Raw genomic sequence first — 56,976 nt, 5'->3', positions numbered from 1 at the left:
ACGGATAATGACAAAGAGATAGAAGGCAGAATCGATAAAATGGGCGTTATCGTGCTAAAGACGGAGTTTTTAAAGAAGGCTTAGTTTAAATTTGCGCGGTGATTATGCGCTGGCGGCGTGCAAGTCGTTTATTAAAGACGGATATGTATATATTAAAAATATTAAGCAGAGTTGTTAAGATTGCGGCGTTTTTTATAGTTGTTGTACTGTTTTTCTTATTGATAGCGTATTTAGCTATTCAAATTTCGCCGTTTTTTAAATTTCCGTACGTAAAAGATCGAGATTTGATTAAATTTAAAGCATTGACTGGTTTAGAAGGCAAAACTCTACTGATATATCGCAAGAAAGTTCCTGATGGTGTTTGTTTTAATAAATGGCAGACTTGTATCTGTTATACGCATTTTATAAAAGCGGATGGGCCTTTTACTACAACGCAACAAACGATGACGCTAGATGGCTATGATCTTGTTCCCAAGTCCGACTGTGTAGCACAAACTAAAAATTTACATGAATTGAAATTATCGTGGGTAGCACCGTTTTATCACTATGCCGGCAGTCGGGAGTATTTGATTTACGGTTCGACTGAAAATTTAAACCTAACCGTGTTAATGAACGACAAAAGACAGATATGGCACAAAGAGGATCATATACCGTGGGGGCAGCCGATAAAATATGATCATGAGGTGATTTTATATCCCGAGTTTAATATGATTCAAATAAATACTTTAGGGCATTATAGCGTGCGTTAAAAAGCTATCCTTAAACCCGAAAAAGCTATAATCGCGCCCAAGGTATGGCAAGTGATTGCTTTTGCGTAGGCAAAAGAGGAAAGTCCGAGCTGCAATAAGACGGAGTTCCATCTAACGGATGGCTGGGGCGACCCAAGGGACAGTGTAACAGAAAGCAAACTGCCGCTTCGGCGGTAAAGGTGAAACGGCGGGGTAAGAGCCCACCAGCGCGGCGTGCAAGCGCGGCGGCTATATAAACCCAACTCGCAGCAAGAAGGGATGGTTTTGAGTCTTATGTCAAACCCTTCGCTAGAGCCAAATTGTAAAATTTGGAGTAGATAAATAATCACTCACGACAGAACTCGGCTTATCGCCATGCCTTTTTACTACTTTTATTTCATCAAATTTAGCTAGCTTGGATTTTTTAAATTCGTGGGTTTGGTTGCGATAAACCGCTATCTGGACGGCGCGTTTTGCGAAGCTTGGCAAATTTAAGCTGAGGTTTGCGGCGAGCAGCAGAGTAAAATTTGATCAAATTTGGCGAGGCGGAATCGGGTTTAAATTTGACGGCTACGGACAGGGTTTAAGTTTGAAACGGCGCAAGGCGCGTTTTTGGAGCCTAAATACTCCAAATTTCTAAAATTTGCGGGCACATAGTATTAACGGCTAGCTTAAATTTAGATTTTTGTTCGTCGTTTGGCTCGTTTATGGTTTCAAATTTTCCAAACATCTCGGCGATCTCAAGCCAGCCTGCCATATCCAGATTAAATTTAACCAAATTTGACGCGCAAAGATATCCCGCGTCGTGGTCGTAAAAAGCAACCTTGCCGTCATCTAAACAGACAAGCCAAAGATCGCCCGTGCCAGTATCTGCAAAGATATAAAACTCTCGCAATATCTCGCTCTCGCCTTCAAAGACAAATTTCGCTTCATCGTTAAATTTAACTAGCTCGTGCTCCTTTAGCACTCTAAAATCGCCCGCTATATCCGCGCCGAGTCTATTTTTTAAAGCGTCCTTTATAGCATTTTTCGTCATATCTTTGCCTTTGCGGGATAAAATTTAGAAGAGAATTTGAGATAAAAAGCGCCGTAAATTTGAGAAATTATTTACGACGCTATATATTTTTTTACGTTTTTTAGTTTTTCTAGCTCTTTGCCGAGCTCGGTTCTGTTTTTTTGTATCAAATTTATCGCTGCGCCGAGGAGTTCCTGAGCTTGCAGGGCTTCCTCTAGGCTGTCAAATTTACTAGGAGTCTCGCCCGCTAGTGCCGCGATAGCCTCCGCGTCATTGCTAGCGACGGCTATTTTTAGCTCATCCAGCCACATCGGCTTGTCCTGCGTTTGTCGTCTCTTTCCATGCTTCAAGCAGCTGTTTGGTTACACTCACGACCTCGTTTAGGCTCTGCTCGTCGTTGTTTATATTTGCCATTGACAGCAGTTGGATCTGCCTCGTATAAAGCCCGCTTAGATAGTGCGCGATGCTACCTTGGTTGTAGTCTAGCGAGTTTAAAAGCTCGATAAAAATGGCGTTCGTGCGGTTTATGAAATATACTTTTTTCTCCACGTCGTTATCTTGCATTGCTTTTCTAGCTCTAAAAATAAATCTCAAAACACCCTCGTAAAGCATCTCGATGAGCTTGGTAGGCGACTCGATGCCGCCTACCGTATTTTGCGAATACGCCGCGTGTGCAGTGTTGTATTGCATAAATTTACCTTTTTATTTCTTGTTATATTCGGCTTCGATCATCGATTTTAGCGACGAAAAGTCGTTGTTTAGCTTGCTGATGATCTTGTCGTATGCCAAAAATCGCTCTTCCATCGTGGCGTATTTTGCATCGAGCGACTTTTGCGTTTTTTCTTTTTCCGAGTCCAGCGACTTTTTCTCGTCGATCAGGCTTTGGTTGTACTTGGTTAAAGAACCGTCTTTTGAGTTAATTAGTCTATCTACGGCTTTTTTAGTAGACGCAAATATCCCGTTTACTGTCGTGTTTTTCGGCGTTACGGTCGATTCGCTAAAACCCACTGCATTTAGCGCTGCGGCAGAGCCTTTTATGCTTATCGCCGTACCGTTTGCAGTTTTTAGCGATATGCCGTCTTCGTTTGCGGTTAGAGTCGCTTGTATGCCCGATATCCCGGCGTCGTTTATAGCTTTTAGCAGCGCTAGCGCGTTTTCTTTTGCCGAATTTGACGCAGGCGTAGCGGCTAAATTTATCTTTTTGCCGTTTATCACTAGATCGTCGCCGCCTAGAGTGAGCGCGCCGCTATCTACCGGTTTTGAGCTAAGAACCTGAGCCGTGCCGTAGGTAGTGCCGCCGGCAAATATCTTTTGCACGCTTTCTAGGTCTTGATCTAGTTTTGAGGTTAGCTTTGAGCTATTTAGCTCTAGCAGGCCTTCTTTATTTAGGCTTAGACCGTAGTCGGCTAAATTTGCCGTCTTTGTTACGTTATCTTTCGTATAGGTCTGATTGCCGAATAAAATTTTATTTAGCGTCGATTTTATCGTATTTATCTCGCTTACGCCCTGGAATGTACCAGATTTTTTAGTGTCCGAATCATAATCTGTAGCGACTTTTAGGTTGTTTACGAGATTGTTATACGCCGTCACCATGCTTTGCATGCTTTCTTTTATCGCGCTGGTGTCCTCTTTGACGCTAAAAGTCGTCTTGCCCGTATCTTTTAGTTTTATCGTCATTCCTAAATTTAGATCTTTTACCTCGTTGCCGCTTCGTTTTATCGTAATGCCGTTGTAGACGAACTCGGCGTCTTGTGCCGTTGAGATTTTATTGTTAGCGATATTTGCGCTATCCCAGCCGAGCTTTTGCAAGACGTCCGATGCGCCGCTTAGGGCCGATCCATCGCTATCTACGTCTGTGATTTCGATCTTGTTTTCCGCGCCAGTTTCTTTGGACTGCAATATAAGCTGATACGGATCTTCGCCGCCAACCTTCATCGCTTTTGCCGAGACGGCGCCGTTTGTGACCTCGTTGATCTTATCGGCTAGCTCTTCTAGCGTAGTGGAGTTTTTAACCTCGATTTTATAGGTTTGGTCTCCGACTTTTATACCAAAGGTTCCGTTTTTGCCAATAAACGAGCTTGAGGTGCCAAATTTAGTACTTTGATAAACGTCTTTTTTGGCTAATTGCTTAACATCTATGTCGATATCTTGTACTGCGACGCCCGCACTCACGCTTATATCTGCGCTTTTACCGTCCGAGCTAGTGGTTCTTTTTTGATACGAGCTGTCGTCTGCTAGGGTTGAAACCGAGGAGCGAAAAGTGCCTATTAGTGTTTTTAGAGCCGTCAGATCTTTTTGCTTTGTCGCATTTGCCGTGATTTTAGCGGTTACGGGTTTTATCTGACCCGCTTCGTCAGCAGCTTTTAGCTTATCTATAACGTCTTGCGTTAAAACTTGGCTTCCAAAGCCAAGCGAAGAAACCTTACCTAGTGCCATTTTTAGCTCTCCTTGTCAAATAATACGCCGACGGCTTCTTTAAAATACTCGCTTAGCTTCATTGCCTGCTCGGTCGGGATTTTGCGAATAACTTCGCCCGTTTTCATCTCCATGACGTTTACGTACATCGCGCCTATCTTATCATTATAACCAAAGCGTATGCTAGTGCCTAGATCTTCCATTTGTTTATTTAGTTTTTCGGTGGCTTCTTTTACTTCTTTGCTTAGCGTTTCGTTGTTTTGCTCGGTTAGATTGCGTGTCGTATCTTGTTGGATCTGCGTCCTTTCGACCTCTCTAGTTTGCGTAGAGCTTTGCGCGTGTGAGCTTGTAGCTACGTTTGCCATCGGTTGGCTTGCTACTTTGAAAATTTCCATATTTTCTCCTTTAAATATTTGCTAGCTTCTATATCGTCAAATTTGTAAATTTTTTTAGCCCCGTTCGGGAAAATTTTTGCTTAATTTAAATTTTCGCATAAATTTGTTAAAATCCAGCCTAAATTAAGGCGAGAAAAAAGGAGAAATCGTGAAAATTTCGTTTGAATGCGACTGTATTTTGCTAGGAGAGTCGCTAAGGCTATTTTTGAGGGATTTTATCTCGCCTAGAAAAGATTGCGACTTTATCGTGGCGGATAAAAAGATAGAGGCCAAAAAGCCCGTTTTCGTGATCACCGAGCATTCGCCGCATCTAAAAATCCCTTTTAGCAAAGAGGCCCTTATCTCCGCGCTTGAGGAGTTTTATTCGGCGATTCAGTTTTCAGAGCCCATTGCGCCTTCTCGCACGAACGTGCCAGCATTTGTTATAAAAGAAGAAGCCGCACCGCAAAATGGCTCAAATTTGGAGCTTGAAGTTTCAAATTTGATAGATAAATTTAAAGAAGAGCTGCTCGCACTTTTAAGGAAAACTCGTTGAAAAATCTCTACGCCACGATTTCAAGTGGTAAATTTAAAGGTAAAAAGCTGCTTTTGCCCTCGCTTCAAACTACAAGAAGCACCAAAAGCATCGTCAAAGGTTCGTTTTTCGACTCGTTTCGTTACGAGCTAGCAGGTAAAATTTTTGTTGAGGCTTTCGGCGGTAGCGCGCTGATGGCTGCAGAAGCGCTAAGTAATGGCGCTGCAAAGGCCTACGCGGTAGAAATCGACAAAAACGCTTATAAAATCGCGTTGCAAAACGCCAAGCTTATCGGCGACGAGCTGGAAATCGTAAACGGCGATACTTTTGAGATGACGCCAGCTATCGTCGCGAGGCAAAATTTGCCCGTTATCTTGTATCTTGACCCGCCTTTTGATATCAGAGACGGCTTTGCGGACGTTTATGAAAAGTGCGCAAATTTGGCGCGAAATTTGCCTAAAGATAAAATTTATATAATCGCTTTCGAGCATGCTAGCCATCTAAATTTACCCGAAAATATCGGCGCATTTACGCTTTTAAAATCTAAAAAATTCGGAAACACCTCGCTTAGCTACTATTCTTAGATTTTTGCGTCAAATTTGGAATGCTAATTGCTTTTACTCCTTGAAAATACAAATTTAAGGACGAAAATGAAACTAGCGGCATGCTTGCTAACCCTTGCTATATCGGCTTTTGCTGCGCAGATAAAAGACATCGCAAACGTCGTGGGCGTGAGGGAAAATCAGCTGATCGGATACGGCCTGGTCGTCGGTCTAAACGGCTCTGGCGACGGCAGTAGCTCGGAGTTTACGATCCAGTCTCTTTCAAATATGCTTCAAAGCGTAAACGTAAAAATCAAGCCAGACGACATCAAATCAAAAAATACCGCCGCGGTAATGGTTATCGCAAAGCTACCGCCGTTTGCTAGGCAAGGCGATAAGCTTGATGTCGTGATCTCATCTATCGGCGATGCAAAGAGCCTTCAGGGCGGAACGCTTTTGATGACTCCGCTTAAAGGCGTGGACGGCGACATTTACGCTCTAGCACAGGGGTCGCTAACCATAGGCGGTAAAACCGCATCTCGCGGAGGCGGAAGTAAAGGCGGCAACCACGTAACCGCGGGCACGATCCCAAGCGGCGCTATCGTGGAGCGCGAGATAGCGTACGATATCTACAATCAAGAAGCGATATTTTTAAGCTTAAAAGAGTCAAATTTCGATACTGCTTCAAATATCCAAAGAGCCGTAAATTTAAATGTAGGCGGCGATAGCGCCGTAGCCGTCGACTCTCGAACGATCAGGATCGCTAAGCCAAACGGCGCAAATATGGTTGATTTCGTAGCCAGGGTGTTAAATTTGGACGTGGATTATAAAGCGCTAGATAAGATCGTAATCGACGAGCGCACCGGCACGATAGTAAGCGGTATAAATATCACTGTTGATCCCGTCGTCATCACCCACGGCGATATCACGATAAAGATAGAGCCTAGCTCATACGACGATATGGCGGCAAATCAGCAAACAATCGATCTGCAAGACGGCGCAGCGGTTGATCCGCTAACTAATATGCTAAAAATCAGCGGCGAAAAAACCACCGTAGCTAGCGTCGCAAGGGCGCTAAGTAAGATGGGCGCGACACCTAGCGATATCATCGCGATAATGGAAAATCTAAAACGCGTGGGCGCCATACACGTAAATTTGGAGATAATATAATGCTAAACGTAGATACTTCGGCGGCTTTAAGCTCGTATAATAAATTTGCCACTAGTTCAATCGAAAATAGACGTGCAGATAAGCCTCAAAGCGAGCAAGATGCGCTTTTAAAAGAGCAAACCGACGCTTTTGAGGCGTTTTTAGTTAAAAGCGTGCTGGATATCGCGCTAAAAGACGAAAATCCATTATTTGGCAAAGATGCCGGAGATGAGATCTATCACTCGATGTATAACGATACTATGAGCAAGGCTCTGAGCGGAAATTTAGGCTTTAGCGAACTTTTATTCAATTATTTGAAAGAAAGGGCTTAAGAAATTTCAAAATTTGCCGATTTAGTTTCTAACAAATCTAAAAAGGCTTGAAAATGATAGGAACTTTGGGAGCTAAACTGGGCATGAGCCCGCAGCAAATCACTCGCTCAAACGACGTAAAAAAGAGCGAAAACATGGAAAAAACACAAGGCAAAGAAGAAAGCAAGGTCGCAAAGATAGCCGAGCAGATCGCAAACGGAACATATAAACTAGATATGTCTAAGACTGCAAAAGCCATTGCTGATACGCTTTTATAAGATTTTTTGTCCTTGCGTAAAAAGAAAGGACAAAAATGCTTAAAAGATATTTGGATGAGGCGATGGGCGTACTAGACGAGCTCATCGCTCAAACTACGGAAGATATAGAAAAGATAAAACTAGCCGATCACACTAAGGTCGATGATAGTGTCAGGCGCAAAAATGAGCTAGTTAAAAAATTTGAATCCGTAAAATCGCTGCTAGATAAAGAGCTTTTAAGAGTCTCAAGGGAAAACGGCGGGGTAAATTTAAGCTCTATCCTTGATGATGAGGTGAAAACATCTCTAACTCTTATGCGCTCAAAACTTGAAGAGCTCTACTCAAAAAACAAAGAATACGCAAAATACGTCGTCGGAGTGAAAGAATTTTTCGATAGCTTGCTAAAAAATATGTTTAAAAGCGAGTCCGGCAGCTACGATAAAGAAGGCTTGACGCCTGAAAGTTTATTTAAAACAAGGGTTTAAAAAATGGCTAATATATTTTCGTCTTTACATATTGGAGTTAGCGGTTTAGATGCCGCGCAGACGCAGATCACTACAACAGGACACAACATCACAAACGCCGACAGTGAGCACTACACTAGACAGCGCGTTGTGCAGTCTGCTAGAGAGCCTTTTCACGATATGCCGGGTGACATCGGTACTGGCACCAAGGTCGATACGGTCGTACGCGTGCATGATGAGTTTACTTTTGCTAGGCTCCGTACTTCAAATATAAATTTAGAATCAAGTGAATACAAAAAGCAAATTTTAGAGGAGATTTCGCAGCGCTTCCCTGATCTACAAAGCGTAGGCATAGGCAGGGATTTGCAAAATTATTTTAATGCATGGAACAACCTCGCTTCTAACCCAACCGAGGGTTCTCAGAAGGTAAATCTACTAAATTCGGCCGCGACGCTATCAAATAGCATAAGTAAAGCTCACGATATGCTAACCAAGATCCAAAAGGACGTGGACTCGCAGATAGAAGTTGCCGTAAATGAAATAAACAAATACGCCAAGCAAATCGCGCAGATAAATAAAGAGATCGTGCGTGTCGAGTCAGTCGGCACTACTAGAGCAAACGACCTACGCGACAAACGCGATCAGCTCGAACTAGCGATGTCGAAATTTGCCGGCATAAGCGTATTTAAGGGGCAACTACAAAGCAACAATATCGATCCGACCGTAACCGATATGGGTACCAAGCATCAGATAAATATTTCAGGATTTAATATCGTAGACGGTACGACGTATCATCCGCTAACAGTTGATAGGATAAGCGACAAGAGCGATTTTAAAGGTGTATTTTTCGAAAGAGACGATAGCAAGAAAGTCGATCTAAACGGACGAATCTCGGGCGGTAAACTAGGCGCCGCACTAGATCTGCGCGGACGAAGAGTGGATGATAACGGCGAATTTCAAGACGGAACCATACAAAAATACATTGACAACCTAAATACCTTCGCCAAAGGTATCATAAATGAGACAAACAATATCTACGCGAGATCGGCCGTAGAAAACGCCGTAACCGACGAGTTAGACGGTCTAAGCGACTCTAGGACGCTGATGAATTTTAACGACGATATCAAGCACGGTAGCTTTGACGTCGTAGTTTATAACAACCAAGGTCAAGAGGTCGCTCGAAAAACGATAAACATAAACGCCTCTACTACTATAAATGACAATACTCGCGGCAACTCTATCGTGCGGGACTTTAACTCCGACACTGACGACAACGGCGACAATAACTCGCTAAACGACGTGGACGATTATTTTCAGGCAAACTACCAATACGACGCAGCAACGGGCAAAGGCACGTTTGGCGTAACAGCTAAAAGAAATGCCGGCGAATACAGCGTCGCTTTCGTCGATAAAGGTACCAATTTCCCGGGTATCATTGGACTAAATAGGGTTTTTGAGGGCGATAAAGCTAAAAATATGAGCGTAAAAAGCGAGCTGATGGAAAATCCGCACAAGCTAAAAGCCTACTCAAATCCGACTCCTGGCAACAATGAAGTCGCAAACGATATGGTGCAAATGCAGTATAAAAAAATCATATTTTACTCCGACAAGCATGCAGACAAGGAGGAGAGTGTCGAGGGATACTACCGCTATATCACCACCGATCTAGCTAGCCAAACTCAGGCAAATAATGATCTAAACGACGCAAATACAGCTATCCATAAAGTTGCTATGTCTGAGTACCAGTCGGTTAGCGGCGTAAATTTAAACGAGGAGCTGACAAACCTCATACGCTTTCAAAGCAGTTACGGTGCGGCGGCTAAAATCATCACGACCGTAGAAAAGATGCTCGATACCTTGCTCACGCTAAAGCAATAAATTTAAATTTCTTTTAGCCTTTTTGGTTTAAAATCTCGTCCAAAAAGGCTAAAAATGGACTTAAAAACCCTCCTAGATCAAAACGTAATCTCTAAAAATACTCATGCAGATCTGTTTGCCGCAGCCGATCCGCTCCAAGTCGCTAGCAAATTTAAAACGCCCGAGATCTCGCTCATATGCGCGCTTTTTGCATACGGCAACGCAAAGCTAATCGTAAATTTTCTAAATTCTCTCGACTTCTCGCTGCTGGATAAAAGCGAGGAGCAAATCATTTCAAATTTGACGCGACACAAATACCGCTTTCAAAGCTGCGAGGACGTGCGGCAGATTTTTATCACCGTTTCACGCCTAAAAAAACACGGCGATATCGAGAGTGCGGTGAGAACGGGCTTTGAAAAAAGCGGCTCGATGATAGATGGCGTAAACGAGCTTATTAAATTTATCTATTCGCTAAACCCTTACCGCTCGGAGGGGTATGAGTTTTTTTTTGGCAAGCCATACGAAAAAGCGCCGCAAAGCCCGTATAAACGCTACAATATGTTCCTGCGCTGGATGGTGCGCGATAGCGACATCGACCTTGGGCTCTTTAAAAGCCTACCAAAAAGCAAGCTACTCATGCCTCTTGACGTGCATACGCACCGAGTTTCGCTAAATTTGGGCTTAATCTCTCGCAAAAGCTATGATTTTAGGGCCGTGCGCGAGCTAACGGACAAGCTTTGCGAATTTGACCCAGCCGACCCGATCAAATACGACTTCTCGCTCTACCGAATTGGGCAAAGCGGCGAACTAGCGCAAATTTTAAGCGAGATAAAGTAAATTTGATGGGTTTTTCTCGCGCTAAATGGAGGAAAGTTAAGCCCTTACGGCGCATTAAATTTAAGAAAATTTAAAGCCTAAATTAATCAAATTTAGGCTATAGTTACCTTGCAATTACATTTTAAGGAGAAAAAATGAAAAAAATCGTTTTAGCTAGCGCGGCTCTAGGCTGCCTACTCGCCACTAGCGCCCTTGCGCACGAGGAAAAAGTCTTTGATCCAAAGGCTGGCAAGCACCTAGTCGTAACTATGGAGCAACTAAGCGAAAAAGGCAACACAGTCGTTGGCGAGGTCGTAGCGATCGAGACTAACTACGGCGTGGCGTTATTCCCGAACCTTAAAGGCCTTGAGGGCGGCGCGCACGGATTTCACGTGCATCAAAATGCTGACTGCGGCGCAAATGAGAAGGGTCTAGGCATGAAAGCGGGCGGTCACTGGGATCCAAGCGACACCAAAAAACACTCTTTTGCATGGGATGACAACGGCCACAAGGGCGATTTGCCTGCGCTTTTCGTTGATGCCGAGGGTAACGCGGTTTATCCTGTGCTAGCTCCGAAAATCAAAACTATCGATGAGCTAAAAGGTCACTCTCTAATGATCCACGTTGGCGGCGATAACCACAGCGACCATCCAAAGCCTCTTGGCGGCGGCGGCGCTAGAATGGTTTGCGGCGTTATAAAATAATCCCGTATTCGCCGATTTGCCGCTCTTGGCGGTCGGCGAACTTCTTTTTCTTACTCAAATTTGACGCGATTTAAATTTGCCTTAAAAGCATTTTGGACGTTAAATTTGATAGCCTTCTTTTTAACCTCGCATCTTTTAAATGTAAATTTATGCGCTATTTTACAAATGAAATTTTAAAAACTATGTCAAATTTACCCTTATTAAATTTGACTCAAATTTTGGTATATAAATTTACGAAATTTATTCCAAAATTTTAAAATAAAATCGCCGACTGCGCCGGCAAATTTTACAGAATACGCCGCAACCCAAATTGCTAAATTTAATCCCGCTTGGCAAAATTTACTCGCCGCTTTATTAAATTTTAACCGCAATAAAACAAAAAGCCAAATTTTATAAATTTTTAAATTTTTCGTAGTATGATTTTGTTTTTTGAAGGGGCGAAAAATGGACTTTGACTTCGGCGTTACGGCGTATTTGATATTTTTTGCGGTGGCGTTTGCGGCGGGCTTCGTCGATGCGATCGCGGGCGGAGGCGGACTGATCGCGCTACCCACGATCATGGCTATGGGCGTACCGCCTCACGTGGCGCTAGCTACAAACAAGCTTCAAGGCACTTTCGGTAGCTTCACCGCGGCGCTAAATTTTGCTCAAAAAGGCATGATAAATTTCCGCGAAGTTTTTATTGGCATCGTTTTTACCTTTATTGGCGCGTGCATCGGCACGGTGCTTATTTTGTTTTTGAGCGCCGAGTTTTTGCGCGTTATTATCCCGTTTTGTTTGATAGCGATTTTCATCTATACGCTTTTGATGCCAAAAGTCGGCGACGAGGATAGGGCTGCCCGAATGAACGCGCGAGCCTTTTACGTGATATTTGGCCTAATTTTAGGCTTTTACGACGGATTTTTCGGGCCTGGAGCGGGCAGTTTTTGGACGTTTGCGATGGTTGCGCTCATCGGGCTAAATATGAAAAAAGCCGTCGCGCATACGAAAATCCTAAATTTTACCAGCAACATCGTCTCTCTAGTCGTTTTCATCGCGGGCGGACAGATACTTTGGACGGTCGGGCTTTTGATGGGCGTAGGGCAGGTTTTAGGCGCGTACTTTGGCTCAAATATGGTCATGAAAAAGGACGTTAAATTTGTTAGAGTCGTGTTTTTAGCCGTCGTAGGTGCGACGATACTAAAGCTTGTTTACGATAGATTTTTCGCGTGAGTGCTGATTTTAAAAAACGACATCGAAATTTGAGCTAAATTTGACAAAAAAGCTAAAATTTGGGCGAAATTTGAGGTAAGCTTAAAAAACTTTTAACGTTTATTTGGATAAAATTGCCGATAAATTTCATAAATCTAAGGTTAATCCATGCAAGAAAATTTGTTTTTGTTTACAGGTTGGATCGCTTCTTTGTTTACCGACAACGAGCATGTTATCCACGCGGTAAATTACGCGGGACATCTCGTTTTAGTCGCGATTATCGTGCTCATCGTGGCAAAATTTGCAACTAAAAATTTGCAACTCGTGCCTCGCGGAACGCAAAACATCCTCGAAGCGTATTTAGAAGGCGTCGTATCCATGGGCAAGGACGTGCTAGGTAGCGAAGCGCTATCTAGAAAATACCTGCCGCTAGTCGCGACCATCGGTTTGATCGTATTCGTAAGTAACATAATAGGCATAATACCTGGATTTGAGGCCCCGACTTCGAGCTTAAATTTGACCCTCACTCTAGCACTCGTGGTTTTCGTGTTTTACCACTACGAAGGTATCCGCGTAAACGGCGTGGTTAAGTATTTTGCTCACTTCATGGGGCCAAACAAATGGCTAGCTCCGATAATGTTTATCGTCGAGATCGTTTCGCATCTGTCTCGCGTAGTATCGCTTTCTTTCCGACTTTTCGGTAACATCAAGGGCGATGATTTGTTTCTTTTGGTTGTGCTTGCTCTCGCGTCTTACGCTGCGCTCCCGGCGTTTGTCTTGCTTACGTTTATGGCATGCTTGCAAACATTTATCTTTATGATTCTTACTTACGTGTATCTTGCCGGCGCGATTTTAATCAGCCACGACGAGCACTAAAATTTAAATTTACGCGTCCGCCAGCTAAAATACGCTAAAATCGGCGGGCGCAACCCCTTCTTTTTATCTAACTTAAATAAAAATCCTGCTAAAATAAGCCCTAAATTTTAAATAAAAGGCAAATTATGTTTGAAGTCGTTATCGGGCTTGAGGTTCACACTCAGCTTAATACAAAAACTAAAATTTTCTGCTCTTGCTCCACGAGCTTCGGCGATGAGGCAAATACGCACGTTTGTCCGACCTGCCTGGCGTTACCTGGATCTTTGCCAGTGCTAAACAAAGAAGCCGTGAGAAAGGCGATAAGCTTTGGCGCGGCGGTAAATGCGACTATAAATAAACGCTCGGTTTTTAACCGTAAAAATTACTTTTATCCCGACCTTCCAAAAGCCTATCAAATTTCGCAGTTTGAGATACCGATAGTGGAAAAAGGCGAGCTTTTTATTGATGTAAACGGCGAGAAAAAACGCATCGGCATCACTCGCGCGCACCTTGAAGAGGACGCGGGCAAAAACATCCACGAGAGCGGACAAAGCCTAGTCGATCTAAACCGCGCTGGCACGCCGCTGCTTGAGATCGTGAGCGAGCCTGACTTGCGCAGCTCCGACGAAGCGGTCGCGTACCTAAAAAAACTGCACTCGATTTTGCGATTTTTAAACATTAGCGACGCCAATATGCAGGAAGGAAGCTTCCGCTGCGACGCTAACGTCTCCATCCGTCCAAAGGGCGACAGCAAGCTTTATACGCGTGTCGAGATTAAAAATTTAAACTCGTTTAGATTTATCCAAAAAGCGATCGACTACGAGGTCGAGCGTCAAAGTGCGGCGTGGGAAGACGGCAAATACGATGAAGAAGTTTATCAAGAGACTCGCCTTTTTGATACCGTAAATTTGGTCACGCGCTCTATGCGAGGCAAGGAAGATAGCGCCGAGTATAGATATTTTCCAGATCCAGACCTGCTACCTGTCGAGATCCCGGAGGAGATGTATAACGAAGCGATCAAGATCCCTGAGCTTGCCGAGCAAAAAGTCGCTAGATACGAGCGTGAGCTTGGCATCAAAGAGGACGATGCGCTGATTTTAACTAGCAGCGTGGAGACGGCGAAGTATTTCGAGGAGCTCGTGGATGCTAAGATATCGCCGAAGCTTGCCGTAACGTGGCTCATCGTCGAGCTTTTGGGGCGTCTTAAAAACGGTGCTACGATCGAGACATCGCCAGTAAATTCGGCTAAGATGATAGAGCTTTTGCGCCGCATAGAAGACGGCACGATAAGCGCCAAGGCGGCAAAAGAAGTACTTGACTATCTTATGGAAAATGACGCGAGTGTGGACGGCGTCATCGAAAAATTGGGATTAAAACAGGTGAGCGACGACTCGGCTATCGTAGCGATAATAGATCAAATTTTAAGTGCGAACGCCGACAAGGTAGCTGAGTATAAGAGCGGCAAGGACAAGCTTTTTGGATTTTTCGTCGGCCAAACGATGAAAGAAGGCAAAGGCGCGTTTAATCCCGCAAAAGTAAATGAGCTTTTAAAAGAAAAATTAGGATAAATTTGGCTTGCGCCGCTGTTTTGACTTTATTTGGCAGCGTAGTCAAATTTAATCCGTTTAATTTTTGCAAAAGTAAGATTTGGACTTGCGAGTGGGTCGGTCAAATTTAGCTAAAACAAACGTAAATCACAAAAAAGAGAAAAAATGAAAATAGCCATCATCGGAGCGGGGAAGTGGGGCAGCGCGCTTTTTCATGCGCTTTCGCAAAGAAACGACTGCGTTATCAGCTCGCGCAGACAGCTTGAAGGCGTGCATTTTGTCGGCTTAGAGGAGGCGCTAAAGCGTGATCTGCTGGTCGTTGCCATACCTTCTCAGTCCGTTAGCGGTTGGCTAAAAGAGCATTTTAAAAACTTTGGACAGAAAATTTTAGTCGCCTCAAAAGGTATCGAAACATCGAGCTTACGTTTTTTGGATGAGATTTACGAGCAGCACGTTAGTGCGGCAAATTTGGCCTTTTTATCGGGCCCTAGCTTTGCTAAAGAGATACAAAACGACCTTCCTTGCGCGCTTGTGATAAACTCCAAAAACGAAGCCCTAGCACGCGAGATCTCAGAGCTTTTCCCGCAAAATATCAAAGCCTACGCTAGCAGTGACGTTATCGGTGCCGAGATCGCGGGCGCGTATAAAAACGTCATCGCTATCGCAGGCGGTATCTGCGACGGACTCGGGCTTGGCAATAGCGCTCGCGCCAGCCTTATTTCGCGCGGACTCGTCGAGATGGCGAGATTTGGCGAGTATTTCGGCGCGCAGCAGCAGACCTTTTTGGGTCTTAGCGGGGCGGGCGATCTGTTTCTCACGGCTTCATCGGTACTCTCGCGTAACTACCGCGTAGGCTTAGGACTTGCCAAAAACGAGAGCCTCAATAAAATCCTAAACGATCTAGGCGAGGTCGCAGAGGGCGTGGATACCTCCTACGCGATAGAAAAGATCGCCGCCGGCAAGGGCATCTATACGCCGATAGTAAACGAGGTCGCGGCGATGCTGCGCGGTAAAGACGTGCAGGAAAGCCTGAGAGATCTACTAAGTAAAAAATAAATTTTGGTTTAAAGTCGTGCATTCTACGGAGGCCCACAGCTGCTATAAAATTTGAAAATTTGATGGCGGACAGCGGTTTTTAAATAGCTGGCTTCTTTGGCTTGTTTAAATAATCCAAATTTGCCGAATTTTTATGCTGGATTTGGATTTAAAGCGCCGTAAAATTTGGATTCTGGCTAGTATTTAGTCTGTTTTATGTCGTCAATTTAAATCTAACCAAATTCGCCGAGTCGGCTTTTTCTTTTAGTTCTTTTGAGCCAAATCTTAAAATAATTTTATTGCCGGAAACCGCAGATAGCGATAGTAAAAAGGCATCTAGTTGCGCGTCGTTATTCGTACATTTTATCTCTAAAATACTTCTCCATCCCTTGCAAATGCGAAATCCCGTATGCTCACGAGCACTCGTATCAAGTATAAAAATAGAATCTAAATCAAATCTCGCCCCGTTAAAAGCTATTAAGTTTTTGTTTGTTACATATAAGCCTTTGTGGATCAAATTTACAATAAAAATATATATTAATAACATGCAAAAAATAACAAAAATAGCAGCGCAAACCTTTAGAAATAGGCTTTGATCTGCGAAGTCTTTAGATATTACCGTATATATAAATACAGCTATACAAACCACGGCAAATATAAATTTAATAAAAAGATTTTTAATGTGTTTTTCCTTATATTCACATAAAATATACTCGTCTTTATCTAGCTTGATATCGTTTTTTGGCGGGATATTTATAGCACAATTAGTATCTAAATTTATCACATATGCCCTTTTGACTAAATTTTAAACAATATTTTCAAAAATTATATCAAATATTTTATTAATGCCAATCTAAATTTATGAGCGATCAGTCGCAAAAAGCGCCTAATAGCACCTAACCCCCCGTTTCAAATTTCTTAAATTTATATAAAATAGTGTAAAATCCACAAAAACAAAAAAAGGAAAGATATGAAAAAGTTTATCGCCGCGCTTTTTTCGGCGCTATTTTTAGCGGGTTTGCCGACCGCGCTAAACGCCACAGATGCGCAAGCACAAGAAAAGCCGACTCTTCGCAAAATGATAGCCCAAATGATAATGGTCGGCTTCAACGGCTCTGATCCCAAAACCGCCAAAGAAGCCGTCTCGGAGGCCAAATATCAGCGTTTCGGCGGCGTGATGTTGCTCGGTAAAAATATCTCGGACAAAAAGAACCTCAAGGCGTTAACAAGCGCATTTAAAGAGGCGCAAAAAGGCATTTTCATCGCTATCGACGAGGAGGGCGGGCAAATCACGAGATTTAAGGATAAGAGCGGGTTTGAGACCTTTATCTCGGCGCAAAAAGTAGCAAAAACGCTCGATCTAGCTGCTGCTGGCGAGCTTTACGCTAAGATGGCGCAGCAACTAAAAGACGTCGGCGTGAACGTAAATTTCGCCCCAGTAGCCGACGTGCTAAATCCAAAATCCACCATCATCGGCTCGCGCGGCAGAGCGTTTAGCGCCGATATAGACGAGGTTTCGCTGTACGCAAGCGAGTTTATGAAGGCCTCGCAAGCTCGCGGCGTGATAGCTGCGATGAAGCACTTTCCAGGCCACGGTAACGTCGAGGCCGACAGTCACACTGCCAAGGTCGTGATCGAAAAATTCGACTATACCGAGCTTAAGCCGTATTTTGACGCGGTTCGCAAAAACGAAGCCAAGATGATAATGGTCGGCCACATCTACCTCATGCAGCGCGATACCGAGCTACCGGCCTCGCTCTCGCCGGCGATCATCGACGGCTTACTGCGCGGCGAGCTAAAATTTGACGGCGTAGTCATCAGCGACGACATGCTCATGGGCGGACTAAAGGACTTTGCGCTGCAAGAAAGGGTGATAAACTTTATCAACGCAGGCGGCGACGTGATGCTCTTTAGCGACTACAAGATAGACGGGCGCAGGACCGCAGAGCTCGTCACGCAGCTAGTCGTAGACGCAGTTGGCGCCAAGCAGATACCAAAAGAGCGTATCGAGGAATCCTACGAGCGGATAATGAAACTAAAAAATAGCTTACAATAGGCCAATTGCGGGGGTAAATTTGAGTTTCTAGCACGATAGCTGAAGTCAAATTTGCTCTTTGTATTTTTATAAATTCGTCGACCAAATTTGATGCAAATTTTAAATTTAAGTCAAATTTAGCACCCTAAATTTTATCTCAAAACCGCTCCGCTAAAATACAAATTTGCTTCATTTGATCAAATTTTACCTTACATTAGCCGCACCGCTTTTATGCAAATAGGGGTTTAAAAAACAGTCCTAGACAAATTTGCACCAAGCAAGGTCACCCTACAAAAATTAGAGTCAAATTTATCATTTTAGAGCCTAAATTTAAGCTTTTAAAATTAGTCTTAATGTATAATATATCTTTAAGAAAAATAATAAAAATTTCAAATTTAAGGAGCGAAAATGGACGAGGTAGCAGCAAAAGTAGAAGCGCTAAAAGACGAAATGGTGAAAAATAGGCGGTTTTTTCACTCTCATCCCGAGACGGGTTTTTTCACGTTTTTTACGACGGCAAAGATCGCTAGCGAGCTAAAAAAGCTCGGCTACAGCCTAAAAATGGGACGCGAGATAATGAAACCTGAAGCTAGAGCTGGGCTTGGCAGCGAAAAAGATAAAGAAAAATATCTAGAGCGTGCAAAAAGCCTGCTAAGCGCTGATGAGCGAGAGTTTTTGCCCGTGATGGAGGATGGGCTAACGGGCGTAATAGCCGAGCTTGATACGGGCAGGCCGGGCAAGACGCTTGCGTTTAGATTCGACATCGACGGTGTGGACGTGACCGAGAGCAAGGATGAGGCGCACAGGCCGTTTAAGGAGGGCTTTAGAGCCGATATAGACGGCATCACGCACGCCTGCGGGCATGACGGGCACATCACGATTGGCCTAGCGATGGCTAAACTCATCGCGCAAAATTTGGACGATTTTGAGGGCAAATTTAGATTTATATTTCAAACCGCCGAGGAGGGCACCAGAGGCGCCGTGCCGATGGAGCAAGCGGGCGTGCTAGAGGGCGTGGATTACCTGCTAGGCGGTCACATCGGCTTTCAGGCAAAGACTAGCGGCGGCATCATCTGCGGCACGAACAAGCTTCTTGCGACATCGAAATTTGACGTAAATTTTACGGGTAGATCGGCTCACGCGGCGGGCGCTCCGCAAGAAGGCGCAAACGCTCTACTGGCCGCGGCCCAGGCTGCTCTAGCTATGCACGGTATCACGCGTCATGCAGACGGCGTCACGCGCATAAACGTGGGCGTTTTGCGAGCGGGCGAGGGGCGAAACGTCATCGCACCAAATGGCTACATCGCCTGCGAAACGCGCGGCGAAACTACCGAGCTAAACGAATTTATGTTTAAAAAATGTATGGATATCGTTGCAGGCGTTGCGCAGATGTACGGCGTGCAGTACGACGTGAAGCTAACCGGCGGCACGAGCGGAGGCGACAGCAGCGAGGAGATCACCGATATCTACGAGCGCGCCGCGCGTCAGTCGCCTTTTATCAAGGACGAGCTCATCGTGCGGGATCTAAATTTCGGCGCTTGCGAGGACTTCGCGCACTTTATGCACGCCGTGCAAAAAGCAGGCGGCAAGAGCGGCTACCTGATGATCGGCACCAAGCTGGCCGCTGGGCATCACAACGGTGCGTTTGACTTTGACGAGAGCGCTCTGCTATCTGGCACGGACGTGTTTTTACGCTCGGCATACGCGATAAACGGCAAGGACGCGTGAGGGTAAATTTGAACCAAACTTGACGAATTTGCGTCGCTTGCGCTCGGCTTGATCGGTTTTTTAATCATCGATTGAGCCAGCGCGGCGGCGTAAATTTGGTAAATTCGGCGGTTAAATTGCTCGGCAGTCGGTCGTAAATTTGGCGGGTTAAATAGAGTCGTTGAAACTGTGCGGCGACAAGGCAAATTTGCCGATATCAAAACCGCAAATTTTAAACTGATTTAAATTTATTTGCTCTCTTTTTCCAGGTAGAAAATCTTAAAAAATAAATCTCGCAACAAGATGGCCGATGAAAACAGCCCAAGTAAAGAGAAAAAAAGTTGAAAAACCGTTATGACGGCAAATATTTCAAATTTTGTATCAAATGTTATCTCGATACGAGTTCCGCCCTGTAAAACTATGCCGTCTACGCCTACGCAACCAAAGAAATAATCATATATAATAAATGCGCTAAGTATAAGACCAAGCATCGACATCGGCCAGCTTATGATCGGCGCGCTTTGCGTTTACCGGACATAACGAATAACACACTCAAAATTATCGCCTGTAGCAGTCCAAGCACCTGCATATGGCTCGCGTAAAATTCTATCTCTTGCTTAAATGGACTTATGTCGCTAAAAATTTGGATATTTGGAAAGATTTGCTTCATGGCTTCTACGAAACTGCGGCAAATTTTGCAACTAGATAATATATCCTCGGGGATGATAAAAATCCCAAAAGAGGCGACGACATAAGCGATAAAAATGTTTTCAAAAAACCGCTACTTTGTATTTTTGACGGTTTTGGTCGCGGGTTTATTTTGCGATACTCGCCTTATGGTTTTAAATTTTGTTTTAGTCGTTGTTAAAATTTGACCTCGCGACAGCCTTAACCGCCGCAAAGTCAAATTTCAAATTTACGCTAAATTTGATCGGATCACGCCACGACGTTTGGAAACTCAAACACCGTTTTGCCGCTTTTTATCGTGATTACCGCCGCGCCTTTTAGCATTTTGCCTAGCAGCGGGGAGTTTTGGGATTTTGATTTATTTAGGCTTTTGTCGTATAGATACTCGAAACCTGGATCGATTATCGTGATGTCGGCGAGGTAGCCTTCTGCGATAACGCCCTTGTCTTTTAGTTTTAAAATTTTAGCTGCATTATAGGACGTCAGAGCCGCCATCTGTTCGATACTTATCACGCCGTCGTTTACCAACTCTAGCGTCATAGGTACGAGGGTTTGTAGGCCGAGTATTCCAAACGGCGCCTTGTCGAATTCTAAAAATTTCTCGTCGTTATGGTGCGGAGCGTGGTCGGTCACGATGACGTCGATGAGGCCGCTTTTTAGACCATCTCTGATCGCCTCTACGTCTGATTTCGTGCGAAGCGGCGGCGACATTTTAAAATTCGTATCGTAGCCTAGCAGCTCGTCCTCGGTATAGGTAAAGTGGTGCGGAGTCGCCTCGCAGGTCACGTTTATGCCGGCTGCGCGAGCCTGCGCGATGAGTTTTAGCGACCACTCGGAGCTAACGTGCGCGATGTGGATGTGGCCGCCTGTTAGCTTGGCTAGTAGTAGATCGCGCGAGACCATAATCTCTTCTTGCTCGCGCGGCATGCCCTTGATGCCTAGTATCGCCGAGACGCGGCCCTCGTTCATGTGGCCACCGCGGCACAGCGAGCAGTCTTGGGAGTGGTTGATGACGAAGCTGCCGAAGTGCTTTGAGTACTCAAGCGCGTATCTCATCACGTCGCTGCTAGCTACGGGTAGGCCGTCGTCGCTAAACGCCACTGCGCCCGCCTCAGTCATATCGCCCATCTCTACGCATTTTTTGCCGTCCATCTTGCTCGTTATCGCACCGATTGGTAGCAGGTCGATGAGGCCTCGGGCTTTAGCTTTAGCTACCATATCGCGCGTGACGACGGCGTTGTCGTTTACGGGGTTTGTGTTGGCCATCGGGCAGCAGGTGGTTACGCCGCCAGCGACCGCGGTTTCAGAGCCTGTGTTTATATCGTCTTTATACTCAAGGCCTGGATCCCTAAAATGCACGTGCATATCGATAAGTCCCGGCATCACGAGCTTGCCGCTAGCGTCTATTACCTTATCCGCCGCCGGTTCGTCCGCGGTGACTAGAGCGATCTTGTCGCCATCTATAAAGACGTTTGCTTTTTGCGAGCCGTTATGATTTACGATCGTGCCGTTTTTGATGAGAGTTTTCATTTTGCGCCTTTGTTTTTGATGAGAGTATCTAGGATCGCCATCCTGACGGCGACGCCGTTTTCGACCTGATTTAGCACGTGCGAGTAGCGCGGATCGTCGGCTACGTCGGAGTTTATCTCGACGCCGCGGTTTATCGGGCCTGGGTGTAGGATCATGACGCCATCTTTGGCGTATTTCATTTTGGCTTGGGTTAGGCCGAAAAATTTAGAGTATTCGCGCACGGACGGAAATGCGATCTCATCGTCCTGGCGCTCTAGCTGGATACGTAGCATGATGATGACGTCCGAGTCCTCGATCGCCCCTTGCATATCGGAGCAAATTTGACAGCCAAAAGCCTCCATACCCGTTAAAAACATCGGCGGACCAAAGAGCTTAACCTTGGCTCCGAGCGTTTTTAGGACGTAGATATTTGAGCGCGCCACGCGGCTGTGAAAGATATCTCCGATGATGGCGACCGTGAGATTTTCTAGGCTGCCGCGATTTTCCAGTATAGTAAAAAGATCAAGCAGCGCTTGGCTAGGGTGCTCGTTTAGGCCGTCGCCTGCGTTTATGACGTGAGCGTCGGTATTCTCGGCGATAAATTTAGCCGCACCCGAGCTGTAGTGGCGCACTACTACGATATCCGTTTTCATCGCGACGATGTTGTGAACGGTGTCGATGAGTGTTTCGCCCTTTTTAGTGCTGGAGCTTGAGGCGGTGAAATTTATAGCGTCGGCTCCTAGGCGCTTAGCCGCGATTTCAAAGCTCGTTCGCGTCCTAGTCGAGTTTTCGAAAAAGGCGTTTACGGTCGTTTTGCCGTAGAGCGACTTGGCTTTTTTGGTCTCGGAGTTGTTTAGCGCCTTAAACTCCTTGGCTAAATTTAGGAAATGGTAAATTTCGTCTTTGGTTAAATTTGCAGCGGTTACGAGGTCTTTTTTGGTATAGCTCATCCGTTTTTTTCCTTAGAAAGATAGAGTTAAATCAAAAAAGCGATATTACCCCGTTTTTACTTAAGATTTAATTTTGCAGCTTGCTAAACTCCGCGCCCAGACGCTCCCTAATCTCGTCGCCCGCGCGCTCGCCGTCTTTGAAATTTTCCGTGACGAGATCGTCTAGGCGGCTAAGCACCTCAAAGAGCTCGCTTTCCCATTTATCTGGGTTTCTAGCGGTGTTCATCGTCTCGATAAATGTCAGCTTCTTGCTCATCTCGCTTAGGCTTTCTAAAAATTTTTCTTTTAGATCCTCGTTTTTTAGGGCGTCGTCGTAGAGCGCTTTCATCTTTAGCTCTCTTAGCTCGCCGTTTATTATCTCGCAAAAATCCTTGTACTTTTGCACTGAAATTTGACGTACGGCCTCTGGGGAGTTGTTTGCTAGAGTGCCGTTCTCGTCGATCTTTCTCGTTATTTTTTGTATCTGCGTGTAGAGCACAAGCGCGACTACGACGCAGATGACGGCGTAAAATGCGATAGATGACATAGGTTTCCTTTTTTGATTTAAATTTGCGGTTATACTGAAATTTTGCTTTTTTTACTATAAATCGCGCTAAAGCTAACCACCGCTAGCGCGCTCCAGATCAGCAAAAACGACAGCGCTTTGAGCGCGCTAATTTGCTCACCGTAGTAAAAAACGGCAAGCAAAAGCTGCATCGAAGGCGAAATATACTGCAAATAGCCGATCGTGCTTAAATTTAGCCTAGTAGCCGCCGAGTTAAAAAGTAAAAGCGGCACGACGGTCGCAGGCCCGCAAAGAGCGATCAAAAGCCCGAACCACGAAAAGCTAAAGTGATTTTGTCCGCTAGCGGCTACGAAAAATAGCGCGACGAGCGCGATAGGAGCAATGAGTGCGGTCTCGACGAAAAGCCCCTCTAAAGAGGGCACGCTAAGGCGCTTTCTAATGAGCGAATAAAATCCAAACGTGATAGGCAAAATGATAGATATGATAGGTAGGCCGCCCGCGTCGTAAATTTGAACGCCGATAGCGACGAAGACGATAGCGATGGCAAATTTGCCCGCGCGCGATAGCTTTTCTTTTAAAATCAGCACGCCAAGGAGCATATTTACGAGAGGATTTATGAAGTATCCTAGGCTGGTTTCTACGATCTTGCCGATATTTACGGCATAGACGTAGATCCACCAGTTGGCGGCGATGAGAAGTCCCGTGACAAATAGCCAAAACGTGGTTTTCTTATTGCTTAAAATTTTCTCCGCTGCGCCTAGTTTGCGGCCAAATTTGAGTAGCAAAAACAAAAGTAGCACCGACCAAATGATACGGTGAGCGACGATCTCGGTGGCCGAAAGCGCGCTGAGCTGTTTAAAATAAATAGGAAAAACACCCCAGATCATAAAGACCAATAGGCCGTAGATGAAGCCGATTTTGGTTTGATTTTTGTCTTGCATTTTTCCGCTTTTTTGGCGAAATTATATTTATTTGTCGTTAATCAAAGCTTATGTGGCTCAAAAAAGCGCAGCGAGGGTAAATTTGGGGCTAAAATTTGAAATTTTATCTGTAATAAAAGTTCTTTTAGCTAAAATCGGGGTTATTTTTAAAAAAGGTTTAAAGATGTGGAGCAGAGATTCGTGGAGAAAATTTAATATCTTGCAGCAGCCCAGCTACCCAGACGAGGTCTTGCTAAAAAAGGCCGAGGATAAGCTAAAAACGATGCCGCCGCTAGTTTTTGCCGGCGAGGCTAGAAACCTAAAGCAAGACCTAGCTAAAGTTTGCAACGGCGAAGCGTTTTTATTGCAAGGGGGCGACTGTGCGGAGAGCTTTTCAAATTTTAACGCCGTAAATATCCGCGATATGTTTAAAGTGATGCTGCAAATGGCGATCGTTTTGACGTTTGCCGGACGCTGTCCCGTCGTAAAAGTAGGGCGCGTGGCTGGTCAGTTTGCCAAGCCTAGAAGCTCGGACTACGAGGAGCAAGGCGGCGTAAAGTTACCCAGCTACCGCGGCGACATCATAAACGGTTTTGAATTTAATGCCGAGGCTCGCGTGGCCGATCCAAACCGCATGATCGAAGCGTATTATCAAAGCGCATCCACGATGAACCTGCTTCGCGCCTTTTCTCGCGGCGGTCTAGCCGATCTTCACGAGGTAAATCGCTGGAATCTTGGCTTTATCAAAAAACCCGAGCTTGACGCCAAATACGGCGAACTAGCTAGGCAGCTGAGCCAAACACTAGCATTTATGGGCGCTTGCGGTATAAATGCCTCAAATACTCCCGCGCTTAGCGAAACCAAGGTCTACACCTCGCACGAGGCGCTTTTGCTGCCGTACGAGGAGGCTCTAACTAGAGAGGATAGCCTCACTGGCGACTGGTACGACTGCTCGGCGCATATGCTCTGGATCGGCGAGCGCACGCGCGGCGTAAACGATGCTCACGTGCATTTTCTAAGCGGCGTGCACAATCCTTTAGGCGTAAAGATCGGACCAAACGCAACCGCGCAGGACGTCATCGCGCTCGCAAATGCGCTAAATCCGCAAAACGAAGCGGGTAGACTAAACGTAATAATCAGAATGGGCGCGGATAAAATCGGCGAGCGGCTACCTAAAATCCTACGCGAAGTAAAACGCGAAGGCCTAAATATCGTCTACAGCATCGATCCTATGCACGGCAACACGATAAAAGCCGCAAACGGCTACAAAACGCGCGAATTTGATAAAATCCTAGCCGAAGTGCAGAGCTTTTTTGAGATACATAGAGCCGAGGGCACGCATGCTGGCGGCGTGCATCTAGAGATGACGGGCCAGGACGTGACCGAATGTACGGGCGGGTCGTTTAAGCTAAACGAGGATGATCTGGCGCACAGATACGAAACGCAGTGCGATCCGCGCTTAAACGCCGATCAGTCGCTAGAACTAGCATTTTTAATCGCTGAGTTTTTAAAGAAAATTTAGCTTTAGCGGGCGTAAATTTGGTTAAATTTGCGTCCCTTTAAATTTGACGCGCTTCAAATTTGGCTCTCAAATTTACCGAATTTATATGAGCCAAATTTGCCCCCGCTCGCCTTTTATCTTTCAAATTTGACCGTTTTTGTCTTTTTTAAATTAAATTTACCCCAAATTTCGCGAATTTCTTAAAATTTAATACAATTTTCGCTACATTAATGAAAAAATATCAAATTGGAGAGAATCAATGAGCGATGTTTACGACATTATCGTGATAGGCGGCGGCCCTTGCGGCATCGCGACCGTCGTAGAGGCGAGAGCCAATGGATTAAAAAAAGTCTTGCTTCTCGAAAAGGGCGATAACCACAGCCAAACTATAAGAAAATTTTACAAAGACAACAAGCGCGTGGATAAGGAGTACAAAGGTCAAGACAGCACCATCCACGGCATCGTGTCCTTTGAGGACGGCACGAAGGAGAGCACGCTTGATTATTTCGATAAGTTGCTAGACGAGGAAAAGATCGAGGCCGTGTTTAACTCCGAGGTCGAAAGCGTAAAGAAAAAGGACGATTTGTTTTTCGTGCACACCGCAAAGGGCGACTATAAGGCTAAAAACGTGATGATAAGCATCGGTAAAATGGGACGTCCAAACAAGCCGAACTATAAAATCCCGCCTTCGCTAAATGGAGTCGTAAATTTTAATCTAAACTCCTGTTCCAGCGGCGAAAAGGTGCTCGTGGTGGGCGGCGGAAACTCGGCCGTGGAGTACGCTATCGAGCTATGCCAATACAATAAAACCACGCTAGCGTACCGCAAGGACAAATTTAGCCGCGTAAATGACGTAAACGTAACGGCGCTGTGGGAGCTAGAAAAAGCAAATAAGCTAAAAGTGCGACTAAATCACGATATTACCGAGATCGAAAACGAATCGGGGCGCGTGAGAGTGCACTTTTCAAACGGAAAAATCAGAGTCTACGACAGAGTCGTCTACGCTATCGGCGGCTCGACTCCGGTGGATTTTTTACAAAAATGCGGAGTTGAGCTCGATGCGGATAAGGACCCGGTCGTAAACGAGCACTATGAAAGCAGCGTATCCGGCCTATATATCGGCGGCGACATCGTGCTAAAAAACGGCGGCTCGATCGTACTCGCGCTAAATCACGCGCACAAGGTAGTCCAAGACATCAAGGAAAAATAGAGTTGAGAGCGTTAAATTTAGTCTTATTTTTTATCTGCGGTTGTTTACTCACGCTGGGCGGATATTATTTGTATTTCGAGTTTACAAAACCGTCTGCAAAGTCTACGGAACTCGCCGTGCAAATAATGAACGTCGAAGAAGCGCCTAAAAATGAAAGCATAAGTACTGTAGGCGAGAAAAATTTGACAAACCAAAGCCAGGTTTTATCGCAGGAAAAGTATACTAGAAATGTGGATTTAAATGATACGGATGCGCCAATTTTAGGCGATGAAGCCGAGTTAAAAGAGCAAATACGCGTTTTGCGCGCTCAAAATAGGCTACTGTATGACGATAATGTTGATTTGGTTGATAAAAATCTGGAAATATTAAATCTTCTAAGTTCTCAAAAAGCCGAGTTGGAAACTAGGCGAAAACAAGCTGCCAGCGCTAACGATAAACAACGTTTAAGTATGATTGATGAGTTAAATAAAAAACTAGCAAAAGCGCAGGAAGAAAACGAGAAAAACAAAAATTTGGAGCAAAATTTAACTTCGCTTCGTGAAGAAATAAAAAGCCTGAAATCCGAGCTTGAAAAAAAGCAAAGCGAGCTTGATAAATCAAGCGCCAAAACGCAAAGCGAAAATCAAAATACGCTAAAACGGCTCGAGGCTCAAAACGACGAGTTGAAGAACGAAGCACTAACTAGCAAAGCTAAATTTGAAAGCGAACTAAGAGCGGTAAATGAAGAGGTTGCAAAACTAAAGAGCGAAAATGCTAGGCTCGCAAACGAGCTAGCCCTAAAAGATAGCGAGATAAAAAGGATCGCTAGCGAGTATAACGCTCAGGCTCTAAATGCTCAAAATTTATCCAAAAATAGGATCGCCGCCCTAGAAAAAGAACAAGACGCGGACAAGAAAAAAATAAGCGAGCTTGAAGCGAGCCTTGAAAACGCAAACAAAAAAGCCGAGTCAAAAGCTAAGCTAAAAGCGATAAATGATGAGCTAAACGCGACGAATAAAGAGTTAGTAGCAAAGCTCGAGAAAGAAAAACAAGGATTTGAAAAAGAGATTGAACAAAACGAGGCTATATATAAAACCGAGCTTGAAAAGCTAAAAAATCAGATTGAAAACGAGCGCCAAGAAACCGAGCAAAACGTGGCGGAACTAAAGAGTAAAATTTATGAGTTAGAAAATCAAATTTCGCAAAAAGATAGCTCACTGCAAAGTGCGGAAGCTAAGGTTGCAGAGCTAAACGAGTCGCTAAATATCCAAAAAGAACTGCTAGCGGACGAGATCGCTGCTGGTAAAAAAAACATCCAAAACTATAAAATTTTAAATAACAAAATCACGACATTGGTTGAAAACAATATTAAAACAGCCAAGGAAAACAAAGAGCAACTAGATGCTTTAAATGAGCTTTTGACGCAAAAAGACGCAGAGCTCGCGACTCTAAGAAAACAGATGCAAGACGGAGCTAAAGATCTAAGCGACACGAAGGAAAATTTAGCCAAAACGAGTACGCAAAAAAACATCGCAAAGGGTGAAGTGGCACAGATACTAACTAAAAACGAAGAACTGATGAGCGAAAATGAAAATCTAAAAAAGATAATCCAGCTAAATTTTAAAGCCGAAGTGCCTAAAAAGGTTGTTTTCATCGCCTCGGTCGAGTGTTCTGATATGAGCGCGGGCTCAGACAGGCCGACGCAAGTTTGTAAAAACAAAGTAAGCGACTTTTTGCAGAGTTATAATTCAAATTATTATTTCGAGATCACGCCGATAGTGAGCCGCGGTAACTTTATCGCCACGTCAAAAGCGGCAAAAGTGATCCCACAAGAAGAGCTTGAAAAGATCGATTCATACGCAAATTTCGGTATCGGCAAAGAGCGCGCCAAGGTTGCCGGCGAGATGATAAAAGATGAATTCGGCGACTTTTCGCGCATATCGTACAGCAATGACATAATCACCTCTCAGGATAAGCAAGGATTTATCATCAAGGTATATAGATGATAATCACTCAGCCCAAAAACGGCTACCGCTACAACAGCGATACGATGTTTTTGTATGACTTTATCCGTGAGGGCGGAGTGCGCGGCGAGGTGCTAGAGGTTGGTTGCGGTAGTGGGGTTTTGGGGTTGCTTTTAAAGCGCGATTTTCCTAAAATTTCGCTTAGTTTGCTCGATATTTTAGAAACTAACGTAAATTTAGCCGCTGCAAACGCTAGCCAAAACGGCATTGAAGCCGAGTTCATAACGGCTGATTTTGCTAAATTTAAGAGTGAAAAAAGATATGATCTCATCGTCTCAAACCCGCCTTTTTATCACGACGGCGCAAAAAAAAGCGAAAACGAACACCTTCGCGCCGCTAGATACAGCGAAAATTTACCTCTTAGCGAGCTTGTAGGTAGCGCAAATTCGCTGCTAAAGCCGCGCGGAGTTTTTAGCTTTTGCTACGACGCTAAGCGCCTAGCTGAAGTTGTGCTTTGTTTGAGCGAATTTAAATTTACGCTTACTAGGCTTTGTTTTGTGCATCCAAAAGCGGATGGCACGGCAAATTTGGTACTAATTGAGGCTAAAAAAAGTTCAAAATCCTTGACTCAAATTTTACCGCCGATTTTTGTTTTTGAAGGCGGTGTTTATAGTAAAAAGGCAGCTAAAATTTTCGCTACAGCAAACACGCAAAGTAGGGACGCGGCGGAGTGAATTTGCTAAGACAAAGCGGTTTTGGTTATGAATTTGACGCTAGCAAGTGCGAGCTGTGCGGCGGCAAGTGCTGCACGGGAGAAAGCGGCTATATATGGATAAGCTCAGCGGAAATTTCGGCTCTGGCGGAACATTTGAAAATAAGCGAGGATGAGTTTAGATCGCGATTTTTAGATAAATTCGGATATAAATTTAGCCTCAAAGAAAAGCCCTACGACGGCGGGTTTGCGTGCATATTTTTTGACGAAACGGCAAAAAACTGCTCGGTTTACGACTTTCGCCCGAGCCAGTGCCGCACCTTTCCGTTTTGGGACTATTTTAAGGATAAAATCAATGAATTGGAGAAAGAATGCGCGGGAATAAGGCGATTTTAAAATTTATATTGGCGGCCTTGCTTGTTTGTTTTGCTACCGCCAAAGACGGTTTTGACGAGAATTTATACGTTATCAAGGCGCTTTTGGCGGTCGAAAACGCTAATCACGACGAGGCGACCGAGCTTTACGAGCAGCTTTACGAAAAAACCAAAAACACCGACTATCTAAAAGAGGCGCTCAGACTCGCGTTTTTTTCTAAAAACGTAAATTTTAAAAGCATTTTAGCGCTCAGCCAAAAGGTACTAAAAGACGACGTGGACGTACTTCGCATACAGGGTGCAAATTTGATGAGCGAAAACAAACTCGACGAAGCCGCAAAGATAATGCAAGAGCTAGTCAAAAAAGAGGACATCTCTAAAAATCACGTCATGCTCTCTGCCGTCTACTCGATGCAAAACGACAACAAAGCCGCCCTAGCCGAGCTTGAACGCGCGTACGAGCTAGATAGGAGCGTGGAAAATCTACTGCGAATAGTCGATCTTTTATACAATAAAATGAACGACAAAAAAGAGGCGATCAGGCAGCTAGAGAGCTCGCGCCGTATCGACGGCTGCGAGGTAGAGACCTGCACGGCGCTAGTAGATATCTACGCGCAGGACGGCCGCTACTCCGATATGATCGATGTTTACGAGAGTCTTTTTGAAGTGACGAAAGAAAAAATCTATCTCGAAAAAGCGCTCGGCGTTTACGTTTTTCAAAAAAACTATGACGCGGCGATCAAATTTTTACAAAAATACTCATACAATGACGATGCGCTGATGGATCTTTATGCTGCGACGGGGGATTTTGCCAAGGCGTATAAAAAGGCGCAGGAGGCCTTTGATAAGAGCTTTAATCTCGAATATCAAGCCAAAATGGCGATATATCAATACGAAAGAGACACAAACAAACAAACCAAAAAGATAGACAAAGATAGTCTAAAGCAAGTCATAAATAACTTTGAAAAATCGGCCGTAAAGCTAAATAACGCGCTATATCTAAACTACTACGGCTACCTGCTCATCGATCACGATATAGACGCGAAAAAGGGCATAGAGCTAGTAAACAGAGCCCTAGAGCTAGAGCCTGGGTCGGTGTTTTATCTAGATTCGCTGGCGTGGGGATACTATAAGCTAGGCGAGTGCAAAAAGGCCGACGAGATAATGCAACAAGTCCTGCATGATGAGGAATTTGTAAATTCGCCCGAGGGTAAAGAGCATATAAACACTATCAAAGAGTGCCTAAAAAAGGGTAAAAGATGATATTAGATCAGATAATCAAGCAAACCAAAGAGGACTTGGCGCTGCGAAAATCGCAAATGCCTTTTGAAAAACTACAAGAGCTTGCGGCGAAAAATCCGCGCGAGATAAAAGACGCGGTAAAAGCACTAAAAAGCAGCGCAGACGAGCCGTATCGCATCATCGCCGAGGTTAAAAAAGCAAGCCCTAGCAAGGGGCTAATAAGGCCAAATTTTGCGCCCGTAGAGATAGCTAAAGAGTATGAAAAAGGCGGAGCAAACGCTATCTCGGTTCTAACCGAGCCGCATTTTTTTAAAGGAAATTTGGAGTACCTGGCGGCCATAAGATGCGAAAGCTCGCTGCCGCTGCTTCGCAAGGATTTTATCGTAGACGAGTATCAAATTTTAGAAGCGCTCGTTTACGGAGCCGATTTTATCCTACTTATCGCAAAGGCTCTTGGCGCTGATGAGCTAAAGCGGCTACTTGATTACGCGCGTTCTTTGGGGCTTGAGGCCCTAGTAGAGACGCACGACGAAGAGGATGTGGAAAAGTCAAATTTTGCATGCGCAAAGATAGTCGGCGTAAATCACCGAAATTTAAGCACGTTTGAGATGGATATGAGTCTTTGCGAGAAGCTGTTTTCTAAAATCAAAAACGCAAGCGTCATCGTCGCTGAAAGCGGCATCTATGAGCACTCGCAGCTAAAAGAGCTTCACGCGCAAGGAGCCGACGCGTTTTTGATAGGCGAGCATTTTATGAGGCAAGAGGACTTGGCAAAAGCCGTTAAAACCGTAAAGGAGGGCTGATATGGAGCACATTTGCGCGCCGTGGAGGAGCGAATATTTCGGTAAAAAGGAGCAGGGCTGCGTCTTTTGCAACGTCGTAAATCACCCCGAAAAAGACGCGCAGACGGGCGTTTTATTTCGTGCAAAGCGGTGTTTTGGGATCATGAATCTTTATCCGTATACGCCGGGGCACTTTATGGTGATACCGTATGTGCACACCGATAATATCGAAAGCCTAGACGAGCAGACGTGGTCGGAGATGAGCGCCTACGTGCGCGAGGGCGTGAAAATTTTAAAACGCGAACTAAATGCGGCGGGCGTAAATATCGGGATGAATCTGGGCAAAGCAGGGGGTGCGGGCATCGCAGAGCACGTGCACTATCATCTAGTGCCACGCTGGAGCGGCGATACGAATTTCATCACCTCCATCGCCGAGGTACGCGTAAACGGCGTTCCATTTACTCCGCTTTACGAGAAGCTAAAAGCCGCATTTGCGGACGTTTGCTTTAATGAGCGGTAAATTTATTTTTACCAAATTATTTTTTGGTAGAATTATCAAAATTAAAAGATATTAAGGCATACGATGAGATTTATTTTGCCGATACTTTTATCGTTTTCTTTTGTTTTTGCTGGCTTTGGCTGTGATGACGCTTTGGCTGATAAGCAGCGATTTTTCTCGCAAAATTTAACCTTTTCGGGAGAATTTGAGCCAAACTGCAACGACTCTATCTTGGGGCTAAAAGAGGTTCAAATTTTACTCTCGGCCGCTCAAAAGATCCGCGCCGAAAGCCTTGCTTGCGTCGGAAATTTGGCGACTAAGAATTTAAACGAGTTTAAATTTAAGATCTTAAAAGCTTCCTATGCACCTGAAATTTACGCAAAAGAGCTAGAAAGTCCGGGCGAATACGAAAAACTCGTATCGCAAAACAGAGCCAGACTTCGTTACTGGGGACATCAAAGCCTAAGTAATTTCACGGTTTTTAAGGACTTTAACAAAGACTATAACGCCGCTCTTGAGTCGCTCGTAAACTACTACAAATCAAATTTCAAAATAGATGAAGGCAGCGCGATTTATTACGCTTCAAAGGTTGCAAACGAGTTTTTAAAATTTGCCGCCGCGACTCTGCAAAACGGCGATATGGACGAGTTTGCTAGAAAAGTTAGCGACCCGACCTTTACAAAATACGGCATAAATGAGGCGATATATTCTGGCTCCGTGTCACAAGCCTCGCTTCAAAACGCATTTAACGCCGCGCTTCTTTACGAAAAAAGCGAGGACATCATAAAGGAATTCTTGCGCGCGGGTGTAAATTTAAACTACGGATTTGAGAGTTCGCTGTTTTTCGCGCTTAAAAATTTAAACAACGTAAAGCTCCTGGTTGCTAGCGGCGCGGACGTAAACTATGCAAATCTGCTCGGCGTCACTCCGCTTTTTAATGCCGTGCAGCTAAACGATATAAATTTAGTCAAATTTTTACTAGGAAACGGAGCTCTAGTAAACAAAAGGCTGATAGACATGAGCACCAAGCTTGCATATAGCGCAAATTTGAGCGTTCAGTTGCCAAGTTTCGTAAAGCTCTGCGACTTTGACGGGGCATCAAAAAGCGTGCTGATGAGCGCGGCAGGGGCGGCGGACGTGGAAATATTGCAGCTTTTGATAGATAACGGCGCGGACGTGAAGGCAGTGGATGATAACGGACTAAACGCCCTAGACTACGCCATCATCGGCAAAAAAGAGATCAACGCGCAGTATCTAAGGGCGATGGGGCTTGAGTCAAATTTGATCACCGAATAAGGAGAAAATATGAAAGGAACGGCTTTTATCACGGGAGCTACGTCAGGTTTTGGCGAGGCGATAGCTAGGATGCTCAGCCGCGAAGGCTACAAGATCGTAGCGCTGGCTCGCCGTAAAGAAAGGCTTGAAGCCTTGGCAAAAGAGCTTGGAAACACTCACATCATCGTCGCCGATATCCGCGATAAAAAGGCGGTTTTTGACGGCGTGGCAAATTTGCCGCAGGAGTTTCGCGATATCGAAGTGCTCGTAAATAACGCAGGCCTGGCGCTGGGGCTTGAAGGCGTGGCGCAGACTAGCATCGAGGACTTTGAGACGATGGTCGATACCAACATCAAGGGCTTTTTATATTCGACCAAGGCCGTTTTACCGCTTATGATCGCGCGAAAGAGCGGCTATATCTTTAATCTAGGCTCAACCGCGGGCGCATGGCCGTATCCGGGCAGTCACGTTTATGGTGCTAGCAAGGCATTTGTAAAGCAGTTTAGTAGAAATCTGCGCAACGACATCCGTGGCACTGGCATCCGCGTGACAGAGATAGCTCCTGGTATCTGCAAGACTGAGTTTAGCGAGGTTCGCTTCGGCGGTGATAAGGCTAAGGCCGACGCGGTTTACGAGGGCGTGGAGTACATCACTGCCGAGGATATCGCGCAAATCGTGCTAAACTGCCTAAATATGCCTCACCGCGTAAATATCAACGTCGTCGAGGCGATGTCGACGCAGCAGACTTGGGCTGGGCTTTTTATAGAGAAAAAGTAGGCGTTTAGCATTAAATTTGCGGGATAGGCGGCTGGATTTCGCGTAAAATTTAGTTGCTTTGCCACATAAATTTGAGTTAAATTTGCCGCCGGGCTTTACGGCGCGCGATTTTTATATGTTTTTGTGCGCCGTTTAAATTTGCTTTTGCGGGGCTTGACCCGCATGAATTTGAAGCTGGATTTGCAAATTTGCGCTTGCGGTGACGGGAGAAACGCGCGCTGAAATTTGTGCAAATTTGTCGTCAAATTTTAGTGCCGAGACTGTACCGAATTTAATATCAAATTTTCTCTCAAAATTTGACGCTCTTAAAATTCCGTCGCCGTTTCGTAATTGAGATAAAAGTACGTTGAACCGCGCGACATCGCGGCGATTTTTAGCGGTTTAAAGCCGCTACGAGTAGAAAAATTAAATTTGGCGGAGCAAATGCAAAGAGATTTTAATGAAAATGTAAAACAGCTTTATAGACTAGATAAAAGAAGCTTATTTCTAGTTTTGATTGACTTGGCTGGGTTTGGATTTTTGTCGTTAATAATAATTTCATCGGTAGCGGCTTATTTAACGGGCTTTTTTCTTGCATTTGGCTTTGCGGTTTCTTTGCTATTTATTATGCCTATTTTTGAAATTATTTTGTTTAATTATATTGAAATCTATGAAGATAGGGTTATTATAAACAGATTTATATTTGGAGATATCGTGATCAAAAACACCGATATTTTTTCTTGCTCGGCGTTTGATCGTCCGTTTATCCCCAAAAAAGTAACAATCAGTAAAAAAGCTAGGCAAATATGGCGATTAAAAACTTTTACGATAATGGGTTTAAATTCTAAGCAGGCTACGGATATTGAAAATTTTATCAATGATATCGCTGTGCGCTAGCCGCTAAATTTTGACTAAAAAGGCTAGAATAAAAGCCTAAATTTGATTATAAACGGTTCAAATATACAAAACTGCCATAATTTTTTGTAAAAAACCAAATTTTAATGCCAAGCCTCGCCAAAACCAAAATTTCCACAAAAGCCTCATTTTTAACATAAATTTTTAATAAAGAACTAAAATTTTTGAATTATAAGCGAATTTAAAACAAAAATTTAAGCCGCATTTAGCTAAATTTATGCCTTAAATACCGACCGACGACACGCGGTGCGGAAAATTTGATTAAACCGACGAAAAACAAAAAGGAGTTTTTGATGAAAAAGATTTTATTTTTGTCGCTTTTGCCTATCTTGGCGCTAGCCGTAGATCCCGAAGTAGCGAAAAAAAATGCCGAAATTTTCGGTTTTTGGACGCTCATCCCGCCTGTGGTGGCGATAGTTTTGGCGTTTATCACCAAAGACGTCGTTTTGTCGCTGTTTATCGGCGTTTTTAGCGGAACGTTTCTCATAAACGTCATCGATTCAAGCATCCCGATGACTTTTGTAAAGGGCTTTACCGACATCGTAAAAAGGGTTGTGGGCTCGCTGGCTGATAGCTGGAATGCGGGCATCGTGCTTCAGGTGCTTTGTATCGGCGGCGTGGTCGCGCTCATCACCAAAATGGGCGGAACCAAGGCTGTGGCGATATGGCTGAGCAAAAAGGCTAAAACAGGCGTTTCAGCTCAAATTTCAACTTGGGTGATGGGACTTTTCGTCTTTTTCGACGACTACGCGAACTCCCTCATCGTGGGTCCTATCATGCGCCCGATAACGGACAAATTTAAAGTCTCTCGCGAAAAGCTAGCCTTTATCATCGACGCAACTGCTGCTCCGATCGCAGGTCTAGCCGTCATCTCGACTTGGGTCGGACTTGAGATATCACTGATTAAGCAAGGCTACGAGCTCATCGGCATAACGAACATAAACGCTTTTAGTATCTTTGTAGAGACGATGCCTTATAGATTTTACAACCTTTTCATGCTGTTTTTCATCGTCTGCACCGCGTTTATGGGGCGCGAATTTGCAGGTATGCTAAAAGCCGAGCGCAGAGCTAGAGCCGGCGAACTGCACCCTAGACGGGACGGAGCTATGATCGAGGACGTCGAGGACAAGACGCTAGAGCCTAAAGAAAATATCAAACTACAAAGCTCAAACGCCGTCGTTCCGCTTTTGGTGCTTATTTTGGGCGCGTTTGTTAGCTTTTACTTTAGCGGTCTGGGCGCGCTTGAGGGCGAGGCTCTTGAGAGCGCGAAGGCTCATCCGCTTACGTTCTACACTTTCCAAGCTACGTTCGGCGCTGCCGATGCGTCCGTGGCACTATTTCAGTCGGCTTTGCTAGCTACGGTGGTGGCGATATTTATGGCTGTTTATAGAAAAATTTTAACCGTGCGCGAGGCGATAGAAACATGGGGTAAGGGCTGGAAAACCATGATAACTACGATTATTATCCTGCTTCTTGCGTGGTCGTTAAGCTCGGTTATCAAGGAGCTTGGCACATCTCGCTATCTAGTCGATCTGCTTTCGCAGTCTACGCCAAAGATCGTCCTTCCGGCGGCGATTTTTATGCTGGGTTCGTTTATCAGCTTTTCTACCGGCACCAGCTACGGTACGATGGGCATTTTGATGCCGCTCGCGATACCTTTAGCTAGCGCGGTGGGCATGCACAGCGGACTAGAGGGCGACGCCTTGCACGCGTATATGATAGTAAATATCTCAGCCGTTTTAACTGGCGCGATATTTGGCGACCACTGCTCTCCGATCTCGGATACTACGATACTTTCGTCTATGGGTGCCGGGTGTAACCACATCGATCACGTCCAGACGCAGATGCCTTATGCGCTTGCGGTTTGCGCGATCAGTATTTTTGCGGGATACTTCCCGATCGCGCTTGGCCTAAGTATCTGGATAGTGCTTCCTTTGGGGCTTTTAGTGACGGCTTTGGTCGTTAGATTCGTAGGGCAAAGGGTTTAAATTTGCCCGATAAGTTTTGCAAATTTTTAGGAGAGTGTGGTAGTTGCACTCTTGATATGCCTTACGAGGAGCAGGTTAAATTTAAAACTGATTTTATAAGGTGCGAATTTGAGCCGTTTTATAGCGGCGAATTTGAGTTTTTCGCCTCGCAGAGTGCCGCTTACCGCACTAGGGCGGAGTTTGGGGTCTGGCGCGACGGCGAGGAGCTTAGATACACGATGCACGGCACTAAAACTAAGCGTATTTTTATAGACGAATGCCCAAAAGTAGCCTCTCCTATCGTAAATTTGATGTCGCGTTTGCTTGAAGAGCTTACTAAAAATCAAATTTTAAAAGAGAGGCTGTTTGGCGCCGAGTTTATCTCGTGCGCGAGCGGGATACTAGCGACGCTGCTCTATCATAAGCGTCTAGGCGAAACCGAGCAGGGCGAGATAGAAAGCTTAGCGCGTGAGCTTGCCGGTCACCGCGTAACGATAGTGGCGAGAGCAAAGGGGCAAAAGCTACTAAGCGGCGAGTTAAATTTAGAGGACTGCCTAAATATCGGCGGTAAAATTTATAAATTTACATTCGGCGACGGAGCTTTTATCCAGCCAAACACCGCCGTAAACGAAAAGATGATCGCGTGGGCGAAAGGCTGTGTAGAGCACGGCGCGGATCTGCTTGAGCTTTACTGCGGACACGGAAACTTTACTGTTCCGATGGCGGAAAAATTTAAACGCATTTTGGCAACCGAGATATCCAAAAGCTCAATTGCAAATGCGCTCAAAAACTGCGAACTAAACAGCGTAGATAACATCAAATTTTTACGAATGAGCGCCGAGGAGCTGATGAGCGCGTTTAGGCGCGAGCGCGAGTTTAACCGTTTAAGAGAGCTTGATATCTTTAGCTATGACTTCTCGCACGTTTTGGTAGATCCGCCACGCGCTGGACTTGATGAGAGCGTGATAAATTTCATCAAAAACTACGAAAACATCGTCTATATCTCCTGTTCGCCGCAGAGCCTCAAGCGCGATCTAGCGCAGCTTTCCTTAACGCACGAGGCGGTCAAATTTGCCGTGTTTGATCAGTTTGCAAACACCGCTCACATCGAGTGTGGCGTGCTTTTAAAGAGTAAAAATGCCTAGCGATCTAGGGCAAATTTTATCCTCCGCTAAAAATATCGCGGTCGTGGGCCTTAGTCCAGATGAGAGCAAGCCTAGCAACGAGGTTGCGAAATTTCTAATCGAGCGCGGATTTAACGTATTTCCTATTTATCCAAAATCTGATGAAATTTTAGGGCGAAAGGTTTATCGAAATTTGATCCAAATAGATGAAAATATCGACATCGCCGTGATGTTTAGAAAGGGCGAGTTTGCTAGCGAGCTAGTAAAAGACGCCGTCAAAAAAGGTGTAAAAACGCTGTGGCTGCAGCTTGGTATAACAAACGACGAGGCGGGATCGGTTGCTCGCGAAAACGGGATAAATTTCGTGCAGGATAGGTGCATAAAAATCGAGCTACAAAGGCTTGACTAGGCCAAATTTGACGGCGAAGCACGATTTTGAGGCGGCGCCGTAAACGTAGCAGATAACAGCAAAAACAAAAATATAAATAAAAATAAAGAAAACGTAAGCAAAAATACGGTAAATAAACGCGCAAGTAAAAGCGATGAAAAGTAAAATTTAAACAAAAACGAAAGGCTAAAATGATCTCTCTAAATAAAATAATCCAAGCCAAGCGCACGATAAGCGGCTTTGTGTACAAGACGCCGTTTGCCTACAGCGCAAAACTAAGCCTCGCAAGCGGCGCGCTCATCTACCTAAAAGAAGAAAACCTCCAGCGCACCGGCGCGTACAAGATCCGCGGCGCGTATAATAAAATCGCAAATTTAAGCGCGCAGGAGCGTAAAAAAGGCGTAGTCGCCGCAAGTGCGGGCAATCATGCTCAGGGTGTGGCTATTTCAGCGCGCGAGTTTAAGACGCCTGCCACCATCGTGATGCCTGAGTCCACACCGCTTTTAAAGGTGCTAGGCACAAAAGATCTAGGCGCCGAGGTTATCCTAAAGGGCGATAACTTCGACGAAGCCTACGCCTATGCGGTCGAGTATGCTAAACAGCAGGGCATGAGCTTTATCCATCCATTTGACGACGAGTACGTGATGGCCGGGCAGGGCACGGTGGGGCTAGAGATGCTTGATGATCTGGCTGAGCTTGAAACTATCATCGTACCGGTTGGCGGCGGCGGGCTAATCAGCGGCATATCAAGCTGTGTAAAACAGGTAAATCCAGACATCCGCGTGGTCGCCGTGAGCGCAAAGGGCGCGCCTGCTATGTTTAATAGCTTTGGCGCTAAAAAAAGCATAAACTCAAAAGCCGTGCGCACGATCGCCGACGGTATCGCGGTTCGAGACGCGAGCGAGACGACTCTGGCAAATATCCTAGAGTGCGTAGATGAGTTTGTGCAGGTCGACGACGAGGAGATCGCAAATGCGATTTTGTTCCTGCTTGAGACGCAAAAGATCGTAGTCGAAGGCGCGGGCGCAGTCGGCGTAGCTAGTATCCTGCACAACAAGGTCAAATTTAAAGCCGGCGAGCGTATCGGCATCGTGCTAAGCGGCGGAAATATCGACGTGCAGATGCTAAACGTCATCATCGAAAAAGGCCTCATAAAGTCGCACCGCAAAATGGCGCTGCAAATCACGCTGATAGATAAACCCGGTGCGCTCATGAGTCTAACCGATAGTCTAAAGATCGCAAATGCCAACATAGTAAAGATTGACTACGACCGCTTCTCCACTAGCCTGGAGTACGGCGACGCTAATATCACGATCACGCTCGAAACCAAGGGTGAAGACCATCAAGAACTCATCAAAAAAGTGCTCAGAGAGCATGATTTTAAATTTATTCAGGTGTTTTAGGCGGTTAAATTTGAGCTCAAATTTGCTTGCTAAATTTAGAGTAAATTTGAGCCAAATTTAAACCCGTATCTTAAAGGTGCGGGTCTTGCCAAACCGCACCGACTCTAAAAGCTCGCTAAATTTAAATTTACAATCCAAAATTTATACCGATATAAAACAATCAAAGGCTCAAATTTAACGATTATTTTAACGAATTTCGCTAAAATCCCATTTTAGAGGAGCAAAAATGATAGATGTTACAAGCCTTATTTTAGCGATTTTGCTGGCGATTTGCGTATTTACGATTTTTAGATTTAATAAAGCCTTAAAAACCGCGCAAAAGCCCGCGAATACGCAGATTAGCACCGAGATATCGCAGCTAAAATCCATCGGCGAGTTATCCGTTTTTCAGGTCTATAGCAAAGAGATCGTGACCAAAACCGACCATGCATTTGGCAGTTTTGGCAAGGAGTATCTGCGCTGGCTGGTGAGCGAGAAAAAACTCTCGATGATATTTGAGTTTGAGATAAACTTCATCTACGACCTAACGAGTCCGCGCCTAGAGATCGTAAATGTCGCGAGCGAGGAGTATCTCATCAAGATGCCGCCTTGCAAATACAAATTTTCGATCGCAAATATGAAATTTTACGACGAGAAAAACGGCAAATTTATCCCGTTTTTGTTGCCTGATTCGCTAAACGGATTTTTCGGTAGCAGCTTTAGCGAGGAGGATAAAAATAGGCTCATCGAGGAGGCCCGCGCCGAGGTCGAAAAGATGTCCGTGCGCCTGATAAATCAGCTCCAGTCCAAGATCCACAAGTCCGCGCGCGACACGCTCGAGGCGATCGCAAAGAGTTTTGGGGCTAGAGCGGTTAGGTTTGAGTTTAACGACGAGGGTGAGCAGGTTCAGCTAAATCTGCAAAATGTGGCGTGAGGGCAAGATGGCATTTCTAAAAGCGCTTTTGATAGGTAAAGCAAGGCAGTATGGTAGCGTGGCGGCTACGGACGAGCTAGGCAAGGCGTGGCGCTCGGCGATATTTAAAAATGCGCAGACGGGCGAAATTTACGCGGGCGAGCTTGGCTTTGAGGGTGACGAGGTGGCCGACACGAAGCATCACGGCGGCGTAAATAAAGCCGTGTTTGCAAATTCACTCGAAAACTATCCCGCGTGGGAAGCTTATTTGGGGCTTAAAAATTTGCCGCTGGGTGCGATGGGCGAAAATTTGACCATTAGCGGGCTAGATGAAAATAGCGTAAACGTGGGCGACGTGCATAAAATCGGCTCGCTAGTGCTGCAAGTAACCCAACCGCGAAAACCGTGTTTTAAGCTCGCAAAGCGGTGGGGAAATGCAAATTTGACTAAAGAAATTTTTGCCACGGGGCTAACCGGCTGGTACTATAAAGTACTAGAAAACGGCTCGTGTAAGGCTGGCTGCGAGGTGGAAATCCTGCAAAAAAGCGAAAATGCTCTAAGCGTGATGCAGATAAATAAACTGTTTTTTAATCCGAGCGAAAATTTGGATTTGTTGCCCAAATTTAGAGCGCTAGAAGCGCTGCCTGCTAGCTGGCAGGACGATATAAATAGACGCTTAAACGGCTCATATAGCACGGCTTTTATGGAAAAACTTTGAAAAAACGGCGAAATTTGCCAAAAAGCTTGACAAATAAGGTAAAAATATATATAATTACCTTTCTTTTTACAGGCTGGGGTATCGCCAAGCGGTAAGGCAATTGGTTTTGGTCCAATCATCCAGAGGTTCGAATCCTCTTACCCCATCCACTCAAATTTCATCGCGGAGTAGAGCAGTGGTAGCTCGTCGGGCTCATAACCCGAAGGTCGGCGGTTCAAATCCGTCCTCCGCAACCAAATCTAAAATTTATCCTTCACTTACTCCAAAAAATCAAATTTTGAATTGAAGAAAATTATTTATGAGCTTTGACGTATCTCAAATTTTAATCATTTTGTTGTTGATCGTAATTATTTTGCTGGCTTTAAAGCTATTTAAAAAGCAAAAAATCAAGCAAACTAGATATAAAAGCGATAGTGGCGATACGGTAAAAAGCCGCGCCGAGCTCATCGTGGCAAATTGGCTATTTTACCGCGGCATAGAGTTTATCTACGAGAAAAAGGTGCCGACCAAAGAGCGCGTTATTAGTGATTTTTACCTGACGCAAAGCGAAATTTATATCGAATTTTGGGGACTTGAGACGCCGCAATATCTAAAAAGAAAAAGTAAAAAAATCAAAATTTACAAGAAAAACCGCCTAAAACTCATCCAAATGAACGACGATAGCCTGCGCGATCTAAACGCATTTTTCGCCAAAGAATTTGCAAAACTCGGCGCAAAATACCAAATCAGGCCAAAGCCGTAAAAATCGTCAAATTTTGTAAACGCTATCTTTTTTGTCATAAATTTGCATGCAGATACGTCTGTTAAATTTGGCCGGTACAAAATTTATTAAATCAAAAAACCAACTATTTAAAGCATTTGCAGTCGTTTGAAAAATAGATATTAGTAAGGTATAAGAGCTGAAGTTGCCGATCGTAGTGCGCGTGCGATAAAACCGTTTGAGCAAGAGCGCGGATATGGTCGTTAAAAAGATTTACCCCTCGCGTAACGCTAGGCGAGCGTTTATGCTTTTGATGTCGGCAAATTTGCTCCAAAACAGTTCCAATCAGCGGCAAGTTTGATCAAATTTGGTTGCCGCGATGAAAAACAACCCAAATCGTATCGCGCACCATTTTAAGATTTGGCAAATTTAACCAAAATAACGATTCTTGTAAATTTGCCTCGTTCATATTACTACATCGCCAAATTTAACCTTTAGCATTTTCAAGGTGCGGGTTATGCCCAAAATCGGTCAAATTTGATAAATCCGTAAAAATTAAACAAAAACTTACAAGCCTGGCTGCTTCGTTTAAATTTAACCAAAGTCCGTTCGTGCCGCGTTTGGCTACGTCTAAAAGTCCGTAAAATCTCAAGCCAAGCCCGCGCAAAAGCCTAAATTCAAAGCTAAAAATGTATAATTATTCCAAATTTTTAAACAAGGAATAACAATGGATAGAGTAGAGCAGGCCATAAACGACATCAAAAACGGCAAAATGGTCGTCATGGTCGACGATGAAGACCGCGAAAACGAGGGCGATCTGGTATTTGCGGCGACGTTTAGCGACACGCAAAAGGTAAATTTCGCCATCACTCACGCAAAAGGCGTGCTGTGTCTCGCGCTAAACGAGGAGATCGCGCGTCGTCTTGATCTAAATTTGATGGTGGATAAAAACACATCTTGCCACGAGACGGCGTTTACAGTCACCATAGACGCCAAAAACACGACTACGGGCGTGAGCGCATACGAGCGCGACGTCACGATCCGCCTAGCGGCTGACCCTATGTCAAAGCCTGAGGACTTCGTGCGCCCGGGACATATTTTCCCGCTCATCGCTAAAAAAGGCGGCGTGCTAAGCCGCACCGGGCACACCGAAGGCTCGGTCGATCTATGCAAGCTTGCAGGTCTAACGCAAGCAGCCGTCATCTGCGAGATCGTAAAAGAGGACGGAAATATGGCTCGCAGACCCGATCTAGAGGCGTTTTGCGAGAAATTTGGACTAAATATGGTCTCGGTCTCCGAGCTCGTGCAGTACCGCCTAAAACACGAAAGCCTAATCGAGATAAAAGAAAAAAGTGAGGCCAAGATAGCGGGTTTTGACGCGCTAAAATGCGAGATCCTGGATCACAGGGGCGAGCGCCACTATGCTTTTGTTTTTGGCGAGATAAAAGAAAAAACCGCGGTCAAATTTCATCAAATTTCAAGCGACGTCGAGCTGCTTTGCTCGGGTAAATTCGACGACTTGCGCGGCTCGCTCGAGTATCTAGCTAAAAACGGCGGCGTCGCGGTATTTTTACAAGGCGAGGAGAAGTGCGGCGGACAGGTCAAGGATTACGGTATCGGCGCGCAAATTTTACACAAACTAGGCGTCAGCCGTATCGAGCTTTTAAGCGCGAATAAAAACAAAGATTTTGTTGCATTAAAGGGCTTTGGGCTTGACATCGCGGGCTACAAAGAGTAACGCAAACGGGCCTAGCGAGGTAGCGCGAGCCTTTGCCAAGACGCTAAATTTGGGGCTTTTGTACGCGGATAAAAATGGCACCATAAAATTTATAAATAAAAAATTTGAGCATATTTTCGCTCTGGCGCCAAAAATTTTTTACGGAGCTAAATTTGATGAGCTAATAGCCGCGGCGCAGGGGCTTGGCGAGCTAAAAAGCTTTGAAAATCTCAAAAATAGCCCGCTAAACTCGAGCGATTTTATAGTAAAAAAGGACGAAAAAAGCTTCAGACTAAATGTCTCGAACGTGCTTGAGGGCGGGGTGAAATTTGACGGATTTATCCTCGCGGTCACCGACGTCACGCACGAAAAAGAGCTCGAAAAAAAGGAGCTTGAGCAAAGGCGCTCGGTTCTGGTTCACGCTAAAACCGCGCTGGTTGGCGAGATGATAAACTCCATCTCGCATCAGCAGCGCCAGCCTCTAAGCGCGCTGGGGCTGTATCTAGATAACATCGAGGAGTGCGCGAACGAGGGCGAATTTGAGCGCATACCCGCTCAAATCGCAGCCTGCAAAAAGAGCCTAAGGCTCATGGACGAAACGATAAAGGCGTTTAGAAATTTTTATTCAAGCGGCGAGGGAGCGGAGAAATTTGATCTCGTTAATATCATAAACGAGCTTATTTTGATAGTTAGGCCAGAGCTAAACTCTCACGGCATCGAGCTAAAATTTGCTCACGAGAGCGGCAAATGCGAGCTTAAAAGCGTCGCTAGCTACGTGAGGCAGATCCTGCTATCCTTGCTCTCAAACGCCAAGGACGCGCTGGTTGATAGCGGATGCGAAACGCCGCAAATTTTGATCGAACTAAAAAAGGTGGGCGGGCTATTTTGCGTGAGCGTGAGCGATAACGGCGGCGGGGTAAAAGCAGATAGCGATAAAATTTTCGAGCTATTTTTTACGACGAAAAATACGGGCACCGGCACGGGGCTAAACGTAGCTAGGGAGCTTGCCGTAAAAAAACTAGGCGGGTCGCTGGAGCTTGAAAATGCGGCAAATCCGACTAAATTTACGCTATTTTTGGGCGAAATTTAGACGTGGCTGTAAATTGGAAAATTAGTTTTATAAATTAAGAATCACAAGCAAGAAACGAGGCTAGCGTGTATAGCAAAATAAAAAATATCTTAAACGGCGTAAATTTGCTCATCGTCGAGGATGACGAGAGCCTGCGCGAAAGCATCAAAATGTCGGTCGAAAACTACGTGAGCGAGGTTTACGCCTGTGCAAACGCCAAAGAAGCGCTGGAGGTTTTTGAGGCAAAGGGCGTAAATTTGGTGCTTTCTGATATCAACATGCCGCACATGAACGGGCTTGAGATGGCGGCTCGCATCAGGGGGCTGGATAAGGACGTGCCCATTATTTTTCTCACCGCATATGATAGCGACGAAAACGTGCTTAGCTCGATAGAGCTAGGTAGCTTTGGGGTACTAAAAAAGCCCTTTGAAAAGCGCGAACTCATCATGGAAATGAGCTTTGCGGCGAACAAATTTAAAAACGATTTTGCGGAGGTCGATCTAAAAAACGGCTTTAAATTTAACGCCTTTAGCAGGCAGCTAACAAAGGACGGTGAGCCTGTGGCGCTAACGAAAAAAGAGCAAAATTTACTCCATCTTTTTCTAAAAAATCAAGGGCGCGTCGTGAGCTTTGAGATGATCGAGGCGTGCGTTTGGCAGGAGGGTAGCTGCACCGCCGACGCAATACGAAGCTTTGTGTATAAACTACGCAAAAAACTCTACCCAGAGCTCATCCAAAATGCGCAAGGTAGCGGATATGCGCTTATCTTGGGCGAGCAAAATCAGCGCACGGTGAGCCAGGTCGGCTATGTTTGAGAGGCACAAACCAGAATGTAAATTTATTTACGAAGTTTAATGATTTTGTATCCTGCTACCAAAATGTCAAATTTACCGCTCTAAAATTTATCCTTAACTAGTAATTTAATATTAAATTGAATTTAATCCCAGTCACTAAAATTTACCGAAATATATCGTTTTTTAATTTGCAAATAAGTCAATTTTCTTGCTTATTTAAGCTTATATTTATAAAATATTAGAATTTAAGTCGTAAAATCTTATAAATCAATTTTAAAATATTAATTTAAGGAGAGAAAATGCAAATAAATTCGCAAGAAGTAACGCAGACGCCGGGCAATAACACCGTCTTTCAAACTTGGTTGCTAAGCGGCGACGAAAACGCCTGTAAAAAGGGCTTTGAGAGGCTTTGCGCTTTGGTGGTAAATCTAAATAAGACGGCAAAAGTAAGGTTTGGCGCAGAGGCGAACGTAAACTGCGTTATCGCCGTCGGACACGACGCGTGGCTAAAGTTGGACTTACCCAAACCGTTGCCAAAGGAACTTGTAAATTTTAAAGCCATCAAAGGCGATAAACACGAAGCCGTGAGCACTGCGGGCGATATCCACGTGCATATTAGGGCGTTAGACGCGGCGGACTGTTTTGATATGGCGCAAAATATAAAGGCCGAGCTTTTTAAATTTGCCAAGCTTGCTGATGAAACTCAAGGCTTTAAATACCACGACGGCAGAGCGATCATCGGCTTTGTAGACGGTACTGAAAATCCAAACGGCGAAGACCGAGATTATTTTGCTAAAGTCGGCGATGAGGACGCGAAATTTAAGGGCGGTAGCTACGTATTTGTACAAAAATATAAACATAAAATGAGAGAGTGGAACGCGACTAGCGTGAGCGAGCAAGAAAAGGTGATCGGTCGCTCAAAAGCTTACGATATCGAGATGAGCGAGGATGAAAAGCCAAGCAACTCGCACTCTGCCGCGGCAAACGTGGGCGACGATAAAAAAGTCGTGCGAGGAAATATGCCTTTTGTCGAGGGAAGCGTGACGGGAACGTACTTTATCGCGTATGCTAGCACATTTTCGACGGTTGAAGCTATGCTAAAAAAGATGTTTATCGGCGAACCGCGCGGCAACTCCGATAGGCTGCTTGATTTTAGTACGGCGATGACCGGAGCGCTCTTTTTTGTGCCTACTTTTGATATGCTCTCAAGCTATAGCGCGCAGTAGGATTTTTTGGCCCGCGAATCGTCCTAAATTTCGGCATTTTGCGGGCTACCGCTTTAAAATTTGCTTTCAATGACATCACCGAATTCGCTTTTAAAATTTAAAATCGGAATTAGTATTTTTTCGTAAGCTTTCACCGCCCAATTTGCAAATTTTGCTCGCAAATTTACGGCATAAGCCGTGCAAATATAAAATCTTAACTTCATAAAATCATACTTTCATCATACTTTTCTTATATAATCCTTTTACATCTTAAATTTAAGGGAGAGAAATGAAAAAAATTCTATTATCAAGCTTGCTAGCATGTTCGCTCTTTGCAGCGGGCGAGGTGTACAGCCCGTCGGTAAAAGACGTTTACGCCGACGCGACGTCGCAAAAAAGCATAGGTAGACTCTTGCCGACGAACGGTGTTAAAATTTTAGCCACGCATGGCGACCGCGTGAAAATCTCCGTTAAAGGTTATCAAAATCCAGCCGTTAGCAACGTCGTTTATTTTAGCGACTCCGAGCGCGTCATCGCCGTGGCGTTTGCTAAAACCGCGACGCCTGATATAAAGGTCGTAAAAAAGGGCACAAATGGCAAATGGGACGAGGTCGAGACCGTGGTCTATGCGCAAAAAGACGGCTTTACGAGCGATCTAAACGGACTTTTTGCTAAGGGCGGCGAGCTTTACAAAGAGAGCTGCGGCGTGTGCCATTCGCTACATCAAACCACGCACTACAAGGCAAATCAGTGGCCTAACCTGCTAAAATCGATGATCGCGCGAACGGCGATCGGCAAAGACGATGAGTGGCTGGTGATACAGTACTTGCAAAAGCACTCTGCTGACGTGAACGTGGCGAAAAAGTAAAAGCGGCGCGTAAATTTGACGAGGATTTACGCCTAAGGCGCTCGCAAGTGGACGAGATTTGTGGGAGCTAAATTTATGAAAGTCGCGGCAGTGCTGTTTGCCGAGACGTCAAATTTAAAGGTTTGGTGATAAGGTTAAATTTAGCGCGCAAGACGAGATACACGCTAAATTTGAGCCACTACTTTGCGGCTAAACCGCGCGAACGAGGCTTTGTTTTTTAGTCCGTCAAATTTGACGCTTTGGACGAGAGAGCGGTCAAATTTGAGCGTAAAAGCTTAAATTTGAGTCCGTGCTAAGGCGCGGCTCGTTGGCTGATAAAAAGCCGAATTAAATCGCTTTTAAAAGAAGCGATGTGTTTTAGCCTTGCTTGCGTCTGCGACTTCGCAACTGCAAGCAGAATGGTGCAGGGAGCGCTTGCACTTCCGCCTGTAAAGATCGGCTTTGCTGATCCGTGGAATCAAAAATAGAAAAAAATGAGTCGAATTTACACCGCTTCTAAAAAAGCGGTGAGATTTGAAAAAGATACGAAATCGCTGACACGCGATTTTGTGCTTTAGGTGGGTGCAGGGAGTATTTATACTCCCGCCCGGAGGTCGGACTTTGTTCGACCGAGAAGTTTGATTTAGGGTACCCTACGCAGTAGGGACTTTAGGTGGGTGAGCGACCGTCTTTAGAGGATGCCGACTGCTCGGCATCCGTACGGGAGCGAGTGAGCGGAGCATATCGCATAGGCGATGCGAGCGATGGGTAAAAACAAATCGGAGGTCGGACTTTGTTCGACCGAGAAGTAAAAAATAGGAGAGGAAAATGAACCTACAAAGACGAAATGTATTAAAAGGCGGAGCGGCTCTTGCGGCAGCTCCATTGTTTTCTAGCGTAACGGCGTCAAATTTACTCGGTGCCGAGCTAAATACGGCAAACGTACGTAACGGCGAGGTGCTAACGGCTGCTCACTGGGGCATGCTAAAAGTTAGCGTCAAAGACGGCAAGATCGTAAAATCAGAGCCGTTTCAAAAAACTAGCGAAGTGTATAATCCGCTACAACACTACACCGCCGATATGGTCTATAAATCACGCATAAAATACCCAATGGTGCGCAAAAGCTATCTAGAAAATCCAGACTCGCCAAAACCTGAGCTAAGAGGTAAAGACGGCTGGGTACGCGTACGCTACGAGGACGCGATAAAGCTAGTGGCCAGAGAGCTAAAAAAAACGAGAAAACAAAAGGGACTAGAGGGCGTGTTTGCGGGTAGCTACGGCTGGAAATCAAGCGGCAATGTGCATAACTCAAGAATTTTACTTCATAGATTTATGAACCTTAGCGGCGGATTCGTCGGCTCTTTGGGCGATTATTCTACGGGCGCTAGCCAGATCATCATGCCTCATGTCGTGGGCAGTATCGAGGTATATGAGCAGCAAACCAGCTGGCCTGTGGTACTAGAAAACTCAAAAGTAGTCGTCATTTGGGGTGCAAACCCGGTGGCAACCCTTCGCATAGCGTGGACTAGCACCGACGAGCAGGGCTTTAAGTATTTTGAAGAGCTTAAAAACAAAAAAGATATTAAAGTGATCATCATCGACCCAATCAGAAGTGATACGGCGCAGTACTTTGATAAGGCTCAGTGGATCGCTCCGATGCCAAACACCGACACCGCGATAATGCTAGGTATGATGCACTATCTATACGAGAGCGGCAAATACGATAAAAACTTCATCGAGACCTATACGAGCGGCTTTGATAAGTTCTTGCCGTATCTGCTCGGTAAAACAGACGGCACGCCTAAAAATTTGGAGTGGGCGAGCAAAATTTGCGGCCTTCAAGCAAGCCTCATAAAAGAGCTTGCCGATACCTTCGCCGCTAACCGCACGATGATAATGAGCGGTTGGGGCATGCAGCGCGCGCATCACGGCGAGCAGCCGCACTGGGCGATGGTGACTTTGGCGGCTATGTTAGGTCAGATCGGACTTCCTGGCGGAGGTTTTGGCCTTAGCTACCACTACTCAAACGGCGGCGCTCCGACTTGCAAGGGTGCTGTAATCGGCGGCGTAAATAGCGCAAGCGTGGGTAAATTTAACGACGAGGGCGAGTTTATCGGCACCGATAGCGGAGAATTTGACGCAAACGGCCGCTTCGTTGCTAAGGCTGCAGCGGTTGCGGGTACGGGTCAAAGCTGGCTGCAAAAGGCGACAAACTATGCATTCCCTGTCGCTCGTATCGCGGACGCCCTGCTAAATCCAGGCAAAGTGATCGATCATGACGGCAAGAAAATCACGTATCCTGATATCGACTTTATCTACTGGGTCGGCGGCAATCCTTTCGCTCATCATCAAGAGACGAACCGCCTGCTAGAAGCGTGGCGCAAACCTCGCACGGTAGTCGTAAACGAAGCTTACTGGACGCCGACGGCTAAGATGGCTGATATCGTCTTCCCAACCACTACCGCATACGAGCGCAACGACGTAACGATGACGGGCGACTACTCAAATATGAACATCGTACCGATGAAGCAAGTCGTGGAAAAATACGCCGAAGCGCGCGATGATTATCAAATTTTCACCGATCTTTGCAAGGCCTACGCTAAAAATTTAGTCGTAGCCTACACCGACAACGGCAAGGACGAATTTGACTGGATCAAAGAGTACTACGGCGCGGCGTACGAGCAGGTTAAAGCTATACCTGATTTTCAAACCGATATGAAGCCGTTTGAGGAGTTTTGGAACGAAAATAAGCCGGTAACTTTTGCCTCGACGCCCGAGAGCGATACGTGGGTGAGATTTGGCGAGTTTAGAGAAGATCCGGTGCTAAATCCGCTAGGAACGCCAAGCGGTCTAATCGAAATTTACTCCGAAACCATCGAGAAAATGGGCTATGACGACTGCGGCGCGCATCCGATGTGGTTTGAGCCGATCGAGTGGCTAGGCATGAAAGATAAACCTGCCGAGCTACACATGCTAAGCCCGCATCCGACCGATCGCCTCCACTCGCAGCTAAACCAAACCTCTCTGCGCGAAAACTACGCGATCGCAAACCGCGAGCCGATCTGGATACACCCTAAAGACGCCGCGAAAAAAGGCATAAAAACCGGTGATTTGGTGCGCGTATTTAATGCGCGCGGCGAGGTGCTAGCGGGCGCTCATGTCACTAAAAACATCAAAGAGGGCGTCGTAAAACTAGCCGAGGGAGCTTGGTACGACGGATTTGACGCGGGTCTTTGCAAAAACGGCTCGCCAAACGTGCTAACTATCGATATCCCGACTAGCAAGCTAGCTAACGGCAACATCAGCCACACCGCGCTCGTAAATATCGAGAAATTTACAGGCAAGGCGCCTGAGCTAACGGCGTTTAGCGATCCGAAATTCGCTTAAATTTAAGCCGCGAACTAAAATTTGCGGCTTAAATTTGATAAAGCCTCGCCAGGTTAAATTTGACTCGGCGAGGTGTTTAAAATTCAGTCGTTAAATTTAACTCGGAGCGATAAAATTTATATCAAATTTATCATTTTTGCTACGCTGATTTTGCTTTCATACCGCTTTATATTTTATTCTTATAAAAATTAATTTTTATTTTTAATAAATTTGGACTGGATTTTGCTTTAAAACATAGTTAATGTAAAGTTTTAATTTTATTTAATTTTTAACGTAGTAAAATAGAAATTTTAATCAAAATCTAAGGAGAGAAAATGCGTTCTATCACGAACAAGATCGCCGTGATGCTTATCGTCTCGCTGATCGTTTCGTTTGCCGCTATTTCGGCGGTTAGTTATTATACAGCCGAGAATAAGGTCGTTCAGCTCGTTAGCCAAAATCAGGCTCAAATTTTAAAAGACGTCGATACTGTTGCTAATTCGTTTTTTGAAGATTATTTGGCTATGGTCAAAAAAATAGCTGCAAATATCGAGAAAATTTCAGACGACGGCGATGATAAAATGCGTCATTTGGTGCTAGAAAAAGAGCTTGCAAGCTCAATAGTTACTTATGTTTACTATGGACGCGAGGATGGTTATTTTTTCCAATCGGACGGTAAAAGAACAACCTTGGCTGATAACTATGATCCGCGAACTAGAGGTTGGTACGGAGCGGCTAAAAACGAAAACAAAGCCATCTACATGCAGCCGCGTTTAACTACGACTAACGATTTGGTCGTAACTTTCGTGGCGCCTGCGGTAAAAAACGGTAAATTTGTCGGTATAGTAGGTATAGATATCGATATAAAAACACTAAGCAAAAAAATCCTAGATATGGGCAAGACCGAGTATGGTTATGTCTTTTTAATGAATAAAGACGGCGTGATACTTATGCACTCTAATACTGAAATTGTAGGTAAAATTTTAGAGCAAACAAAGATCATTTCATCTAAATTTACTAATAAACAATTTGACTCAAATGGTCTTATTCCTTATGTAAATCCAAAAGGCGAAAATGTAACATCTAAGGTTTTGGAGATAAATGATCAAGGCTGGCTAGCAGTAGCCGCCATCGAAGCGGATACTTTTTCTAGCAATACCCTTCCTCTACTTAAGGCTCAGCTTGCGCTAGCAGCGTTATTTATAGTCGCTCTTTCGATTTTTGTCTACGTACTACTTAAAAAATCTCTCAGTCCGATAAAAACTATCCAAGAAAAGCTTGAGGATACGTTTAAATTCGTCACATACGAGGTATCTAAGGCTCCTGAAAAGTTAGCCGTAAATACGCAGGATGAATTTGGCGTTATGAGTAGGGCTATCAACGAAAATATAGATAAAGTAGTCTATGGCATCAAAAAAGATAGCGCTCTGATCGAGGAGATGAATGGCATCGCAAATCTCATGATAAAAGGCCATATGGGCGCAACTATAAAGGCAGATCCGAACAACCCCGCTCTCGTGCAACTAAAAGATTTGCTAAATAAATTCTTTAGCTCAATATCTTCAAATTTAAAAGACATCGCTCGCGTGCTAAACTCATATAACAAAAATGATTACACCGCTAAAATCGAGCTCAAAGATGAGCTAGAAAGCGATCTAAAAGATATGATCATGGGTATAGAGAGCGCCGGTGTAGCTGTTAGCAATATGCTAAAAGAAAATCTAAACGAGGCCGAAAGCCTAGAAGCAAAAGCCAAAATCCTAGCCGAATCTATGAAAAATCTAACCGACGGCGCTCATAGGCAAGCAGACTCTATCCAAGAAAGCGCTGCTGCAATCGAGCAGATGAGTAGCTCGATGAACGCCATCAGCCAAAAAGCGCAGGATGTAACGCGACAAAGCGAGGAGATCAAAAACATCATCGTCGTTATCCGCGACATAGCCGATCAAACAAACCTGCTAGCTCTTAACGCAGCTATCGAAGCAGCGCGCGCTGGAGAGCACGGACGAGGCTTTGCCGTCGTGGCCGATGAGGTAAGAAAACTGGCCGAAAGAACTCAAAAATCCCTAAGCGAAATCGAAGCTAACGCAAATGTGCTAGCTCAAAGCATCAACGAGATGAGCGAGAGCATCAAAGAACAAAGCGACGGCATAAATATGATAAATCAGTCAGTCACGCAAATCGACTCCATCACTCACCAAAATATCTCGATCGTAAATACCACAAATGAGGTTACGGCCGAGATAGACGATATGGCTAAAAATATCGTCTCGGATGTTAGAAAAAATAAATTTTAAAACAAACTTTAAAGGTGAATGTCAAAAATCAGACATTCGCCTTTTTCTTTATATCTGCTTTTTATTCTATTTTATAAAATTGGATTTCAAATAAATTTTGCTATTTTTCTAAAACAAAAATTTAATACTACAAAAACCTTCGTATAATTAAAAAATTATCATTTTATGGTTAAAATAAGCATTAAAAATTTAGGAGTAAAAAATGAGTGAAGAGACGCAGCGTAAGGCCTTGCAAAACCAAATTTGGAGTATTGCAAATGAAGTAAGAGGCGCCGTTGACGGCTGGGACTTTAAACAGTATGTCCTAGGTACGCTATTTTACAGATTTATCAGCGAAAATTTTACGGATTATATAGAGGGTGACGACGGTGATTTTGACTACGCAAGCTTGCCTGACGATTCGCCGGCGCTTGAAGCGATAAAGCATGATACTATTGTTACGAAGGGATATTTTATATACCCTAGTCAGTTGTTTAAAAAAATCGTAAAAAATGCCGACAATAACGCAAATTTAAATACTGATTTAGATCAAATTTTTAAAAGTATCGAAGGCTCGGCAGCCGGGTATGAGTCAGAGCAGGACATAAAAGGGCTTTTTGCTGATTTTGATACTACGAGCAACCGTTTAGGAAATAGCGTTACAGAGAAAAACAGGCGACTCACGGCGGTTTTAAAGGGCATAGCCGAGCTTGATTTCGGCGATTTTAAGGACAACCATATCGATCTTTTTGGCGATGCATATGAGTTTCTTATCTCAAACTACGCCGCAAACGCGGGAAAATCGGGCGGCGAGTTTTTTACTCCGCAAAACGTCTCAAAGCTCATAGCCGCGCTTGCCATGCACGGACAAGAGCGCGTAAATAAAATTTACGATCCGGCATGCGGTTCTGGTTCGCTGCTTTTGCAGGCTAAAAAGCGCTTTGACGAGCATAAGGTTGAGCAGGGATTTTTCGGGCAGGAGATAAATCACACGACATATAACCTAGCGCGTATGAATATGTTTTTACACAACGTTAATTACTCTAAATTTCACATAGAGCTTGGTGATACGCTACTAGATCCAAAGCTTAGCGACGATAGGCCTTTTGATGCTATTGTTTCAAATCCTCCATACTCTATCAACTGGATCGGTAGCGACGATCCGACGCTCATAAACGATCCTAGATTTGCGCCTGCCGGCGTGCTGGCTCCAAAAAGCAAGGCCGATTTTGCCTTTATCTTACACGCGCTTAGTTATCTTTCGGCAAAAGGCAGAGCCGCTATAGTTAGTTTCCCGGGCATCTTTTATAGAGGCGGCGCGGAAAAAAAGATCCGCGAATACCTCGTAAAAGAAAATTTCGTCGAGACCGTCATCGCGCTCGCGCCAAATCTTTTCTACGGCACTCCGATAGCTGTTAATATCCTTGTTCTTTCAAAGCATAAAACAGAGACTAAAACGCAGTTTATCGACGCTAGCGAGTTTTTTGAAAAAAGGACGAACAACAATGTCCTAACTAACGAGCATATCTTAAAAATAATAGATCTGTTTGATAAAAAAAAGGATGTAGCTCACGTCTGCGCGCTTGTAGATAATGAAAAAATAGTTCAAAACGACTATAATCTAGCCGTTAGCTCCTATGTCGAGGCAAAGGATACGCGCGAGGTTATTAATATAGACGAGTTAAATTTGCAAATAAAACAAACGGTAGCCAAAATTTCAAATTTACGCGAACAAATCGACGAAATCGTTGCGGAAATAAATTTGGACGGCGAGATATGAAAGCTATTATTTACACGGTGAGCGATGGCTCCGAAATTTCGCTCGCGAAGCCGAGCAAAATTTTAAAAGGCTTGAAATGAGTAAAATTTTTGATCTTATAAATGAACTTTGTCCAGATGGAGTGGAGTTTATGGAGCTTGGAGAGGTTGCAGATATTGAAAAAGGTAAACAGTTAAACAAATCGCTACTTTCTAAAAACGGCAAATATCCAGTAATGAATGGTGGCATAAATCCTTCTGGATATTGGCATGAATACAGTCACGAAGCTGATACCACTGTTATTAGTCAAGGCGGAGCTAGTGCGGGGTATGTAAATTGGATGAATACCAGTTTTTTTGCTGGAGCGCATGCTTTTGTGATAACAGCAAAAGAGAAATATGTTTTAAAAAGATACGTTTATCATTATCTAAAAAAGAACCAGCAAAATTTTATGCAAAGTCAATATGGAGCTGGAATACCTGCATTGGCAAAGTCCGAGCTAGAAGCCTTTAGATTTCCTGTGCCTCCTCTGGAAGTTCAGCGTGAAATAGTCCGTATTTTGGACTGTTTCACGCTGCTTACAGCAGAGCTTACAGCAGAGCTTACAGCTAGGAAAAAGCAATACGAATTTTACCGCGACTTCCTTTTAAGCTTTGACGAGCTCAATAAAAATGGGGGGGGGTGTGAGTTAAGAATGCTTGACGAAATTTTGGATTATACTCAACCCACAAATTTTATTGTAGATGACACAAGATACGATGATAAAGTTGGCATTCCTGTTTTGACGGCTGGCAAAAGCTTTATATTGGGCTATACAAATGAAGCATTTGGAATTTACAAAGCTTCTGAGGTGCCAGCTATGATTTTTGATGATTTTACAACGGCATTTCAGTGGGTGGATTTTGATTTTAAAGTTAAATCATCGGCGATCAAAATTTTAAGCAATAAAGACAACAAAGCTACTGATTTCAAATTTGTTTATTATGCTATGAGATGTATAAAATTCGAGCCGACAAACCATGAGCGGCATTGGATTAGTAAATATTCTAAAATTAAGATCCCTGTACCTCAAATAGAAGTACAGCATGAAATAGTCCGTATTTTAGATAAATTTGATACGCTAATAAATTCTATAACCGATGGTTTGCCGCATGAGATAGAGCTAAGACGCAAGCAGTATGAGTATTACAGGGAAAAGCTATTAAATTTTACAGAAATTGAAAAGGAGATATAGTAGTGTTTGCTGGCTCTCTTAACGAAATAGCAAATAAGCTTAAAAATTTGAATAAAAAAGCACAATTAATTTATGCTTTTAATGGTACGGGCAAGACCCGCTTATCTGTAGAATTTAAAAATTTAAGGCTCTGTATGAAAAATGTATTGCTATTTAAGGTTTAAAATGCTATGATACCATCAATAAAACAAAGCAAAGGC

57 protein-coding genes, 2 tRNA genes, 1 other RNA gene and 1 pseudogene (1 of these 61 only partly in view) are annotated in these 56,976 nt (G+C 44.6%); 49 read left to right on the top strand and 12 right to left on the bottom strand.

Annotation, left to right across the window (positions count from 1 at the left end):
* The 3 genes from CSUNSWCD_RS08975 to rnpB all read left to right on the top strand — a co-directional run.
* On the top strand, positions 1-84 hold the end of the coding sequence (locus CSUNSWCD_RS08975; protein ID WP_034964775.1) for an alkylphosphonate utilization protein. 126 nt of this gene lie to the left of the window's left edge; the window shows 84 of its 210 coding nt (coding positions 127-210); its start codon lies beyond the left edge, outside the window; it ends in the stop codon at positions 82-84.
* 59 nt (positions 85-143) lie between these two features.
* Positions 144-749, top strand: a complete 606-nt coding sequence (locus CSUNSWCD_RS08970; protein WP_167536555.1) for a hypothetical protein — start codon at positions 144-146, stop codon at positions 747-749.
* A gap of 39 nt (positions 750-788) precedes the next feature.
* Positions 789-1,114, top strand: an RNA gene (gene rnpB / locus CSUNSWCD_RS10920) — RNase P RNA component class A.
* 233 nt (positions 1,115-1,347) lie between these two features.
* Here rnpB and CSUNSWCD_RS08965 read toward each other — a convergent pair.
* From CSUNSWCD_RS08965 to CSUNSWCD_RS08945, 5 genes are all read right to left on the bottom strand, one after another.
* A complete protein-coding gene (locus CSUNSWCD_RS08965) occupies positions 1,348-1,764 on the bottom strand; it encodes a hypothetical protein (RefSeq protein WP_009496003.1) in 417 nt (138 codons plus the stop codon).
* 71 nt (positions 1,765-1,835) lie between these two features.
* The gene (locus CSUNSWCD_RS08960) at positions 1,836-2,054 is read right to left on the bottom strand and encodes a hypothetical protein (RefSeq protein WP_009496002.1); all 219 of its coding nucleotides are present in this window, start codon (positions 2,052-2,054) and stop codon (positions 1,836-1,838) included.
* A complete protein-coding gene (gene fliS, locus CSUNSWCD_RS08955) occupies positions 2,041-2,433 on the bottom strand; it encodes a flagellar export chaperone FliS (protein ID WP_009496001.1) in 393 nt (130 codons plus the stop codon). The genes CSUNSWCD_RS08960 and fliS overlap by 14 nt, the downstream gene beginning before the upstream one ends.
* Before the next feature lie 12 nt (positions 2,434-2,445).
* Positions 2,446-4,179, bottom strand: coding sequence for a flagellar filament capping protein FliD (gene fliD / locus CSUNSWCD_RS08950; RefSeq protein WP_009496000.1), 1,734 nt, complete (start codon positions 4,177-4,179; stop codon positions 2,446-2,448).
* Positions 4,180-4,181: 2 nt separating this feature from the next.
* Entirely contained in the window at positions 4,182-4,553 is a 372-nt protein-coding gene (locus CSUNSWCD_RS08945; protein ID WP_009495999.1) for a FlaG family protein, read from the bottom strand.
* Between the two features lie 148 nt (positions 4,554-4,701).
* Between CSUNSWCD_RS08945 and CSUNSWCD_RS08940 the strand changes: the two genes are divergently transcribed.
* The 13 genes from CSUNSWCD_RS08940 to CSUNSWCD_RS08880 all read left to right on the top strand — a co-directional run bounded on the left by CSUNSWCD_RS08940 (position 4,702) and on the right by CSUNSWCD_RS08880 (position 15,816).
* Positions 4,702-5,088: a hypothetical protein gene (locus CSUNSWCD_RS08940; RefSeq protein WP_009495998.1), complete on the top strand. Its 387-nt coding sequence runs from the start codon at positions 4,702-4,704 to the stop codon at positions 5,086-5,088.
* Positions 5,085-5,651 (top strand): 16S rRNA (guanine(966)-N(2))-methyltransferase RsmD, encoded by a 567-nt coding sequence (gene rsmD, locus CSUNSWCD_RS08935; protein ID WP_009495997.1) that lies wholly within the window; start codon positions 5,085-5,087, stop codon positions 5,649-5,651. The genes CSUNSWCD_RS08940 and rsmD overlap by 4 nt, the downstream gene beginning before the upstream one ends.
* 66 nt (positions 5,652-5,717) lie before the next feature.
* A complete protein-coding gene (locus CSUNSWCD_RS08930; RefSeq protein ID WP_009495996.1) occupies positions 5,718-6,779 on the top strand; it encodes a flagellar basal body P-ring protein FlgI in 1,062 nt (353 codons plus the stop codon).
* A complete protein-coding gene (locus CSUNSWCD_RS08925; RefSeq protein ID WP_009495995.1) occupies positions 6,779-7,090 on the top strand; it encodes a rod-binding protein in 312 nt (103 codons plus the stop codon). The genes CSUNSWCD_RS08930 and CSUNSWCD_RS08925 overlap by 1 nt, the downstream gene beginning before the upstream one ends.
* A 53-nt stretch (positions 7,091-7,143) precedes the next feature.
* Positions 7,144-7,347, top strand: a complete 204-nt coding sequence (locus CSUNSWCD_RS08920) for a flagellar biosynthesis anti-sigma factor FlgM (RefSeq protein ID WP_002953309.1) — start codon at positions 7,144-7,146, stop codon at positions 7,345-7,347.
* A 35-nt stretch (positions 7,348-7,382) separates the two neighbouring features.
* Positions 7,383-7,811 (top strand): flagellar export chaperone FlgN, encoded by a 429-nt coding sequence (flgN, locus tag CSUNSWCD_RS08915; protein ID WP_009495994.1) that lies wholly within the window; start codon positions 7,383-7,385, stop codon positions 7,809-7,811.
* A 3-nt stretch (positions 7,812-7,814) separates the two neighbouring features.
* Positions 7,815-9,668: a flagellar hook-associated protein FlgK gene (gene flgK / locus CSUNSWCD_RS08910; protein WP_009495993.1), complete on the top strand. Its 1,854-nt coding sequence runs from the start codon at positions 7,815-7,817 to the stop codon at positions 9,666-9,668.
* A gap of 54 nt (positions 9,669-9,722) precedes the next feature.
* Positions 9,723-10,484: a TIGR02757 family protein gene (locus CSUNSWCD_RS08905; RefSeq protein ID WP_009495992.1), complete on the top strand. Its 762-nt coding sequence runs from the start codon at positions 9,723-9,725 to the stop codon at positions 10,482-10,484.
* Between the two features lie 134 nt (positions 10,485-10,618).
* Positions 10,619-11,167, top strand: a complete 549-nt coding sequence (locus tag CSUNSWCD_RS08900) for a superoxide dismutase family protein (protein WP_009495991.1) — start codon at positions 10,619-10,621, stop codon at positions 11,165-11,167.
* A gap of 444 nt (positions 11,168-11,611) precedes the next feature.
* Entirely contained in the window at positions 11,612-12,379 is a 768-nt protein-coding gene (locus CSUNSWCD_RS08895) for a TSUP family transporter (protein WP_009495989.1), read from the top strand.
* Between the two features lie 147 nt (positions 12,380-12,526).
* Entirely contained in the window at positions 12,527-13,234 is a 708-nt protein-coding gene (locus CSUNSWCD_RS08890) for a F0F1 ATP synthase subunit A (RefSeq protein ID WP_002953298.1), read from the top strand.
* 125 nt (positions 13,235-13,359) lie between these two features.
* Entirely contained in the window at positions 13,360-14,781 is a 1,422-nt protein-coding gene (gene gatB, locus CSUNSWCD_RS08885; RefSeq protein ID WP_009495988.1) for an Asp-tRNA(Asn)/Glu-tRNA(Gln) amidotransferase subunit GatB, read from the top strand.
* A gap of 144 nt (positions 14,782-14,925) precedes the next feature.
* Positions 14,926-15,816, top strand: coding sequence for an NAD(P)H-dependent glycerol-3-phosphate dehydrogenase (locus CSUNSWCD_RS08880; protein ID WP_009495986.1), 891 nt, complete (start codon positions 14,926-14,928; stop codon positions 15,814-15,816).
* Positions 15,817-16,009: 193 nt separating this feature from the next.
* On the opposite strand, the gene CSUNSWCD_RS08875 is transcribed toward CSUNSWCD_RS08880, so the two are convergent.
* The gene (locus CSUNSWCD_RS08875; RefSeq protein WP_009495985.1) at positions 16,010-16,579 is read right to left on the bottom strand and encodes a hypothetical protein; all 570 of its coding nucleotides are present in this window, start codon (positions 16,577-16,579) and stop codon (positions 16,010-16,012) included.
* 186 nt (positions 16,580-16,765) lie between these two features.
* On the opposite strand from CSUNSWCD_RS08875, the gene CSUNSWCD_RS08870 reads away from it, so the two are divergent.
* A complete protein-coding gene (locus CSUNSWCD_RS08870; RefSeq protein ID WP_009495984.1) occupies positions 16,766-17,851 on the top strand; it encodes a glycoside hydrolase family 3 N-terminal domain-containing protein in 1,086 nt (361 codons plus the stop codon).
* A gap of 387 nt (positions 17,852-18,238) precedes the next feature.
* Positions 18,239-19,558: an amidohydrolase gene (locus tag CSUNSWCD_RS08865; RefSeq protein WP_009495983.1), complete on the top strand. Its 1,320-nt coding sequence runs from the start codon at positions 18,239-18,241 to the stop codon at positions 19,556-19,558.
* A gap of 227 nt (positions 19,559-19,785) precedes the next feature.
* On the opposite strand, the gene CSUNSWCD_RS08860 is transcribed toward CSUNSWCD_RS08865, so the two are convergent.
* The 6 genes from CSUNSWCD_RS08860 to rarD all read right to left on the bottom strand — a co-directional run bounded on the left by CSUNSWCD_RS08860 (position 19,786) and on the right by rarD (position 24,129).
* Positions 19,786-20,034 (bottom strand): hypothetical protein, encoded by a 249-nt coding sequence (locus tag CSUNSWCD_RS08860; protein ID WP_009495982.1) that lies wholly within the window; start codon positions 20,032-20,034, stop codon positions 19,786-19,788.
* Positions 20,035-20,042: 8 nt separating this feature from the next.
* On the bottom strand, positions 20,043-20,207 hold the full coding sequence (locus CSUNSWCD_RS11335; protein ID WP_157788750.1) for a hypothetical protein: 165 nt from the start codon (positions 20,205-20,207) through the stop codon (positions 20,043-20,045).
* 266 nt (positions 20,208-20,473) lie between these two features.
* On the bottom strand, positions 20,474-21,754 hold the full coding sequence (locus tag CSUNSWCD_RS08855) for a dihydroorotase (RefSeq protein ID WP_009495980.1): 1,281 nt from the start codon (positions 21,752-21,754) through the stop codon (positions 20,474-20,476).
* On the bottom strand, positions 21,751-22,683 hold the full coding sequence (locus tag CSUNSWCD_RS08850; RefSeq protein ID WP_009495979.1) for an aspartate carbamoyltransferase catalytic subunit: 933 nt from the start codon (positions 22,681-22,683) through the stop codon (positions 21,751-21,753). The genes CSUNSWCD_RS08855 and CSUNSWCD_RS08850 overlap by 4 nt, the downstream gene beginning before the upstream one ends.
* A 67-nt stretch (positions 22,684-22,750) precedes the next feature.
* A complete protein-coding gene (locus CSUNSWCD_RS08845) occupies positions 22,751-23,209 on the bottom strand; it encodes a hypothetical protein (RefSeq protein WP_009495978.1) in 459 nt (152 codons plus the stop codon).
* Between the two features lie 29 nt (positions 23,210-23,238).
* The gene (gene rarD / locus CSUNSWCD_RS08840; RefSeq protein ID WP_009495977.1) at positions 23,239-24,129 is read right to left on the bottom strand and encodes an EamA family transporter RarD; all 891 of its coding nucleotides are present in this window, start codon (positions 24,127-24,129) and stop codon (positions 23,239-23,241) included.
* Between the two features lie 163 nt (positions 24,130-24,292).
* Here rarD and CSUNSWCD_RS08835 point away from each other — a divergent pair, with 163 nt between their 5' ends.
* From CSUNSWCD_RS08835 to CSUNSWCD_RS11185, 31 genes and pseudogenes are all read left to right on the top strand, one after another.
* The gene (locus CSUNSWCD_RS08835) at positions 24,293-25,630 is read left to right on the top strand and encodes a class II 3-deoxy-7-phosphoheptulonate synthase (RefSeq protein WP_034964773.1); all 1,338 of its coding nucleotides are present in this window, start codon (positions 24,293-24,295) and stop codon (positions 25,628-25,630) included.
* A 238-nt stretch (positions 25,631-25,868) separates the two neighbouring features.
* Entirely contained in the window at positions 25,869-26,819 is a 951-nt protein-coding gene (locus CSUNSWCD_RS08830; protein ID WP_009495974.1) for an NAD(P)-binding domain-containing protein, read from the top strand.
* 2 nt (positions 26,820-26,821) lie between these two features.
* Entirely contained in the window at positions 26,822-28,804 is a 1,983-nt protein-coding gene (locus CSUNSWCD_RS08825) for a coiled-coil domain-containing protein (RefSeq protein ID WP_009495973.1), read from the top strand.
* Positions 28,801-29,496, top strand: coding sequence for a tRNA1(Val) (adenine(37)-N6)-methyltransferase (locus CSUNSWCD_RS08820; protein ID WP_009495972.1), 696 nt, complete (start codon positions 28,801-28,803; stop codon positions 29,494-29,496). The genes CSUNSWCD_RS08825 and CSUNSWCD_RS08820 overlap by 4 nt, the downstream gene beginning before the upstream one ends.
* Complete coding sequence (locus CSUNSWCD_RS08815; RefSeq protein WP_081585292.1) at positions 29,493-29,870, top strand: YkgJ family cysteine cluster protein; 378 nt, start codon at positions 29,493-29,495, stop codon at positions 29,868-29,870. Before CSUNSWCD_RS08820 ends, CSUNSWCD_RS08815 begins: the two co-directional genes overlap by 4 nt.
* Positions 29,846-31,111: a tetratricopeptide repeat protein gene (locus CSUNSWCD_RS08810; RefSeq protein WP_009495970.1), complete on the top strand. Its 1,266-nt coding sequence runs from the start codon at positions 29,846-29,848 to the stop codon at positions 31,109-31,111. The genes CSUNSWCD_RS08815 and CSUNSWCD_RS08810 overlap by 25 nt, the downstream gene beginning before the upstream one ends.
* Positions 31,108-31,893 carry an indole-3-glycerol phosphate synthase TrpC gene (gene trpC, locus CSUNSWCD_RS08805; RefSeq protein ID WP_009495969.1) on the top strand — a complete coding sequence of 262 codons (786 nt, stop codon included), beginning with the start codon at positions 31,108-31,110 and terminating at the stop codon, positions 31,891-31,893. Before CSUNSWCD_RS08810 ends, trpC begins: the two co-directional genes overlap by 4 nt.
* A gap of 1 nt (position 31,894) precedes the next feature.
* Complete coding sequence (locus CSUNSWCD_RS08800) at positions 31,895-32,392, top strand: HIT family protein (RefSeq protein ID WP_009495968.1); 498 nt, start codon at positions 31,895-31,897, stop codon at positions 32,390-32,392.
* A gap of 63 nt (positions 32,393-32,455) precedes the next feature.
* Positions 32,456-33,667 carry an ankyrin repeat domain-containing protein gene (locus CSUNSWCD_RS08795; protein WP_009495967.1) on the top strand — a complete coding sequence of 404 codons (1,212 nt, stop codon included), beginning with the start codon at positions 32,456-32,458 and terminating at the stop codon, positions 33,665-33,667.
* 9 nt (positions 33,668-33,676) lie between these two features.
* Positions 33,677-34,423 carry an SDR family NAD(P)-dependent oxidoreductase gene (locus CSUNSWCD_RS08790; RefSeq protein WP_009495966.1) on the top strand — a complete coding sequence of 249 codons (747 nt, stop codon included), beginning with the start codon at positions 33,677-33,679 and terminating at the stop codon, positions 34,421-34,423.
* A 423-nt stretch (positions 34,424-34,846) separates the two neighbouring features.
* Positions 34,847-35,299: a hypothetical protein gene (locus CSUNSWCD_RS08785; protein ID WP_241091501.1), complete on the top strand. Its 453-nt coding sequence runs from the start codon at positions 34,847-34,849 to the stop codon at positions 35,297-35,299.
* 311 nt (positions 35,300-35,610) lie between these two features.
* Positions 35,611-37,305: a Na+/H+ antiporter NhaC family protein gene (locus CSUNSWCD_RS08780; RefSeq protein ID WP_206159181.1), complete on the top strand. Its 1,695-nt coding sequence runs from the start codon at positions 35,611-35,613 to the stop codon at positions 37,303-37,305.
* 2 nt (positions 37,306-37,307) lie between these two features.
* Positions 37,308-38,429 (top strand): tRNA (uridine(54)-C5)-methyltransferase TrmA, encoded by a 1,122-nt coding sequence (gene trmA / locus CSUNSWCD_RS08775; protein WP_009495963.1) that lies wholly within the window; start codon positions 37,308-37,310, stop codon positions 38,427-38,429.
* Positions 38,422-38,817: a CoA-binding protein gene (locus CSUNSWCD_RS08770; RefSeq protein WP_009495962.1), complete on the top strand. Its 396-nt coding sequence runs from the start codon at positions 38,422-38,424 to the stop codon at positions 38,815-38,817. Before trmA ends, CSUNSWCD_RS08770 begins: the two co-directional genes overlap by 8 nt.
* Before the next feature lie 170 nt (positions 38,818-38,987).
* Positions 38,988-40,199 (top strand): threonine ammonia-lyase, encoded by a 1,212-nt coding sequence (gene ilvA, locus CSUNSWCD_RS08765; RefSeq protein WP_009495960.1) that lies wholly within the window; start codon positions 38,988-38,990, stop codon positions 40,197-40,199.
* Positions 40,200-40,425: 226 nt separating this feature from the next.
* Positions 40,426-41,112: a DUF4230 domain-containing protein gene (locus CSUNSWCD_RS08760; RefSeq protein WP_034964745.1), complete on the top strand. Its 687-nt coding sequence runs from the start codon at positions 40,426-40,428 to the stop codon at positions 41,110-41,112.
* Positions 41,113-41,119: 7 nt separating this feature from the next.
* Positions 41,120-41,809, top strand: coding sequence for an MOSC domain-containing protein (locus CSUNSWCD_RS08755; protein WP_034964769.1), 690 nt, complete (start codon positions 41,120-41,122; stop codon positions 41,807-41,809).
* Positions 41,810-41,883: 74 nt separating this feature from the next.
* A tRNA-Gln gene (locus CSUNSWCD_RS08750) sits at positions 41,884-41,958 on the top strand.
* Between the two features lie 12 nt (positions 41,959-41,970).
* Positions 41,971-42,045, top strand: a tRNA-Met gene (locus tag CSUNSWCD_RS08745).
* A gap of 62 nt (positions 42,046-42,107) precedes the next feature.
* Complete coding sequence (locus CSUNSWCD_RS08740; RefSeq protein WP_009495956.1) at positions 42,108-42,551, top strand: hypothetical protein; 444 nt, start codon at positions 42,108-42,110, stop codon at positions 42,549-42,551.
* 685 nt (positions 42,552-43,236) lie between these two features.
* Positions 43,237-44,247 carry a bifunctional 3,4-dihydroxy-2-butanone 4-phosphate synthase/GTP cyclohydrolase II gene (locus CSUNSWCD_RS08725; protein WP_009495952.1) on the top strand — a complete coding sequence of 337 codons (1,011 nt, stop codon included), beginning with the start codon at positions 43,237-43,239 and terminating at the stop codon, positions 44,245-44,247.
* A complete protein-coding gene (locus CSUNSWCD_RS08720) occupies positions 44,222-45,316 on the top strand; it encodes a PAS domain-containing sensor histidine kinase (RefSeq protein ID WP_009495951.1) in 1,095 nt (364 codons plus the stop codon). Before CSUNSWCD_RS08725 ends, CSUNSWCD_RS08720 begins: the two co-directional genes overlap by 26 nt.
* Positions 45,317-45,381: 65 nt before the next feature.
* Entirely contained in the window at positions 45,382-46,110 is a 729-nt protein-coding gene (locus CSUNSWCD_RS08715) for a response regulator transcription factor (RefSeq protein WP_009495950.1), read from the top strand.
* Positions 46,111-46,388: 278 nt separating this feature from the next.
* A complete protein-coding gene (locus tag CSUNSWCD_RS08710; RefSeq protein ID WP_009495949.1) occupies positions 46,389-47,315 on the top strand; it encodes a Dyp-type peroxidase in 927 nt (308 codons plus the stop codon).
* Between the two features lie 268 nt (positions 47,316-47,583).
* The gene (locus CSUNSWCD_RS08705) at positions 47,584-48,162 is read left to right on the top strand and encodes a cytochrome C-type heme-binding periplasmic protein (protein WP_009495947.1); all 579 of its coding nucleotides are present in this window, start codon (positions 47,584-47,586) and stop codon (positions 48,160-48,162) included.
* A gap of 807 nt (positions 48,163-48,969) precedes the next feature.
* A complete protein-coding gene (locus CSUNSWCD_RS08700; RefSeq protein WP_009495945.1) occupies positions 48,970-51,528 on the top strand; it encodes a molybdopterin-dependent oxidoreductase in 2,559 nt (852 codons plus the stop codon).
* A 314-nt stretch (positions 51,529-51,842) separates the two neighbouring features.
* Positions 51,843-52,613 (top strand): annotated as a pseudogene (locus CSUNSWCD_RS12035) (cache domain-containing protein); the annotation flags it as partial.
* Between the two features lie 258 nt (positions 52,614-52,871).
* On the top strand, positions 52,872-53,804 hold the full coding sequence (locus tag CSUNSWCD_RS12030; protein WP_390886822.1) for a methyl-accepting chemotaxis protein: 933 nt from the start codon (positions 52,872-52,874) through the stop codon (positions 53,802-53,804).
* A gap of 202 nt (positions 53,805-54,006) precedes the next feature.
* Positions 54,007-55,563, top strand: a complete 1,557-nt coding sequence (locus CSUNSWCD_RS08690; RefSeq protein ID WP_009495941.1) for a type I restriction-modification system subunit M — start codon at positions 54,007-54,009, stop codon at positions 55,561-55,563.
* Positions 55,564-55,639: 76 nt separating this feature from the next.
* Positions 55,640-56,776, top strand: coding sequence for a restriction endonuclease subunit S (locus tag CSUNSWCD_RS08685; protein WP_009495940.1), 1,137 nt, complete (start codon positions 55,640-55,642; stop codon positions 56,774-56,776).
* A 2-nt stretch (positions 56,777-56,778) separates the two neighbouring features.
* Positions 56,779-56,940: a hypothetical protein gene (locus CSUNSWCD_RS11185; RefSeq protein ID WP_009495939.1), complete on the top strand. Its 162-nt coding sequence runs from the start codon at positions 56,779-56,781 to the stop codon at positions 56,938-56,940.
* Positions 56,941-56,976: the final 36 nt, after the last annotated feature.

It is taken from the genome of Campylobacter showae CSUNSWCD (assembly GCF_000313615.1).
Taxonomy (GTDB): domain Bacteria; phylum Campylobacterota; class Campylobacteria; order Campylobacterales; family Campylobacteraceae; genus Campylobacter_A; species Campylobacter_A showae_A.
The sequence above is the reverse complement of the archived record's forward strand: the minus strand, read 5'-3'. Positions and strand labels throughout refer to the sequence as shown.

Excerpts from the sequence above, each read along its gene's own strand:
- CSUNSWCD_RS08970 (WP_167536555.1), top strand. The coding sequence starts at position 144 with ATGTATATATTAAAAATATTAAGCAGAGTTGTTAAGATTGCGGCGTTT.
- CSUNSWCD_RS08965 (WP_009496003.1), bottom strand. The coding sequence starts at position 1,764 with ATGACGAAAAATGCTATAAAGGACGCTTTAAAAAATAGACTCGGCGCG.
- CSUNSWCD_RS08960 (WP_009496002.1), bottom strand. The coding sequence starts at position 2,054 with ATGTGGCTGGATGAGCTAAAAATAGCCGTCGCTAGCAATGACGCGGAG.
- fliS (WP_009496001.1), bottom strand. The coding sequence starts at position 2,433 with ATGCAATACAACACTGCACACGCGGCGTATTCGCAAAATACGGTAGGC.
- fliD (WP_009496000.1), bottom strand. The coding sequence starts at position 4,179 with ATGGCACTAGGTAAGGTTTCTTCGCTTGGCTTTGGAAGCCAAGTTTTA.
- CSUNSWCD_RS08945 (WP_009495999.1), bottom strand. The coding sequence starts at position 4,553 with ATGGAAATTTTCAAAGTAGCAAGCCAACCGATGGCAAACGTAGCTACA.
- CSUNSWCD_RS08930 (WP_009495996.1), top strand. The coding sequence starts at position 5,718 with ATGAAACTAGCGGCATGCTTGCTAACCCTTGCTATATCGGCTTTTGCT.
- CSUNSWCD_RS08925 (WP_009495995.1), top strand. The coding sequence starts at position 6,779 with ATGCTAAACGTAGATACTTCGGCGGCTTTAAGCTCGTATAATAAATTT.
- CSUNSWCD_RS08920 (WP_002953309.1), top strand. The coding sequence starts at position 7,144 with ATGATAGGAACTTTGGGAGCTAAACTGGGCATGAGCCCGCAGCAAATC.
- flgN (WP_009495994.1), top strand. The coding sequence starts at position 7,383 with ATGCTTAAAAGATATTTGGATGAGGCGATGGGCGTACTAGACGAGCTC.
- flgK (WP_009495993.1), top strand. The coding sequence starts at position 7,815 with ATGGCTAATATATTTTCGTCTTTACATATTGGAGTTAGCGGTTTAGAT.
- CSUNSWCD_RS08905 (WP_009495992.1), top strand. The coding sequence starts at position 9,723 with ATGGACTTAAAAACCCTCCTAGATCAAAACGTAATCTCTAAAAATACT.
- CSUNSWCD_RS08900 (WP_009495991.1), top strand. The coding sequence starts at position 10,619 with ATGAAAAAAATCGTTTTAGCTAGCGCGGCTCTAGGCTGCCTACTCGCC.
- CSUNSWCD_RS08895 (WP_009495989.1), top strand. The coding sequence starts at position 11,612 with ATGGACTTTGACTTCGGCGTTACGGCGTATTTGATATTTTTTGCGGTG.
- CSUNSWCD_RS08890 (WP_002953298.1), top strand. The coding sequence starts at position 12,527 with ATGCAAGAAAATTTGTTTTTGTTTACAGGTTGGATCGCTTCTTTGTTT.
- gatB (WP_009495988.1), top strand. The coding sequence starts at position 13,360 with ATGTTTGAAGTCGTTATCGGGCTTGAGGTTCACACTCAGCTTAATACA.
- CSUNSWCD_RS08880 (WP_009495986.1), top strand. The coding sequence starts at position 14,926 with ATGAAAATAGCCATCATCGGAGCGGGGAAGTGGGGCAGCGCGCTTTTT.
- CSUNSWCD_RS08870 (WP_009495984.1), top strand. The coding sequence starts at position 16,766 with ATGAAAAAGTTTATCGCCGCGCTTTTTTCGGCGCTATTTTTAGCGGGT.
- CSUNSWCD_RS08865 (WP_009495983.1), top strand. The coding sequence starts at position 18,239 with ATGGACGAGGTAGCAGCAAAAGTAGAAGCGCTAAAAGACGAAATGGTG.
- CSUNSWCD_RS08860 (WP_009495982.1), bottom strand. The coding sequence starts at position 20,034 with ATGTCGATGCTTGGTCTTATACTTAGCGCATTTATTATATATGATTAT.
- CSUNSWCD_RS11335 (WP_157788750.1), bottom strand. The coding sequence starts at position 20,207 with ATGAAGCAAATCTTTCCAAATATCCAAATTTTTAGCGACATAAGTCCA.
- CSUNSWCD_RS08855 (WP_009495980.1), bottom strand. The coding sequence starts at position 21,754 with ATGAAAACTCTCATCAAAAACGGCACGATCGTAAATCATAACGGCTCG.
- CSUNSWCD_RS08850 (WP_009495979.1), bottom strand. The coding sequence starts at position 22,683 with ATGAGCTATACCAAAAAAGACCTCGTAACCGCTGCAAATTTAACCAAA.
- CSUNSWCD_RS08845 (WP_009495978.1), bottom strand. The coding sequence starts at position 23,209 with ATGTCATCTATCGCATTTTACGCCGTCATCTGCGTCGTAGTCGCGCTT.
- rarD (WP_009495977.1), bottom strand. The coding sequence starts at position 24,129 with ATGCAAGACAAAAATCAAACCAAAATCGGCTTCATCTACGGCCTATTG.
- CSUNSWCD_RS08835 (WP_034964773.1), top strand. The coding sequence starts at position 24,293 with ATGTGGAGCAGAGATTCGTGGAGAAAATTTAATATCTTGCAGCAGCCC.
- CSUNSWCD_RS08830 (WP_009495974.1), top strand. The coding sequence starts at position 25,869 with ATGAGCGATGTTTACGACATTATCGTGATAGGCGGCGGCCCTTGCGGC.
- CSUNSWCD_RS08820 (WP_009495972.1), top strand. The coding sequence starts at position 28,801 with ATGATAATCACTCAGCCCAAAAACGGCTACCGCTACAACAGCGATACG.
- CSUNSWCD_RS08810 (WP_009495970.1), top strand. The coding sequence starts at position 29,846 with ATGCGCGGGAATAAGGCGATTTTAAAATTTATATTGGCGGCCTTGCTT.
- trpC (WP_009495969.1), top strand. The coding sequence starts at position 31,108 with ATGATATTAGATCAGATAATCAAGCAAACCAAAGAGGACTTGGCGCTG.
- CSUNSWCD_RS08800 (WP_009495968.1), top strand. The coding sequence starts at position 31,895 with ATGGAGCACATTTGCGCGCCGTGGAGGAGCGAATATTTCGGTAAAAAG.
- CSUNSWCD_RS08795 (WP_009495967.1), top strand. The coding sequence starts at position 32,456 with ATGAGATTTATTTTGCCGATACTTTTATCGTTTTCTTTTGTTTTTGCT.
- CSUNSWCD_RS08790 (WP_009495966.1), top strand. The coding sequence starts at position 33,677 with ATGAAAGGAACGGCTTTTATCACGGGAGCTACGTCAGGTTTTGGCGAG.
- CSUNSWCD_RS08785 (WP_241091501.1), top strand. The coding sequence starts at position 34,847 with ATGCAAAGAGATTTTAATGAAAATGTAAAACAGCTTTATAGACTAGAT.
- CSUNSWCD_RS08780 (WP_206159181.1), top strand. The coding sequence starts at position 35,611 with ATGAAAAAGATTTTATTTTTGTCGCTTTTGCCTATCTTGGCGCTAGCC.
- CSUNSWCD_RS08770 (WP_009495962.1), top strand. The coding sequence starts at position 38,422 with ATGCCTAGCGATCTAGGGCAAATTTTATCCTCCGCTAAAAATATCGCG.
- ilvA (WP_009495960.1), top strand. The coding sequence starts at position 38,988 with ATGATCTCTCTAAATAAAATAATCCAAGCCAAGCGCACGATAAGCGGC.
- CSUNSWCD_RS08760 (WP_034964745.1), top strand. The coding sequence starts at position 40,426 with ATGATAGATGTTACAAGCCTTATTTTAGCGATTTTGCTGGCGATTTGC.
- CSUNSWCD_RS08755 (WP_034964769.1), top strand. The coding sequence starts at position 41,120 with ATGGCATTTCTAAAAGCGCTTTTGATAGGTAAAGCAAGGCAGTATGGT.
- CSUNSWCD_RS08740 (WP_009495956.1), top strand. The coding sequence starts at position 42,108 with ATGAGCTTTGACGTATCTCAAATTTTAATCATTTTGTTGTTGATCGTA.
- CSUNSWCD_RS08725 (WP_009495952.1), top strand. The coding sequence starts at position 43,237 with ATGGATAGAGTAGAGCAGGCCATAAACGACATCAAAAACGGCAAAATG.
- CSUNSWCD_RS08710 (WP_009495949.1), top strand. The coding sequence starts at position 46,389 with ATGCAAATAAATTCGCAAGAAGTAACGCAGACGCCGGGCAATAACACC.
- CSUNSWCD_RS08705 (WP_009495947.1), top strand. The coding sequence starts at position 47,584 with ATGAAAAAAATTCTATTATCAAGCTTGCTAGCATGTTCGCTCTTTGCA.
- CSUNSWCD_RS08700 (WP_009495945.1), top strand. The coding sequence starts at position 48,970 with ATGAACCTACAAAGACGAAATGTATTAAAAGGCGGAGCGGCTCTTGCG.
- CSUNSWCD_RS12030 (WP_390886822.1), top strand. The coding sequence starts at position 52,872 with ATGAGTAGGGCTATCAACGAAAATATAGATAAAGTAGTCTATGGCATC.
- CSUNSWCD_RS08690 (WP_009495941.1), top strand. The coding sequence starts at position 54,007 with ATGAGTGAAGAGACGCAGCGTAAGGCCTTGCAAAACCAAATTTGGAGT.
- CSUNSWCD_RS08685 (WP_009495940.1), top strand. The coding sequence starts at position 55,640 with ATGAGTAAAATTTTTGATCTTATAAATGAACTTTGTCCAGATGGAGTG.